We start from the raw sequence: 45,968 nt of genomic DNA on the forward strand, positions 1-45,968 counted from the left end.
GGCCGAGCTGGAGGTATACGATTTGAGCGGCCGGCGGGTGGCGACGCTGTGCTCGGGCGCGGCGGAGGCCGGCGAGCGCGAGGTGGTGTGGAACCTGGCGGGCGACGACGGCTCCGCGGTGCCGCCCGGGGTGTACATCTACCGCTTGCGGACGGCCGGCGACGTCGCCGCGCGGCGGCTGGTCGTGGCCCGGTAGGCGGGGTTAAGGATTGCCGAAGTCGAAGGCGGGCCCCGGCCCGCCTTTTTTCCGGCCCGCGGCGTTAAACGGCTCTTGGGGCGGCGGCGTCTAAATCCGGCCGGGCATTTAGGATTGTAAACGCCCGGCGGCGGTGTTAAAATTATATGAGGAGTGATGGCGTTATCCGGAACGGCAAGGCACGGATGAGGACGTTCGTCGCGATTTTGGCGGTGTCGGCGTCGGCCGGCGCGGCGTTGGCCGGCGGCAGGGAAGCGTTCGTCGATTATTACGCCACGGCGTCGACGTTGATCGGCGCCCTTAACGGCATGGCCGCCGATTTGGAACGGTTGGATTTGCCGAGCGGCGAATTCTCCGACGACGTCGCCGACGATATCAGGTCCCGGCTTATAAAAGCCCGCGAAGGTTTTAATTCCCTTTTGACGTCCGACGACCACACGAGCGAATTAAACGAGGGGTACATACTTTATATTGATAAAATGTTGTTGGCGTTGATGTTGGCCAAAGAGTATCGCGAAAGAGGGGGGCCCGAAGAGCGAGCCCGGCTGGTTAAAATTATTGCGGAGAGTAACGAGTTACGGGCGGAAATGAACGCCAAAGTTAAACACGATAAAAAGAGTTGGGGCCTGGACTGACGCCGAGGGTATCGAAAAGACGTGAAGGCCGTTGAAGGTATAAGGGGAGTCGCGGCGGCCGCGGTCGCGATATCCGCAATAATGGTGGCCGCGGCGTGCCACGAACGCTTCATCGTCATTCAGGTGAAGAAGCCGCCCGATATCGACCCGTCGGTATACAAACGGGTCGGCGTGTTGCCGTTCGAGGGCGAGGAGGACGAGGGCCTTTTGGCCGCGAAAAGGGTGCGGGAGGAGGTAGCGGCGGAAGAGCTTTTTCTCGTCGAACCCGCCGAGACGGTCGAGGCCGCGCTCGACCGGGTTGACTTCTTCGACCCGTCGAGCAGGGACCAGGCGCTGGCTTTGGGTACCGATTTGGGGGTCGACGCCGTACTCATCGGGGAAGTCGAATTTATCCAGAGGACCTATAGCCCGGAGGGCGACGTCCGCAACGAGCTCTACACCGCGGACCGCCAAGGGATTGCGCCGTTCGAGCTTGGGTCGTCGTACGCTACGCGCTATATGGACGTGAATTTAAGGTATACTTTACGGATGACGGTCAAAGCCCTCGACGTCAGGACGGGGCGTTTAATGCGGCGCCGGGAATTCGAGGCGACGACGATGCAAACCTACAGTCAGAGCGAAGTTACCGACGCCTCCTTTAAGGAAAAGGATATCTTCGACCAGCTGCTCGGAGAAGCCGTGGATGACTTCGTATATACGCTCCAACCCCACGACGTGGCACAGACGCGCGAAGTTGCGAGATTTTAAATACAAGTTGGTGTGGGCCTTAGCCTTCGGGGTCGTTTTTACCGCCGCGCGCGCGGCGGCTTTCGGCAAGTCCATCGTCCGCAACGAGAAGCTTTCCTGGCGGGTCCTTTCCACGGAACATTTCGATATTTATTACTACGAGGAGGAAGACTTCCTCCTCGACTGGGCGGCCGAAATCGCCGAGGACGCGTACGTCAGCATTTCGGACGAGCTGGGGTACGACCTCTCCAAACGCATACCCATAATCCTTTTTATGTCGGCGCGGCATTTCGAACAGAACAACATAAGTCCGGTATCGGGGGAGGGCGTGGGCGGCTTCTCGGAACCGCTCAAGAGCCGCCTCGTAATGCCCTACAACGGCTCGCAGCGCCAATTCGAGGAGACCATGGTCCACGAGATGGCGCATATCTTCCAGTTCGATATGTTGTTCCCGACCATAGGCGCGGTGTTTACGGCGGCGGCGCCGCCGGACTGGCTTATGGAGGGAATGTCTACTTACTACGGCAACGACGTCGACCCGGAAGGCGAGATGGTCTTACGCGACGCCGTTATGAGCGAGAACGTGCCCGACCTCGAGCAACTGAGCAATTTCGGATATTTACCCAGCCCGTACGTCGGTTATAAGCTCGGCCAATCGGTTATGCAATACCTGGTCGAAACGTACGGCGACGACGCGCTGGCCGAGCTGCTGGAGGCGTTCAAGGGCACGACGCTCAGGAGGCCCGACAGCGCCCTGGAGGACGCGTTCGGCATTAAGCTCGCCGACCTCAACGAGGATTGGAGGGTTTGGCTTCGCCAACGTTATTGGCCCCTCATCGGCGAAAAAGAACAGCTCAAGGATTTCGCCACCGAGCTGACGCCCAAGGACGACAGGCGCGATTATATTTCGTATTTCAAACCGAAGTGGTCGCTCTCGGGCGATTTAGTGGCGTGCCTTACGGTCAAGGAGCGCTTCCTGGACGTCTTCCTCGTGAACGCCGAGACGGGTGAGAAGTTCGAGAACCTCACCAAGGGTTATTCACTGTCGAAGTACGAATACATAATGTACCTGCAGAACGGCCTTAGCTGGTCGCCGGACGGCAACTTCATCGCTTTCGTCGGCAAGAAGGGCACCTACGACCAGATATTTATATTGAACGTCTTCAACCGTAAAATAGCCCGGCGTTACAACCCGAAGTTCGAGGATATACTCTCGCCGGCGTACTCGCCCGACGGTACTAAGATCGCCTTCGCCGGCGTCAAGCGCGCCAAGCGGGACATCTACGTTCTGGACGTAGCGTCGGGCCGGGTCGCGCAGGTCACCGACGACTTCTACTCCGAAGGCTATCCCGGTTGGTCGCCGGACGGCGAGTACGTATACTACGCCTCCGAGAGACAGACGTACCACGACATATTCCGCGTACGGCCCGACGGGACGGGCCTGGAGCAGATCACGTTCGGTGGTCACGAGAACGTTTCGCCCGCGGTATCGCCCGACGGCTCGCGGCTGATGTTCGTGTCGGACCGCGTCGGCGGCATCTTCAATATCTTCGCGATGGATTTGAAGACGCGGGAGGTAGGCCGGTACACGGACGTCGTGACCGGCGTCATGGACGCGGCCTGGTCCCCCGACGGCGAGACGGTAGCGTTTACCTCTTTCGAGAACATGACCTATTCTATTTGGACCATGCCGTGGCGGAACGAGCCGGTGGCGGAGGTCGCGCTCGAGCGCCCCGAGCCGGGCGACTACGGGTACGAGGAGTGGCTGGCGCGGCGCGGCAACCCGGGGGAGGGCGGCGAAGGAGTCGAATCGTCGGCGCCCGGCCGACCGGCGGAACTCGTAGCGGCGTTCGCCGGCGAGGAGGGCTCGGGAGCGGCCGGCGGCGAGGGCGAGGAAGGCGAGGCCGGCGACGAGGAGGAGGAGGAGGGGCTCGAGCCGCCGACGGTCCGGGACCTCGTCGTTTCGGACGTCGTGGCCGGCTCCCGGAAGTACGGCGTTAAATTCAGCCCCGATTATCTGTACACCACTTTTTCCTATACTTCGGGCGGCGTTTTGACCAACTATTCCGTCTTCGGTTTAAGCGACATCCTGGGCAGCCACCGCATCGACGTCCTCTTCGATTTGACGTCGCTGGGGTCCTTTCAGGATATAAACGTCGCGTTGGATTACTATTACATGACGAGGCGCACGTCGTACGTCTTCTCGGCGGTAACGTGGCAGGATTGGTACATCGCGAACGAGATCGGCTTCGACCAGCGCCTTTCGGGCGGGTCGGCCGTAGCCTCCTATCCGTTGAATATGAGGAACCGGGTCGACGCCGGCCTTTACGGTTACCAACGCCGGCGGAGGTATTTTTACAGTGCGGACGAGACGCCGATACCCCACCAGCAAGGGAATTTGCTGGGCGCGTTGGCCGGGTTCACTCGCGATACGTCGCAGTGGGGGTACTACCACCCCACCGCGGGCACGCGCCTGGCCTATACCGTCCGCCAGACCGTGCCGGCCACGCCGTCGTCGCTTTATTATACCGAGCAGCTCCTCGACGCCCGGCGGTATATAAGGATATCGAGGCGGATAAGCCTCGCGTTCCGGGCCGCGGGGGGCGCCGGCCTAGGCCGCGACCCGCAGAACTTCTTCATCGCCGGCGGTTCGACGTTGCGGGGTTACCGTTACGACGAAGTCTACGGCACGCGCTTCGGCCTGGGTAGCTGCGAGTTCCGGTTCCCGATAATCGATTACGTCGTGTGGCCCATAGAGGGGTTCGCCATCGGCGGCTTCCGCGGCCTTTTCTTCGTTGACGTCGGCTCCGCCTGGGGGGACTACGACAACGAATCCATCTACCCCGACGACCACCAATGGCATACCGACGACGAGGACCTCGAACACGACCGCTTCACGTTCGCGACGTCGGAGGGCGGGTGGCACCTGGTCCACGGCAAGATGTCGTTCGGGACCGGTTTCAGGTGGTGGCTGGGGTACTTCGACTTGAAGTTCGATTGGGGTTGGCGCACCAACCTCCGGGGCGTGGAGAAGCCGCCGCGCTTCCAATTCTCGTTGGGTTCGGATTTCTAATGGTCGCGGCCGTGGGATACGTCGAGATCGACCGCCGGCGATGCGACCTGTGCGGCGCGTGCGTCGCGGTATGCGCTCCCCTCGCGCTCCGCATCGAGGGCGAAACGCTCGCCTACGACGCCGCGGCCTGTACCGCCTGCGGCGATTGCCTTATTACCTGCCCGGTGGAGGCGCTGGCGGCGACGGAGTAAGCAGGCCGCGGCGACGGGGAAGATATTTGGGGTTGCCGCGGCGACCCCTTTTTCGTAGAATAACGTCGACGAAGGGAGAGGTGCCGGAGCGGTTGAACGGGGCGGTCTCGAAAACCGTTGTGCCTTCTGGGTACCGTGGGTTCGAATCCCACCCTCTCCGAACGTTTCGTGGTATTCTCGATGGCGTCGCGAACCGATAGGATAAGGTTGTTCGTCGCCGGCCTGGTGGCCAGGCCCCGGCTTGACTGGTACGCCTCGAGCCGGCGCGTGCGCCTCGAGCCCCGCCTGGAACGCTTCTTCGCCCGGCCCTTTATGTATCTGCTCGAGGAGGGCGGCGCGCTGGTGCCGGTTACGGTGGCGTTCGGCGAGGAGGAGTGGGACGCGGCGGCGGCCGCGCTCGAGCGGGCCGGCGTGGAGGCCGACGCCCTCGGCCTTAAAAACTGAATACGGAAAATCCCGCGGAGAGGTGTCCGAGCGGCTTAAGGAGCACGCCTGGAGAGCGTGTGGGCCCGTTGGGCCTCGTGGGTTCAAATCCCACCCTCTCCGCCATTCTTAAAAACCGCGCTTTATTCCTCCAACGCCGTTCTTAATTCTTTGGCGTTAACTACTGCGTGCGCTTCGGCGTCGTTGTTGAAGTACGCGTAAACCCGGCGGCTCGAGAGCCCCGTTATCGCCGCGCCGTACGCTTTTATTTCCTTTAGCGGGTAGCGGGTGGCGTAGCGCTCGCCGTGGAAGCGGAAGTAAGCGATGTCGGCCGTGGCGACGGGCTCCGCCGGCATCCCCAGACCCGAGACGGCGCAAAAGGCGACGCCGTTGGCCCTGAGCAAGTCGTACGCCTCTTCATCCCACCAACTCTTGTGGCGGAACTCGACGGCGTTGTCGCGGCCCGACGCTAGGGAGGCGACGAACTTTTGCAGGAGGGCGACGTTGTCGTCGTCGCGGCGGAACGACGGCGGCAGCTGGAAGAGGTGGCACCCGGCCTTCTCCTTTAATATATCCGTGAGCTTGTAGAAGTCTTTGACCAACCGCGCGACGTCGCGAAGCTTTTTGAGGTGGGTGATCGTCCGCGGCGCCTTGAGCGTGAATCGGAAACCCTCGGGGGTTCGCTCGCGCCAGCCGGCCAGGGTCTTCTCGCTCGGCCACCGGTAGAACGAATAATTAACCTCGACGGTGGCGAATTCCCGGGCGTAGAACTCGAGCCGGCGTCTCTTCGGTACGTCCTCCGGATAGAACCTACCCTTCCAGTGGTCGTAGTCCCACCCGGACGTTCCGACTAAATATTCCACCCTCGCGCCGCCCTCGCCATTATTTCCAGCACTTCCTCGTCGCCGACGTCGTACCAGTTCCGATAGACTTGCGCCACCGCCCGGAAGAACGGCGGCACCTCCAAAACGACCAGCTCGTCGACCATGCCCGCGATATCGTTCGCGACCTCCCGACCCGCGACCGGCACCGCGACGACGACCTTGGCGGCGTTCTTGTTTTTACAGAGCATAATGGCCGCGCGCATCGTGGACCCCATGGCCAGGCCGTCGTCGACGAGTATGACCGTTCTCCCCGATATCTCGGGAAGCGGTTTCCCCTTTCGCAAAACGTCGATTCTTCTTATAATCTCGCGGAGCTGTTCTTTTTTGATTTTTTCGATTCGTTTGGGGCCGAGCCGCGCGGCCGCCCCTTCGAAGATAAACGTGCTGCCGTCTTCGGCGACGGCGCCGAACCCGGCCTCGGGATTGCGGGGGTAGGGCAGTTTTCTGGCGACGAGTAACGCCAGGTCGGCCCCCAGGTATTTCGCGACCTCGTACGCCACCTCTACGCCGCCCCTGGGTATGGCCAGGACCAGGATGTCTTCGGCCCGATATTTCTCTAAAGCTCGGGCCAGTCGTTCGCCGGCGTCTTTTCTGTTATCGAACACGGCGGCCTTCCGTTCGTTTGGTCAGACCCGGATATCTTTTTTGGGCGGGTTAAATATTTAACGGCCGCAGGGCTTGTGTTGACGGCCTTTTAACGTAATAATACGGGACGGCGAAGGGTAACATTCCGGCCTCGTTCCCACAAGGCCGGCGCCGTTCAACGCCGACGGTGGCGACCGCCTAAGGCTAATCTTCGGGTTACCCCGATTCAATATGACTACGCGAAATCCTTTTGACGGTCACGGGTCCCCCATCAAACTCGTCGTCGCGGACCTGGACGGGACGATAACCGCGGACGAGCTCAAGCCGCTCGACTGCCAGGGCCTGAGCGTCCTCAGGCGGTATAACGACCTCTCCCGCCGCGAGGGGGACCGGACGTTTCCGCCCATTTCTCTCATCACCGGCCGGCCGCACTCGTACCTCGAGGCGTTCGCGCGCTTTATCTCGACGCCGCTGCCGTCGCTCTTCGAGTCCGGGTGCGGGATGCACTTGCCGACGGCGGCGTTGGGCCGCGAGTACCTCTTCCACCCGGCGCTGGCCGCCCCGCGCGTTTCCGAGGCGCTCGAGCGGTTCCGCGCCTGGGCCGATGACGAGCTGGTGGGGAAGCGCGGCGCCGGCGTAATAATCGGGAAGAAGTATTCCTTCAGCTTCGCGGCCGGCGATTGTTGTCCGGTGGAGGAATTGCTCGAGGCCACCCGCGCCATGCCGGCGGATTTGGCGCCGCTCTTCGTCGTGACGCGGTCCATCGGCGTCGTCGACGTTACGCCGCGGCCGGTAGATAAAGGGTCCGGCTTCGAGTGGCTTACGGGGTATTTGCGGACCGAGCTCGGCTTCGACGTCGCCGCGGCCGACGTCGTGGGCGTCGGGGATTCCTACAACGACCTGCCTTTCCTGGCGAAGGTCGGGATATCTTGCGCCGTGCCGAACGCCGCCGCGGCGGTGCGCGATGCCGTCGATTACGTCGCTACCAAGCCCACCGCCGAGGGCGTCGCGGAAATCGTCGAACGGGCGGCCGCGGCGAACCTGCGGCTCGGGTATCGATAGGGTAATATGGCCAAAGTCCGGAAGCTCGACGAAGAGACGATCGCCCTCATCGCCGCCGGCGAGGTGGTGGAGGGGCCGTGGTCGGTCGTCAAGGAGCTTACGGAGAACAGCCTCGACGCCGGCGCCCGCCGCGTAGACGTGTCCGTCGACGGCGGCGGGTTCAAAGAGATAAAGGTGGCGGACGACGGCTGCGGCATGGGGGAGGAAGACCTGACGCTGGCGTTCGAGCGTTACGCGACGAGCAAAGTCGCGCGTCCCGAAGACCTCGACGCCGTCGCGACGTTGGGGTTCCGGGGCGAGGCGCTGCCCGCCATAGCCGCGGTCTCGCGGGTAACGGTTTACACCCGGGCCGAGGGCGAGCCGACGGGGCTGAAGGCGGAGGTCGCGGCGGGGGCGGTGAACGTTTCGCGCGAGGGCGCGCCGCCGGGGACGACGGTTATCGTTCGAGACCTTTTCTACAACGTCCCGGCGCGCCGCAAGTTCGCCGGTAAGCCGGCCAGCGAGTGGCGCCGCGCGGCGGAGGCGTTCAAGCGTCTCGCGCTCGCGCGGTTGGGGCCGGCGTTCTCGCTCACCAAAGACCGCCGCCTGCAGTACACCACCTCGGCCAACGCCACGGCGCGGCAGCGCGTCGGCGAAGTCCTGGGGTGGGAGCTGTTGGACCAATTGATTCCCGTCGCCGCCCGAAGCGGCGCTTTTTCGCTGGAGGCGTACCTGTCGCCGGCGTCGGCGTCGTACGGGACCACCGGCAACGTGTACACCGTCGTGAACGGCCGGCCGGCCCGCGCCAAATCGGTCTTCAAGGGTGTTATGTCGGCTTACGACGGCAGGCTGGAGCGGGGCCGGTACCCCCTGGTCGTCCTCTACCTCGAGCTGCCGCCGGAAGCCGTCGACGTCAACGTCCACCCCCGGAAGGAGGAAGTCCGCTTCGCGGACGAGGGTGCGGCGTTCGAGTTCGTGAGCCGGGCGTTCCGCGAGGAGCTGGCGCGCGTGGGCGTTGCGGTGCCGTCGACTACTTTCGAAGTGCCGGCGCGAGAGGCGCCGCCCCGCGAGGCGGAGGTAACGGCGGCGGTAAGGGAGAACGTCGAGGGGTATCTGAAAAGGCACGGCCTGTGGCCGGGAGCGGCGCCCGGCGGCTTTGGGAGGGGGGACGTAAGAACGGAGGCCGCGGCCGCGCCGGCGGCCTTCGCCGTCGCCGAACGCTCGCCGGAGGGCGGCGCGGTGGAGGTGCTGGGCCAGCTCGGCACTACGTACGTAATCGTACGGCGGGGGGGCGACCTGGTAGTCGTCGACCAGCACACCGCCCACGAGCGCGTCATCTACGACCGGTTGCTGGCCCGCGCCGGGGGCGGGGCCGGCTGCCAGGAACTCCTCATGCCGGTTACGGTGTCGCTGGGGGCCGCGGCGGCGGCGGATTTACGGCCTTGCCTGCCGGCGCTCAACGACTTGGGCTTCGAGGTGGAGGAATTCGGCGGCGACGCCTTCGTGCTGCGGGGCCATCCCAACGACGTCCGTGTCGGCAACGTCGAAAAATTCCTGGCGCGCGTGGTGGAAGATTTCGTCGAGGAGGGGCGCCCCGCCGAGCTCGAGAGGCGCCGGGGGGCGGTGCTCAAGGGCGTGGCCTGCCACGGCGCCGTGAAGGCCGGCGAGCGTTTGGAACACGCGGAGATGGCGGCGCTGGTGGGCGAGCTCTTCGCGTCGCCCACGCCGGACGTGTGCCCCCACGGTCGCCCGACTATGGTCAACCTCGCCGCGCGCGATTTGGCGCGATTGTTCCGGAGGTGAGCGTCGGCGCTTAAATAAAAAACCGCGGCTGGGCCGCGGCTTTTTTTGCGCTTAAACGCGGGGCTTTGCCCGGTTTCGCCGTCGCCGAACGATTTCGCCGGCGAGGTGCATATACGCCTGCGCGCCCGCCGACCGGCCGTCGAAGGTGATGGCCGGTTTTCCGTGTGCCGGCGCTTCGGCCAGCGCGACGCTGCGCGGAATTACGGTTCTGAATACGAGCCTGCCGAAGCGGCGACGAAGGTCGCTCTCTACTTCGTGCGCGAGTTTCGTCCGCCCGTCGTACATCGTCAACAAAAACCCCTCAATATCGAGGTCGGGGTTGACGCTGAGGCGGACGGTTTTGACGAGGCGGATGAATTGCTCGAAGGCGTGGTAGGAATAAAATTCCGCTTGCACCGGGACAAGGACGGAATCCGCCGCGACGAGCGCCGACACCATCAAGTGCCCCATACTCGGCGGCGAATCCATTATTATATAATCGTATTCGTCCTCGAGTTCTTCCACCGAGCGGGCGAGCATGGTGCGGTTGAGGGAACCCCGCGTTATCTCGTCTTCGGCGTTGTTCGACCAGATGTTGCTGGGGATGACGTAGAGGTTGGGTATTTCGGTTTCGTGTACGCTGCCGGAGGCGGGGAAGTTCCGCGTGAATATCTCGTACACGCCGCGGTAGAGCAAATCCTGGTTGAAGTCCAAGGCTACGCTCGCGCAGGCTTGGGGGTCGAGGTCGACGAGGAGCGTCTTCTTCTCCGCGACGGCCAGGGAAGCGCTCAAGTTCACCGCGGTGGTTGTTTTCCCGACGCCGCCTTTTTGGCTGGCTACGGCGATTTTACGTGCCATTACGGTATGGGCTCCCGGCTCGCCGGGTGGGTTACGCCGGCGGTTTGCTTTCGCTCGCCCGCTTGAGAGCTTCGTTTAAGATGACGTCGGAGCGTGCGAGTTTTCTCTGTAGGTCGTCGAGGCGGTCGCCGGCCGATTTTAAGTTCGCCATCTTGGCGTCGACGTCCTTCGTGAGGAAGCTCATTTGCGCGAGCTTTTCGGCGACGGCGTCTACCCGTTTCTCCTCGTTCCGTAGCTGGCCCATCTTCTCTTCGACCGCCGCCGCGGCGCGGTTTATCTGTTCGAACCTGGCCTCGATATTCTTGAGCTCGGCCCGTTTGCCGCTTATGTCGCGGACGGCCGCGGCAACGTCTTTGCGCGCGTCCGAGAGCTCGCTCATCTGGCCCCGGACCTCGCTTATGGCATCGGCCTCGCTCTTGAGGTCCGCCATCCCGTCTTTGACCAGGTCGTAATAGGCCTTGAGGTCGCGCACCTCGCGTTCGACCGCCGCCACTTCGTCGCGCCGCTGGCCCAACAGGCGCAGGCGTTCGTCGAGGTCCTCGGCCAGCATGGTGAGGGCGTTGACCCGTTCGTCGACGGCGACGACGTCCTGGCTCCGCCGCTCGACGAGGGTGGCCTTGCGAGCCGTCTCCTGGGAGGCATCCAGGATTTTCTCGAGGATGCGATTGACCTCTTTCTCCGTGTCGGAGGCTCGCGCGGCGTGGGAGGCGACGCGGCCGTTTACGTCCGTTACCTCGGCCCGGAGGTCCTCTATCTTTTCCACTTCGCCGGCCAGCTCGAGCCGTAACTTGCCCTGGGCGCCCAGGGCTTTTTCGACCGCGGCGGAGCTCTCCTCGAGAGCGGCGACCTTGTCGACCAGCCGGTCGACCTCTTTCTCGGATTTGAGCGCCGCCCGACGTTTATCCTCGAGCAGCGAGAGGTCCCGGTTGAGGTCGTCGAGGCGGGAGCTCAACGCGTCGAGCTTAGCGTCTTCGCGGAGCACCGTCATCATACGGCCGTCGATGTCTTTGAGGAGAGTGTCGATTTTCTCGGTCTTGTCGTGAACGCTGGAAACCAGTTCTTCGCGGAGTCGGATTTCCTCCTGGCGTCGCTCGAGCCGCTCGAGCACTTCCTGCGCGGACTTATTCAGGCGGGCGAAATCTTCTTGCGTACGCGCCCGTTCCGTCCGATATTCGCCGAGCTCGCGCGACGCGACTTCGGACAAGCGCCCCGACTCCTCCAGCGTCTTTTGGATATCCTTTATCTGTTGCGCCGCGACTTCGACCCGGCCGACGCCGGTCGTTATTTCGCGGACTTTGGTTTCGACCTCGTCGAGGCGGGAGGCGCGGGCGTCGAAGGCCGCTTCGCGAGCCTTATTCTCGGAGATCTGGTCGGCGACGGCGCGGGACAGCGCGTCCGCCTCGGCCAGGCGCGTTTCCAGCGCCCCGATTTTTTCGCGCAATTTTTCCACGGAAGGCGATTGCGCTTGGAAGTCGGCCAGGTCCGCTTTGACGGCGCGGAGTACGTCGGCGCGGTTATCTATGGCGTCCAGCGTAGAGGTGGCCTCGGCGAGCTTACTTTCGGCGAGGCCCAGTTTTCCGACGAGCTCTTCGGCGGTGCGGGATACCTTATCGAGGTCGGCCCGGACGTTGCGGAACTCGGCCGATTGGCGTTCGAACGCCGCCACTTCGAGGCCGAAATCTTCCTGGCGACTCTCCACGTCGGCTAGCTTGTCCCGAATGCCTTGGGCTTCGCGGAACCGGTCGCGCGTCGCGGCCAGCATTTCCTCCAGGTCGGTGATACGCTTTTCGCCGTCGCGCACCATCTTCTGTTCTTCAGCCAGCTTCTTGAGCCGGACGTCCATCTCCCACAAAAGGACGTCGAGCTTGCCCGATTCTTCGTTGGCTTTGGCGACGAGATCGCGCTGGTCTTCCAAGACGTCGATCTTGGTGTTGATGTGCTCGATAAGCGAGTTGAGGCGGTCGACGTTATGGGTCGCTTCGGCGTAGCGTTCGCTTTCCAGGCGTAGGATGCCGAAGTCCTCCTCGATTTTGGCGAGCGATTTCTCGAGCGCTTGGGCCCGCTCGGCCGAGCTTGTGAGTTCCTTTTGGGCCGCTCCGAAGCGAGCGTCGAAGTCGCCGAGTTTTTCGCTGAAGCTTTCCACTTTTTCGATTACGGCGTCGGCACGTTTTTCGGCGCCGGCGAGCTCGGCGACGCGTTTTTCGTAACCGTCGACTTTCTGGTCGATCTTGGTCGTGCGGCCCGCCAGCGCGCCCGCGCGCCGCGAGATGTCGCCCAGGCCGGCGTCGGTATCCTTGAACTCTTTGCGGATTTTATCCAAAGAGGCTTTCAAGCCGGTTACGTCTTCGCCGTATTTTTGGGCCTCGCCGCGGACGCGATTGAGCTCGCTTTTGGCGGCGTTGCCTTCCGAGGCCGCTTCTTTCGCCGCTTGAACCGCCGCCTCGACGCGGCTCTTTACGGCGTCTATCTCTTTCGCGGCTTTGGCCGCCTCGCCCAGTTTGCTCTCCAAGGCGGCGGTTTTCGCGGCGACGTCCTCGGCGCGCTCGCCCAGCTTGTCCGTTTTATTGGATAACGTCGTGATGGTTTTGGCGCGGGTACCGAGTTGGCTTAACCCGTCATCCAGGCCTTTCAGGCGGCGTCCGATTTCGGTGCTCGACGTTTTGACGCCGTCCTTCAGGTTAGCTAACGCCGTAGCTTGCTGGTCGGCGGCCTTCTTCGTCTCGGACAACGACGCTTTGATTTCGGCGAGACTTTGTTTATTCGCCTCGTTGACCTTGGCGGTCTTTTCGGCGGAGGCGCCGGCGGCGCGGAGCTCGGCGCGGAATTCGGTCATTTGGCCGGCGGTTTTTTCGACGTTATCCAGTTTGGCACGGGCCGCGGCGATATCCTTCTCGACCGCTTTTAACTTCTTGGCCTGGTCGCCCAGGCCGGCGATTTCGGATTTGACCGATTTCAGCTCGGCGTCGGCGCGGCCTATGCCCTGCAGCGTGGTTTTGACCGATTTATCCAAGTCGGCGGTTTGCGTCGCCAGCGACGATACGCGGTCGGCCGACTCGCGAACGCGAGCCGTTATCTTGTCCTCGGCACCCGCGACTTTTTCGGTTATCTTCGCGACCTCCGCGTCCGTTTTTCGCAGTTCGCCCAGTTTGGCCTCGAATTTCGAAACGTCCCCGGCGGCGCGGCTTACGCTTTCGTTTAACGCGCGCGCTTTTTTATCGAGGGCGAGAAGGTCGGCCTGCTTCTCGGCCAGGGTGTTAAGCTGCTTTTCGATTTCGCCGGTTTTCGCCGCCGCGGCCGCGGCTTTTTCCGCGGTCGCATCCACTTGTGCCGGGAGGCCTTCCAGCCCCTTGACCGTTTCGGCGAACGACGCGGACGCGGCCTCGAACTCTGTGGCCTTTTTATCGAGCTCGTCGGCCTTTTTGAGGTCGCGTTCGACTTTGGCCGCCTGCGTCGACAGCTTCTTCTCCTGGTCCGAGGCTTTATCGATGAGCTTCTTGAATTCGGCCGCCCGTTTATCGAAATACTTGCCGACCAATTCCGGCGTCAACTCTTGCTTCTTGCCAAATAAGGGGGCCATAATAGGACCTCCCGGCGGGCGCGACACAACGCTTGACCGCCTACGCGCCGGCCAGACGTACGGAAGTTGAGTTTATATTATGATTAATACAAGTCCCTTGGAATTCAGAATATAGAATAATTACCTGGTAGCGTCAACATAAAAAACGCTCTTTCGCGCATTAAACGGCCCAAGGCCCCTGCCGAGTGCGTTTACCCCGGCTTCTTAGTGAAACCAGTCTATTACCCTCGGCCGGAAAAACGCCGCGGCCGCGACGGCAATGATTTGGACCAGTATCGCCGCCTCGCCGGCGAGCGCGACGCCGAGCCGCCATCGGCTCCGCACGGCCGCGGGGCGGCGCGTAAAGCGCGGGAGCCATATGGGGACCGTGCCGCGGTAGGCCCGGTACTCCCGGCTGAAGCGCCGTCCCAGGTCGCGGTCGCGCGCTCTCTGTATGAGCGAGTCCAGCAAGATAAAGACGAAGGCCGTCGCCAGCGGCAGCCACGGCAGAAGGCCCCCCGCCCATAACGACAGGCCGACGGCGACGGCGACGTTGCCGATGTGCTTCGGGTTCCGCACCCAGCGATACGGCCCGGCCGCCGAAAAGGCGGCGATCGCTTCCGCGGAATCTACCCGGCTCCACGCGCCGCCGTACCCCGAGGCCCAGAGCCTTAACGCTTCGCCCGCGATAACGGCCGCGGCGCCGAGCCAAGGCCAGCTCGAGCGCGTTTCGGCGGAAAAAATTACGGCCCCCGCCCAAAGGACGGCCGTTAGCGCGCGCAACGTGAGGAGCGTACGGATCACTTTTACATTATCCCCGGAAGCGGCGGCAACTACGCCGGTATGATTTAACGCCCGTTATCTCCGGGCGTCACTTCTCCGCGATGCGGCGCTGCAGGCGGTCCAGCATTTCAACCAGGCCGTCGATTACGGCCCCCGAATCGACGACCTTCTCGGCTTCGGCGAAGGCCTCCTCGTAGCGCCCTTGGGCCTCCAGCGCCGCGGCGAGGTAAAAACGCGCTTCGCCGTCGCCCGGTTTACGCTCGAGCACCGCGCGGTAGCGTTTCTCGGCGCCGGCGTAATCGCCCTGCATGAAGAGGATGCCGCCGAGGTTGTAGTTGGCCGTTAAGCTGGCGGCCTCGAGCGCCAGCGCGTTCTCCAGGTGCGCTCGAGCCAGGTCGTATTTGCGCGCCTGCATCTCCAACAAGCCGAGGTACGACATCGCGAGCGCGTTCTCGGGGTCGGCCGCCAGCGCTCGCTCGAGCTTGGCGCGGGCTTCGGCGTCGTCGCCCCCTTTGAGGTCGAGGTACGCCAGGCCGGTCAGGGCCCCCGAATCTTGCGGTACTCGGGCGAGGACCTGTTCGAACGTCGCCCGGGCGTCGTCGTCGCGGCCGGCGTCGAGGTAGGCTTGACCCAACGCTAATAATACCGTCGGGTCGTCGGGGCGCTCTTTGAGGGCTTCTTGGTAATTTACGATCGCGGCGTCGTACCGGCCCAGGATATCCAGCGCGAAACCTTTGTAATATAGTACCTCGACGGTGAAGGTTCCGGCGACGTCGCGCACCAGCACTTCGTCCAGCGCCGCGAGCGCTTCCTCGGCCTTGCCGCCTAGGATAAGCGCCCGGGCGAACTGCAGCTTGGTGGCGAGTTCGGCCTCGCCGGGGGGCAACTCTTCGCGCGGGACGCGCAACAGCTCCAAATCGGCCAGCGACGGTCCGTCGCCCGTGGCGGCAAGGCAAAGCGCCGCGGCCGCGAACGCGACCAGCGCGGCGGCGAGCAATCTACTTCTCACGTTAATAATTCAAGCACCTTGGGCCGGCCAAGTCAAGGCCAAAGACGGTAAGAACGAGTGAAAATCGGCTTTCGGGCGGAATTTCGAAGGGGCCGGCTTTAAAGTATTACGTTTTCCGGCGTAAATGTTGAATTTAACACGGGGAGTCCAGAAAAAGTTTGATATAGGGCCCGGAGATGTTTTATAATGAATTTTTTCGTATGAGGATACTCTTACACGCCTGTTGCGGGCCTTGTTTGGTGGCGCCGGCGCGCGCGCTTGCGGCGGAAGGGCGCGAGATACTGGCCTTTTGGTACAACCCGAACGTCCAGCCGTACCGCGAGTACCGCAAAAGGCTCGCCGCGTTCAAGGAAGTAATAAGCCGCGACGGCTGGCCCGCCGAGGTGGACGACCGCTACGACGTCGATTTTTTCCTGAGGGAGGTCGCCGTTCGCCGGGAGGGCCGGTGCCCGCGTTGCTACAACGAGCGGCTTTCGCGAGCCGCGGCGCGGGCGGCGGCGCGCGGCTGCGACGCCTTTACGACGACGCTGCTGATATCGCGCCACCAGGACCACGAGGCCGTGCTGGACGCGGGGGCCCGGGCGGGGGCGGAGGCCGGCGTCGCGTTTATGGGGCGAGATTTCAGACCTTTGGACGACGAGAGCCACCGACTCGCCCGCGAGATGGGGCTCTACCTCCAGGGTTATTGCGGCTGTATATACAGCGAGGAGGAACGTTACCGCAAGCCGGAGGACGTTGACTCGAGCGAAGTTCGATTTGGCGGTTAAGGCCGCGCTGGTGTGGAAGCACCTGAGGATGCCGGCGCGGGAGGCGGCGCCCGAGCTCCGCGGCGATTTCGACGACGCTTACCGCCGGGCCCGCGCCGTGCTCGAGCCCAGGTATTCGTACGCTCGCGCGGCCGCCGTCGCGGCCCGCGGCCGGACGCTGGAATTGGAGGGCGGCGTAGTCTTCGAGAGCGGGGACCTCGTTAAGTTGGCGGCCGGCGCTTCCGCCGTCGTCGCGATAGCGGCGACGGTGGGGGACGGCGTCGACGAGTTGGCCCGCGAGTACGACGGCCGGGGCGACACGTTCGCGATGACGGTGGCCGACGCCGTCGGCTCGGTAGCGGCGGAGGAGCTTATCTCGCTGGTCCACGGCTCGATTAAAGACGAAGCGGCTCGAGCCGGCGAAGCGGTAACGCGGCGCATAAGCCCCGGCTACGGCGACTTCGAGCTCGCGGCCCAGGAGCGCCTGCTCCGGCTGGCCGGCGGCTTCGAGCTGGGAATAAGTTTGACCGAGAACTATATGATGATTCCGCGCAAGAGCGTGACCGCGGTTGCGGCGGTTGTGGCGAAATGAAACTTCGGCGCGAACAATTCAAAGCGTTGGCCCGGAAGCGCGTTTTACTGCTGGACGGCGCGATGGGCACGCTGCTCCAGGATAAGGGCCTGCCGGCCGGCGAGCCGCCGGATGGGTTCAACCTATACAACCCCGACGCGGTGCGCGCGGCGCATGCGGCCTACGTCGCCGCCGGCGCCGACATCATTTTGACCAATACTTTCGGCGCGACGAAGCGGCGGCTCGCGCCTTTTCGCCTCGCCTCCCGCGCCGACGAAATAAACCGCGCGGGGGTCGCGCTGGCGCGGGAAGCCGCGGGCGATAAGGTCCGGGTGGCAGGCGACGTCGGCCCGCTGGGCGAATATCCGGAGCCGTTGGGCGCGCTCTCGTTCGACGAGGCGTACCGCGAATTCTACCGTCAGGCGCGAGTGCTGGCCGACGCCGGCGTCGACCTCGTCGTCGTCGAGACGATGTCGGACCTGCGTGAGGCCAAGGCCGCGGTAGTGGCGGCGCGCGCGGCGTTCGACGGTCCTATAATCGCCTTTATGACGTTCGACGAGGACGGCCGCGCCGTTACCGGTACGCCGCCCGAGGTCGCCGCCGTTACGCTCGTCGCCGCGGGCGCGGACGCGGTGGGGGCCAATTGCTCGGTGGGGGCGCGCGAGCTCGTGCCGGTTATCCGGGCGATGGCGGCCGCGGTGGACGTTCCGGTGTGCGCCGAGCCGAACGCCGGCCTGCCCCGGCTCGTGGCGGGCAAGACGGCGTTCCGGCAGACGCCGGCCCAATTCGCGTCGTGGGTGCCGAAGCTCGTCGCCGCCGGCGCCGCGGTGGTGGGCGGTTGCTGCGGCACGACCCCGGAGCACGTACGGTTGGCGGCGAAGGCGGCCGAGGGTCTGACGCCGCCGAGGCGCAGCCGGGGAGAGCGCAGGTCCACGCTCGCCGCCCGGGCGCGGCTGGTCGTCGTAGGCGGCGGCGCGCCCGTCGTCGTGGGCGAACGGATTAATCCGACGGGCCGGCGCGAGCTTACGCGGGAGTTCGCGAGGAACCGATTTGACTTGGCGGCCCGCGAGGCCGAGGCGCAGGTGGCGGCGGGCGCGGCCGTCGTGGACGTGAACGTCGGCGACGGGGAAGGCGCCGCGGGAACGATGGCGGCGGCGGTGCGCGCGGTCCAGGATGCCGTGGACGTGCCGGCGTCGGTCGACTCCGCGCGGCCGGAGGTGCTGGAGGCCGGTTTAAAGGCCGCGGTGGGGAAGCCGTTGTTGAACTCTTGCCCGGCGTCGGCGCGCGCTATGGCCAGGCTGCTGCCGATGGCGCGTCGCTGGGGTGCGGCCGTGGTGGGCCTGGCGATGGGCGCCCGCGGCATCCCGGCGACCGCGGCCTCGCGGCTGAAGTTGGCCGAGAAGTTCGTGGGTCGGGCGCTGGACGAGGGCATCGCGCTCGACGACATATACGTCGACCCGTTGATGCTTACGGCGGCGCGGGGCGGCGCGGCCCAAACCTTCGAGACCCTGCGCGAGATAAAAGAGAACCTGGGCGTACGTACGGTTATGGGCGTGAGCAACGTGTCGCACGGCCTGCCGGAGCGAGACGTTTTGAACGCCGCGGCGTTCCTCTATGCCGCGGGCGCGGGCCTCGACCTCGCCATCGTAAATCCCCTCGACGAGCGGATGCGGCAAGCTATGCGTACCGCGTCGGCTTTGGCGGGCGGCGAACGGGAAGTGGCCTCGTACGTCGAGGCGTTTTCGAGAAAAGCTCCGCGGAAAAAAGAGAGGAAGAGGAAGGCAACGCCGGGCGGCGAGCTGTACGAGGCGGTTCTCGGCGGCCGGCGCGAACGCGCCAAGGCCGCGGCCGCTCGAGCCCTAAAAAATTCCCCCAAGCCGTTGGTTATAAATGATAAATTTATCGCTCCGGCGTTGAAGGAAGTGGGCCGCCTTTTCGAGCGGAAGGAGTATTACCTGCCGCAGGTGATTCGGGCGGCCGAGGCGGCGCAAGCGGCGTTTGGCGTCGTCGAGAAAGCGATCGATAAAAAATCGCGCCGGCCCGCGGGCCGGGTCGTCTTCGCTACCGTAGCGGGCGACGTACACGACATAGGCAAGAACGTCGTCGCCGCGGTGTTGCGGAGTCACGGGTTCGACGTATACGATTTGGGGAAGAACGTTTCCACGCCGCGCGTGGTCGAAAGCGCGGCGGCGCGGCGGGCGGACGTCGTGGCGCTGTCGGCGTTGATGACGACGACGATGCCCGAGATGGGTAAAGTCGCGGAGGCGCTGCGGGCGCGAGGCGTCAAGGCGCGCTTGTTGGTGGGCGGCGCCGTCGTTACGAAGAAGTACGCCGACGAGATCGGCGCCGCGTACGCGCGGGACGCCGTCGCCGCGGCGCGCGTCGCAAAACGTCTGGTTCGACCGTAAGGAAAGGAAGCGCCGATGAAGATACTGATAACGGGCGTTACGGGGTTCGCCGGCAGTCACCTGGCCGATTTCGCGCTGGCCCAGGGCGACGTCGAAGTCTTCGGCACGGCGCGCTGGCGCAGTCCCAACCAAAATATCGAACACATCGCGGACAAGATAACGGTCGTAGACGCCGACCTGAGGGACGCGTCGTCCATCGAGTCGCTGGTGGCGGACATTAAGCCGGCGTGGATATTCCATTTGGCGGCGCAGTCGTACGTGGTCTCGAGCTGGAAGCTGCCGTCGGAGACGATAACCACCAATATCGTGGGGACCGTCAATATTTTCGAGGCGGTCCGTCGGGCGAAGTATTCGCCCCGCATCCTGGTCGCCTGCTCCTCCGAGGAATACGGTTACGTCGAACCCGGCGAGGTCCCCATCACGGAGGATAACCCGCTGCGGCCGCTTAGCCCGTACGGCGTGAGCAAAGTGGGCCAGGATTTATTGTCGTACCAATACTTCAAGTCGTACGGCGTGGAGGTGGTCCGCACCAGGGCGTTCAACCATACCGGCCCGCGGCGCGGCAGGGTGTTCGTGTGTTCCAACTTCGCCATCCAAATCGTCGAAGCGCAGAAAGGGCTCCGGCCGCACGTCAGCGTGGGCAACCTCGACGCCGTACGCGACTTCACCGACGTGCGCGATACGGTGCGGGCGTATTGGCTCGCGCTCGAGGCGGCGGAGGCGGGCGATGTCTACAATATATGCAGCGGCAAGGGGTACAGCATCCGGGAAGTTTTAGAGAAGCTGATCGCGATAAGCGGCGCCGACGTCGACGTCGTAGTCGAATCGGAGCGGCTCCGGCCGTCCGACGTACCGTTGCTCGTGGGAGACAACGCCAAGTTCGTAAAACGGACCGGGTGGCGCCCGCAGATACCGTTCGACCAAACCCTTTCCGACATATTGGAATATTGGAGAGAGCGGATATGAAGATCGCAGTCGTAGGTACCGGGTACGTGGGCCTGGTTACCGGCGCGTGTTTCGCCGACTTGGGGAACGCCGTGATTTGCGCCGACGTCGACCGCCGGAAGATAGAGATGCTGAAGCGCGGCGAGACGCCCATCTTCGAGCCGGGCCTGGTGGAGAAGGTCCGCATAAACGCGCGCGTGGGGCGGCTGTCTTTTACCGACGACGTGGCCGACGCGGTCAAGAAGTCGAAGATAATTTTCGTGGCGGTGGGGACGCCGTCCGGCCCCAACGGCGAGGCGGACCTGAGCCAGGTACGCGCCGTGGCCGAGACCGTCGGCCGGGCCATGGACGGCTACCGCTCGGTGGTCAACAAGTCCACCGTTCCGGTGGGCACCGGCGACATCGTGAGCCATATCATCGCGGAGGAGTCCGGGGGCGCGTATCCCTACGACGTCGTATCCAATCCCGAGTTCTTGCGGGAGGGGTCGGCCATCCACGACTTCATGCAGCCCGACCGCATCGTAATAGGGTGTTCGAACGCCGCCGCGGGCGAGATGGTGGCCGAGCTCTACGCGCCGCTCAACGCCCCCATAATCATTACCGACGTGTTGTCGGCGGAGATGATCAAATACACTTCCAACGCTTTCCTGGCCCTCAAGATCTCTTTCATAAACGAGATAGCGAACATCTGCGAGCGGGTGGGCGCGGACGTGCGAGAGGTGGTCGAGGGCGTCACCAAGGACGGCCGCATCAACCCGGCGTTCTTCGGCGCCGGCGTGGGCTACGGCGGCTCGTGCTTCCCCAAAGACACGCTGGCGTTGGTGGACATCGCGGCCAAGGCCGATTATGATTTTAAAATACTCAAGGCCGTGGTCGACGTTAACGCCGTGCAGCGCGACCTCTTCGTGGAGAAGATCGCCGCGCGCCTGGGCGAATTAAAAGGAAAAAAGGTCGCGGTGTGGGGCCTGTCGTTCAAACCCAACACCGACGACATCCGCGAATCGCCGGCGCTGTACATTATCCAAAAACTGCTCGAAGGGGGCGCCGTCGTAACGGCGTACGACCCGGTCGCGATGGACGGGGCCAAGGAAGTACTCCCCGGCGTGGGTTACGCCGACGACCCCTACGCCGCCGCGGAAGGCGCCGACGCGCTGGCCGTGGTCACGGATTGGAACGAGTTCAAGGAAGCCGACTTCAAAGGCCTGGTCAAGGCGATGCGGCGGCCGCTCATCTTCGACGGCCGGAACATATACGACCCGGCCAAGGTCGAAGCCGCGGGCGTGGAGTACGTCGGCGTGGGCCGGCGGCCCGGCGCCGCGGCGCGAGAACCGGATACTAAACCTTAGCGGGAAAGGTTTGACGATGGCGCGTTACGTTATAACCGGCGGCGCGGGGTTCATAGGCTCCCACCTCGCCGAACGCTTGCTGCAGGAGGGGAACGACGTCGTCGTTCTCGACAACCTCGTCACGGGCGACCCCGAAAACGTAGAGGTCCTGAACGAGCACGACGCCTTCGAATTCCGGGACGTCGACGTCGCCCGGCCTTACGAGTTGGACGGCGCCGCCGATTACGTCTTGCACGTCGCGAGCCCGGCCAGCCCGGACGACTTCGAGCGGATTCCCCTCGAGATTATGGCCGTAAACTCGGAGGGGACGCGCCTGGCCGCGGAGCTGGCGCTCGAGCGCGGCGCGCGGTTCCTGTTCGCGTCCACGAGCGAGGTGTACGGCGACCCGGAAGTTCACCCCCAGAGCGAGGATTATTGGGGCAACGTCAACGCCTTCGGGCCGCGCGCCGTATACGACGAGTCGAAGCGGTTCGGCGAGGCCATGGTCGCGGCCTTCAAGCGCCACCGCGGCCTGGACGTACGGGTGGTGCGCATCTTCAACACCTACGGGCCCCGCATGCGCCCCTCCGACGGCCGCCTGATACCGAACTTGATTTCGCAGGCGCTGGCCGGAAAGCCGCTGACGGTTTACGGCGACGGCTCGCAAACCCGTTCCTTCTGCTACGTCGGCGACATGGTGGACGGGATTTTGGCGTTACTCTATTCCGACGTAGCGGAGCCGGTTAATATCGGCATGCCGGAGGAGATGACCGTCCTCGATATGGCGGAGATGATACGCGACGCCGTCGACCGCGGTTTGGAAATCGCGTACCGGCCGCTGCCCGTCGACGACCCGCGCCGCCGCCGGCCCGATATCACCCGCGCTACCGAGCTGTTGGGTTGGCGACCCCGGGTGCCCGTCTCGGAGGGTTTGCCCAAGACGATCGAATGGTTCCGACGGAAGTTGGCCCGGGATTAGTCGGGAAGGTATTCGGGGGGAGTTTTTTTGCTGACGTCGAGATAGGTCTGGAGGATTAGCGCCGCCGCGGCCGCGTCGGCGGTCTTTTTTATTTTTTGGGGGGAGGCGCCGGCGGCGCGCAACTTCTCTTCCGCGGACTTGGTGGTGAATCTTTCGTCTATTAATTTTACGGGGACGGAAACCCGGCGCTGGACGTCGCGGGCGAACTCCTGGACGCGCTCCGCCGCGGGGCCCTCTCGGCCGGTAAGCGTCAGCGGATAGCCGACGACGATTTCCTCGGCGCCGGTAACCGAAGCGGCGTTAACGACGGCCGCGGCGGCCTTGCCTTCGTTTTTTATAACTTTGTAGGGCGAAGCGATGGTCCCGGTTTCGTCGGATACCGCCAGGCCGATGCGTTCTTCGCCCCAGTCTACGCCTAAAACTCGCATTAGGGTGTATTATACATAAAAAGGGCAGCCGTTTCAACGTCGCGCCGCGGCCATTTCGCTTGATTGTAGCATCGTCTTACTTTATAATATGCGAACGCCGGGCCGAGCAGTATCGGCTATCGGTATTAACGGCGGCTTACTATTCCGGCGTCGCAACGTTGTCTTCCCCTGATGGTAATCTTCGTTCTCGTCTAAGGAGGTTCGGAATTTGAGTAAAGCGGCGACGGCCTTTATCGGCGGCTCCGGCCTTTACGAAATTGAGGGCTTCGACGTCGACGAGCGGCGCCGGCTCGAGACGCCCTACGGCCCCCCCTCGGACGACCTTATTATCGGCACTTTCGCGGGGGCGCCGGTGGTCTTCCTTCCGCGCCACGGCGCCGGCCACCGCCTACCCCCGGGCGGCGTTAACTTCCGCGCCAATATCTGGGCGCTCAAGTCGCTGGGCGTAGAGCGTATATTGAGCGTATCCGCGGTAGGCAGCCTGAAGACGGAGGTTAAGCCCCGCGACTTCGTCATACCGGACCAGCTGTACGACAACACGAAGCACCGCGCGTCGACGTTCTTCGACGCCGGGATGGCGGTCCACGTATCGCTGGCGGACCCGTACTGCCCCCGCGTGCGGGAGCTGGCGACGGCGGCCTGCGAGCGGCTGGGATTAGGGGTGCATCCCCGCGGCACCTACGTCTGCATGGAGGGGCCGCAGTTCTCCACGCGCGCCGAATCCAACGTCTACCGCCACCTCGGCTTCGACGTCGTCGGCATGACCAGCGCCACCGAGGCCAAGCTCGCCCGCGAGGCCGAGATGTGCTACGGCACGGTCGCGCTCGTGACCGACTACGACGTGTGGCTCGACGCCGAAGACGTAACTATAGGCATGGTTTTGGATAATATGCGGGCCAACGTCGCCAACGTCAAGGCCGTGGTCGAAGACGTCCTGCCGGAGCTCGCCGCGGCCGGCGCGTGCGCTTGCCAACGGGCGCTCGAGGGCGCCATCGTAACGGACCTCGAGCTGGTGCCGGACGATGTCAAGGAACGGCTGCGGCCTATTTTAGCGAAGTACTTGTGAGGTTTATCGGAAGGTGACGCCCAGGCCCATCGAAGTAATTTTGCGGAACGTATTGGAGGAGGTCGAGCCGTTCTTCGAGGTGGAGAAGTTTTACGGCCGGCCGCCGGGCGTGGTTCTGGTGGGGAAATTCAAGGCCGGCGGTCACGACGCCGTCGCCCGGCACTTCGAGCCGCTCGGTTATTATACCAAGGCGACGCCGCTCGCGGGCGGGCGTTGGTTGGTGGAGGTCAGCCCGCGGCGGTTGGAGCGGCCGCGCCGGCGGATGCTCGTGAATGCCCTCCTGTTCGTCGCGACCATAGGGACGACGCTCGCCGCCGGGACGTGGCAGCGGGGCGGCAACCTGCTCCGGCCGGCGGATTGGCTCTTGGGCGTACCGTTCTCGGCCTCGATAATGACCATCCTGTTGTGCCACGAGATGGCGCACTTCTTCGCCTCGATGAGACACCGCGTACGCGCGACGTTGCCCTATTTCCTGCCGGTGCCCCATCCGCTACTCGGGACCTTAGGCGCGGTTATCAAGATGGAATCGCCCATCCCGGACCGTCGGGCGCTGTTGGACATCGGCGCCGCCGGGCCGCTGGCGGGCTTCCTGGTCGCGCTCCCGTTGACGGTCGTGGGCCTCCATTACTCGGCGATAGTCTCGCCGGGGGCGGCCGCCGCCGGGACCGTTATCTTCGGCGACTCGTTGATATTCAAATTCTTGACGTACGCCGTAAAGGGCCCGCTGGGCGGTATGGACGTATCGCTTCATCCGCTGGCGCTCGCGGGGTGGATAGGCCTGTGGGTCACGTCCGTCAACCTGCTCCCCATAGGCCAGCTCGACGGCGGCCACGTCTCGTACGCGATGTTCGGCAAATACAGTGTATGGGTGGCGCGGGCGGCGTTCGTGGCGCTAATCCCGCTCGGCTTCGTCTGGACCGGGTGGTTCTTCTGGGCGTTTTTGATTATACTGTTCATCCGGTTAAAGCACCCGCCGCCCATAGACGACGCCGCCCCGCTCACGCCGCTGAGGCGTCTCGTGGGGTGGGCCGTCTTCGCGATAGCGGTCCTGACGTTCATCCCGGCGCCGATAAATATATTGTCTTAGTAACGGGGAGAGACAATGCCTAACGACGACGGACCGGAAAAAGAACCCTCGGCTGAGGAAGCGGCGAAGCTCGAGCGCTTCAAGCAACGCCTCGAGCTCGAAAAGCGCATCGCCGAGCGGATGAAGCTCATCCGCCACAAGATCTTGGTGGCGTCCGGCAAGGGGGGCGTCGGCAAGACGACGGTGGCCGTAAACTTAGCGCTCGCGTTGGCCCAAGCGGGGGACGGCGTGGCGCTGCTGGACGCGGATATACACGGCCCGGGCGTGCCGCTGATGCTCGGCCTGGCGGACGTTAAACCCACCGGCGGCGATGCCGGCATAAACCCGGTGGCGTACGATGACAAGCTGGTCGTGATGAGTATGGCCTTCCTCGTCGCGGGCGAGTCCGACGCCGTCATATGGCGCGGGCCGCTCAAGATGGCGATGATAGACAACTTCCTGGCCGACATTAACTGGGGCGAACGCGACTGGCTCGTGGTGGACACGCCGCCCGGAACCGGCGACGAGATATTATCGCTGGCGCAGCGTATAAAGGACGCCGACGGCCTGATAATGGTGACGACGCCCCAGGCGGCCGCGGTGGCGTCGGCCCGCAAGAGCCTGACGTTTGCCGTAAAAACGAAAATACCGGTTTTAGGGGTAATCGAGAATATGGGCCCGTTCGCCTGTCCGGAGTGCGGGCACGATATAAAATTGTTCGGCGGCGGCGGCGGCGAACGCGTTGCGGCCGAGTTCGGCGTCCGTTTCCTGGGGGCCGTTCCCTTCGACCCCGACGTGGTCCCGGAATCGGACCGCGGCCAACCCGTTATGGTGGCCCGGCCCGATAGCGCGACCGCGCGGGCCTGGAGGAAGATAACGGCGAAGGTTCGGGAAGTGGTCGCGGCGTCGGCTAAGGAAAAGTAGAAATAAAGTGCGAACTCGTTAATGGGCTACGGGGCGTAAGCGTTACGCGCGAGGTGAACGTCTTGGCGGCGAAAGATAAGGGTAAAGATAAAGAAAAAATAAAACTGGCGGTCCTGTTCGGCGGCCGGTCCGGCGAGCACGAAGTATCCATTATTTCGGCGCGCTCCATGATGGCCGCGGTGGACGGCAAGAAGTTCGAGGTGCTGCCGATTTACATTTCGCCCGAGGGCAGTTGGTACTTCTGGGCCGGTTTCATGCAGGGCGTGGCGCGCCCGGACGAGAGCGAGCCGTCGTATACGCCGGTCGCGGACCCGCAGCGGCGCGCTTTTCTGGTGCGCCTCGACGGCGGCGGCGAGCTGGAGGCCGACGTCGTCTTCCCGCTGTTGCACGGGCCCTACGGCGAGGACGGGACGATTCAGGGTCTGCTCGAGCTGGACGCGATGCCGTACGTGGGCTCCGGGCCGCTGGCCGCGGCCCTGGCCATGGACAAGGAGATGTCGAAGGACGTATTGCGGGCGAACGGCATCTCGACGGTGGACTACTTCGCGGTCGCGCGGCGGCGCTTCGAGGAGGAGCCGGACCGGGTTACGCTGGAGGTCGAGCAGCGGTTGCGTTATCCGCTGTTCGTAAAGCCGGCGAACCTCGGCTCGAGCATCGGCATACGCAAGGTTAACGACCGCGACTCGTTGAAGAAGGCGTTGGCCGACGCGGCGCGGTACGATTCCAAAATTCTGTGCGAGCAGGCGGCCAACGGCCGCGAGTTCGAGTGCGCGGTCCTGGGCAACTACGCTCCGGAGGCGTCGCCGGTGGGCGAGATCGTGCCGGCGGGAGAGTTCTACGACTACAAGGCCAAGTACGTCCGGGACGACGCCCAGCTCCTCGCCCCCGCGGTGATGGACGAAGAGCTCGCCCGACGGGTGCAGGACTTGGCGGTGCGCGCGTTCAACAGCCACGGCTGCGCCGGCCTGGCGCGCGTCGACTTCTTCTACTTGCCGGACCGGGAACTCTTATTGGTAAACGAATTAAATACCATGCCCGGCTTTACGCCCATAAGTATGTACCCCAAGTTGTGGGACGTGGCCGGCCTGAAGTACGCCAAGCTCATCGAGCGGTTGGTAGACCTGGCGTTCGAACGCCACGACGAGCTTATGCGTAACCTTATAAAGTACGAAGACGCCGTGGAAATCTAACGACGAAAAGGAAGAGGTGGCGAATTGTTATTCTTATTGGCTTCGACGGCATACGCGATGGGCGGGGGCGGCGGCGGCGAAGGACAGGGCGGCGGCGGCTTCGGCATCATCCTGCCGCTCCTCCTCATTATGGTCATCTTCTACTTCCTGCTGATAAGGCCTCAACAGCGCGCCGAGAAACGCAAGAAGGAAATGATCTCCTCGGTCAAAAAAGGTTATCGCGTGATAACCGCGGGCGGCATCCGGGGTACGGTGGCGAAGGTTTACGAGAAAGACAAGATCGTGGTCGTAACCGTCGCGAAGGATGTCGACGTCGAGGTGGCGCTGGCGAAGATCGAGGCCGCGGCGCCCCCCGGGGAAGAAGTAGCCGTCGCTGCGAGCGGGGGCAAAGATGATAAGGCGGCCGGCAAGCGCAAGGAGCGTAAGGAGCCGCGGCGGCCCCGCCGCAAGTAGAAGTGGCCGAGAACGAAAACGAAGCGGACGTAGGCGAAGGCGTCGGGTCCGCGGGGGCGCTCGTCACGCTGGCTACGCTGAAGGAGGACGCCGAGGTCGCGGCGTACCTCGCCGAGGCGGACCGGGTCCTCGCGGTGTTGGGCTTCACGGAGCACGGCGAGAGACACGCCGCCATGGTGGCCGAGCGGGCGCGGGCCATGATATCGGCGCTGGGTTACAAGGAGCGGCGGGCGGAGCTCGCGGCCGTCGCCGGCCACCTCCACGATATCGGCAACGTCGTCAACCGCCACAACCACGAGGCGCTGTCGGCGGTGTTGGCGCGCGATATATTGCGGCGGCTCGGCATGGACGTAACCGAAACGCTGCAGGTGATGACGGCCATCGGCAACCACGACGAGGGCTCGGGCGTGCCGGCGAGCGTTATAAGCGCGGCGCTGACCATCGCGGACAAGTCGGACGTGCGGCGGGACCGCGTTCGGAACCCGTCCATGATATCCTTCGATATCCACGACCGCGTGAACTACGCCGCGAAGCGCAGCGAGCTGGAGGTGGACGGCGAGGCCAAGGCCATTACGCTAAAGCTCGAAATAGATACGTCGATATCGCAGGTCATGGAGTACTTCGAGACCTTCCTCTCGCGGATGATAATGTGCCGGCGGGCGGCGAGGCGGCTGGGGTGCAACTTCGGCCTGGTCATAAACGAAGTTCAAATGCTTTAGGAGCAGGCGACGGGGTGATGTTATGCGACGCGTACGTGGGGCGCCGGTATTTACCTTGGCCTTGTGTTTGGCGGCCGGGTGCGGCGGCGCGGCCGAGAAGGAGGCGCGCGTGAGCGACGACGCCGAAATGTGGCGTCGCCTCAACGCGATGGTGGACAGCCAGATCGAGGGTCGGGGCGTCTCGGACCCGGCGACGCTGGCCGCCGTGCGTAAGGTACCGCGCTGGGAGTTCGTCCCGGCGGACCTCGGGAACCGCGCGTTCGAAGATAACCCGCTGGCCATAGGCGAGGGGCAGACGATTTCGCAGCCGTACATCGTCGCCTATATGACCGAGGCGTTGAAGCTGGAGGCCGGCGATAAAGTGCTGGAAGTCGGGACCGGCTCCGGGTACCAGGCGGCTATCCTGGGCGTTATAGCGGCCGACGTTTATACCATAGAGATAATCCCGTCGCTGGCCGAGGACGCCCGGGCGACGCTGGAACGCCTCGGCTACGACAACGTCCACGTCCGCGTCGGCGACGGTTACGGCGGCTGGCCCGAGGAGGCCCCCTTCGACGCCATTATCGCGACCTGCGCTCCCGACCACGTTCCGCAGCCGCTGTTGGACCAACTCGCCGACGGCGGCCGGCTGGTTCTGCCGCTCGGCGGCCGGTATCCGCAGATGCTCAAGCGCTATACGAGACGCGGCGATACTTTCGAGGAAGAAGACCTCGAGCCGGTGCTGTTCGTCCCCATGACGGGGGAAGCGCAGGAGCAATAACGGTTCTAACCGCGTTGGGCCGTCGGGCCCGCGCGCGGGAGGTGTTCCGCATGGCGAACGAGAGAGACGTGGAGAGGTTTTTCGAGGAATTGGGGTACGACTACGAGATGCTGGGCCCGCAGATGTGGGTCGTGGACGCCGCGGCCGAGGGCGGCTTCGGCAAGGTCGTCGTGAGCTATAGCCCGCCGTTGGTCGTGCTGCGGCTCAAGGTGGCGGACCTGGCCAAAGGCCGGGAGGACGCCAAACTCTTCCATATGCTGCTGGAGGCGAACGCCCGCGACGTCGTCCACGGCGCCTTCGGCCTGGAGGACAAGGCTATCGTAGTGGTCGATACGTTGGAGGCGGAGTACCTGGACGCCGTCGAGCTCCAAGCGTCGGTGGACGGCATGGCTTTCGCCGCGGCGACGGTTTTACCCCGCTTAAAAGAGTTCGGCCTGAAGTAAGGAGGAGGCCGCTATGGGTGTTTTGGAACGGATCGCGAAGATCATAGAAGCGAATCTAAACGCCATGCTCTCGTCGGCGGAAGACCCCGAGAATATGCTCGAGCAATTGATGGCGGACATGCGCGAGCAATACCGCGAGGCCCAACGGCAGGTTACGGTCTCCGTTGCCGACGAAAAGCGTCTCGAGGCTAGATACCGCAAGGCGAAGGCCAACGCGGACGAGTGGCAGCGGCGCGCCGTCCTGGCGCTGCAGAAGGGCCGCGAGGATTTGGCGCGCGAGGCGTTGCTCCGCAAGCAGGAAGAGGCGGCGGCCGCGACGGAATACCTGACCCAACTCGAGCAGCAGAGCATCCTCGTCGAGCGGTTGAAGCAGGGGCTCGTCGCGCTCGACCGGAAGATCGACGAGGCCGCGCGCAAGAAGGACCTCATCATCGCCCGCCAGAAGCGCGCCGAGGCCGCCCAGACCATCAACCGCGCCGTTTCCTCCATCGACGACCGGAGCGCTTTCGAGGCGTTGGGCCACGTCGAGGAGAAGGTGGCGCGCCTCGAGGCGACCGCCGAAGCCGAGGCCGAGGTCGCCGCCCTCAAGAGCACTAAAACCCTGGAAGACGAGTTCAAGAAACTCGAAACCGGCGACGTGGACGTCGAGCTCATGGCGTTGAAAGCATCGTTGGGCCTGGCGCTGGCGCCGGGCGAGGTTCCCCAGGCGCTCCCGGAGGGCGAGGAAAAGGGTAAGGCCGACGCCTGAACCCCGCCTATGAACTGGAAGGTAATACTCCGGCCCTTCGGCCTGCCGGTTTTTCTGGCAAGCCTCATCTTCTTGCCGTTCTTCCCGGTCGTAACGGCGGCGGGCGCCGTTTTTTACGGCGGCACGTTGTACTGGGCCTACCACCGCGAACGCAATAAGGCGCTGCCGCGGGGGACGGTGGACGAGGTTGGCAGGCTGCCGTATCGTCGCCGCAAGCTCGCGAATCACGCCATCGCCGCGGCGCGCGACATCGAACGCCGCCTGTCCCGCCTCCCGATAGATATGGTGGAGCGTATGCCGCTCCGGGCGGAAGACGCCGGCCGCCTGGCGGCCGCGGTCGTCTACTACCTGCGGGAGGAAGGCGGGGCTCGAAAGCTGGTGAAGGCCGGCGCCGGCGGCGAGGCCGCGGAGCTCGCCAAGAAGGCCGCGGTGGACGCGGAGCGAACGTTCTCCAAAATGCAGGAGTTGCAGAACGCGCTGACGGCGCTCGCGCTGGCGAGCGCGCACGTCGACCGCGAAATGCTGGCCGCCGAGGCGGACGACGCCGCGGAAGAGATAAAAGGGTTGCGGCGGGCGATGGAGGAGGCTCGAGCCGAGCTCGGCGCCGCCGCCGAAAGACCCGCGCTCGAGGGCGGCTCGGGGCGTTGGGAAGGCGGCGAGGGCGATTAACGCCGCCGCGCGACGGGTCTTGCTTTGCCTTTGGGTAGCCGCGGTCGGCGCGAACGCGCGGCCCCTCGAGGTCGTAAATTACTGGAACGGCGTCCTGGGCGCGTCGGGCGAGTTCCGCACCGTCTTCGACAATGCCGAATATTCGACCGTCCGTTTGCCGAAGTTGGACGAACGGGCGTATTTTTTTTCGGACCTGACGCTGTACGCCGATTTCCACGTGGCCGAAGGCGTATTGGTGCAAGCGGGCGGGAAGGTCCGTTACGACTTCGGCGACGACGCCGCCGGCGGCCCGGGGCCGCGCGCGTACCTCCGCTTGCGCGGCACGCTCGATACCGAGCATAACCAATGGACGTTCGGCCACTTCCGCGACTACGTATCGCCGCTCACCTTCGAACAGCGCGACTACGACGACGAGCTGGCCGGCATGCGGTACCGCCTTACGTGGGGCCCGAGCGACAGCCACTTCTTCCTCGCGCGGACGTCGACGGTGGGGGAGGAGCGGTACGAGACGTTCGCCGGGGGCGGACGGGTATCGCTGCGGCCGTGGGAGAAAACGGTCCTGGGGGCCAACCTGGGCGGCATCCACCAGGGCGGCTTCGACGCGGGCGGCGGGTCGCCCCCGCCGGGCGGCCGCAAGCGCGAGGCCGGCGTCGGGTCGCTCGATTTCGAACAGGGGATTCCGTGGGGCCTTTTCGCGGCCGGCGAGGCCGCCCTCTCGGTGGACCGCGGCGATAGGGAAGAGGGCTCGCTGCGGGACAACGCTTTCTGGGTCGGCGGCGGATGGCGGCGGGGCCCCTTCGAGGTGAGCGGCCGCCTCTATCGCGTGGGGTGGGCGTTCGCGACGCCGTGGGGCGTGAGGTTCCTACGCAACGAGGAGGGGTCGATAATATTAAGCGACTTTTACGCGTGGACCGCGCGCGGCGCCGCGTCGTTCGACGTCTTCGGGACGGCCAGGCTTACGTTGGCGCTCGAGGGCGGCGTTAAATATAAAGAGGAGAGTTTCGCCGAGCAGGATTACAATTTCAATATCGGGCTGATCAAGTTCGAGGTTTACCTGTAGCGTCGTTTTTTCAAAGAAAACGCCGCCCGCCCGGGCGGCTTTATTTTTTTGCAGCCGTTTCTTTGGGCTCTTCCGCGTTTATGTCCGCTCGAGCATTTTCGCGACTGCCGCGGCCACCTCCGCGCGCGGCACTTCCACTTGTTCTCGTTTCGCGAGGTCCTTCAATTGGACGACGCCCTTCGCGACCTCGTCCGGGCCGACGACGACGACGAACGGAATACCCTTCGCGTCCGCGTAGCTGAATTGCTTGGCGAGCTTGGCGGAGGGCTCGAGGTAGACCTCGCACCCGGCGCCGGCCGCCCGGATTTCGCGGGCGACTTGCAACGCGTATTGCAAAACGCTTTCGTCGTATACCGCGACGAGGACGTCCGCGGCCGCGGCGGCGCCGGCGGTATCTCTTTCCGTCAGGAGCGTTATTATGCGTTCCAGGCCGAACGACGTTCCCGTCGCCGGGAGGTCCGGGCCGCCCAGCTGCGCGATAAGGTGGTCGTAGCGGCCTCCCCCCGCTACCGAGCCCACGCCCCCCTCGGCGACGAACGCCTCGTAGATGGGGCCGGTGTAGTAGTCCAGGCCGCGGGCCATATGGAGGTCGAAGCTCAGTACGCCGTCGGGGACGCCGAAGTAATTCAGGTATTCGGCAAGGTCGCGCATTTCGGCGACGCCCTCCCGGCCTTCGTCGTAGTTGCCGGCGAACGCCTGAGCCGCATTTAAATAAAAATCGATGCGGCCGCCGTTCTTGGGGTCGAACAACACGCCCATGATTTCGTCGGCTGCCGGTTGGGGTATGTCGCTCGCCGCCAGTTCGGCCTCGACGCCGTCGCGGCCTACTTTGTCGAGTTTGTCCATAGCTCGGATGGCGGCGAATTTACGCTCGGCCGGGACGCCGGCGTAATCCATAAAGGCCGAAAGTATCTTGCGGTGATTTATGCTTATGCGGTAATCCCGGAAGCCCAAGGCCGCGAGCGTTTCGTGCATGACGGCGACCATCTCGGCGTCGGCCAGCACGGAGGCCGTCCCGACGCAGTCGACGTCGCACTGGACGAACTCGCGGAAGCGGCCTTTTTGCGGCCGCTCGGCGCGCCACACCGGCTGGATCTGGTACCGCTTGAACGGCTTGGGAAGGTCCTGGTTCGCGGCCATGACGCGCGCCAGCGGGACCGTGAGGTCGTAGCGCAGGCCCAGGTCGGCCTCGCCGCGTTCGCCGGCGGCGCCGCGCTTCAGGATGCGGAAGATAAGGCGGTCCGCCTCGTCGCCGTACTTACCGGTCAGGACGTCGAGACGCTCGAGCGCGGGGGTCTCCAGCGGCGCGTAGCCGAAGCTTTCGAAGACGCGCTTGACGGTTTCGACCGCGCCGGCGCGGGTACGGATCTGCGCCGGTAAGTGGTCGCGCGTTCCTTTGGGCGGTAGGGGTTTCATCGGTTATGGAAATACGCCGTTCCGTAAAGCGGCCGGCTTTATTCCAATTCCCCCGCGACCTTCTCGGCCGCGGCCAGGACCTCGCCCGACTTTACGAGCTCGGCCACGCGGTTGATGTCGTATTGCGTCGGCCGGTCTTCCTCCATAAAGGCGACGTGCTTGCGGACCAGCTTGTGCAACGCCTCCGCGGCGGCGCCGCCCTTGAGCGGCCGCCGGTGGTCCATCGCCTGGCACGCCGCGATGAGCTCGATAGCGATTATATACCAGGCGTTGCGTAATATCTGCTTCGTCTTGATAGCGGTGTTCATGCCCATGGAGACGAAATCTTCCTGGTCGGCGGCGGCGGGGATTGAGCCGACGGCGGCGGGGTGGCAGAGGACGCGGTTCTCGTTCACCAGCATGCCGGCGGTATACTGCGTGAGCATGAGGCCGCTGAACATGCCGGCGCCGTGTATGAGGAACGCCGGCAATCCCTCGCTCAGGTTGGGGTTCATCAGGCGGTTGAGGCGCCGCTCGGAGAGGACGCACACCGTCGTTACCGCGATCCCGACGAGCTCGAGGGCGAAGGCCAGCGGCGTCCCCTGGAAGTTGGCCCCGGTGACCACTTCGTCGTCGTCGGGGAAGAAGAGCGGGTTGTCGCCGGCGCCGTTGACTTCCGTCTCGAACATTCGCCGTGCCCAGTCGAAGGCGTCCTTGGCCGAGCCGACGACCTGGGGCGTGGAGCGGAGGCTGTACGCGTTCTGGATCTTCTTCTTGCCTATCTTCCCGGGGACGAGCATCTCGGAGCCCTCGAGCAAACGGCGGATGTTGCTCGCGCATTTGACGGCGCCCGGGTAACCGCGCGCTTTGTGGAGGCGTTCGTCCAGGCACAGCGTGTTGAGGTTCAGGACCTCGAACGTCATGGCGGCGACGGCTTCCTGCGTCTTGGCCCAACGGTAGGCGTCGTGGAGCTCGAGGGCGCCCATACCGGCGATGACGTTGGAGCCGTTGATGGTGGCCAGGCCGTCGCGGGCCTCGAAGACGATGGTGGGTACGCCGGCGGCGTCCATGGCCTTTTTGCCGTCCATCCGTTTGCCGTTGTAGAACGCCTCGCCCTCGCCTAGGAGTACGAGCGCCACCTGGCTCATGGGCGAGAGGTCGCCGGAGGCGCCCACCGAGCCGTGTTGGAAAACGACCGGCGTCACGCCCTTGTTGAGCATCTCGAGCAGCGTCTCCACCACCACCGGCCTGAGCCCGGAATAGCCGATGCAGTGGCAGTTGACGCGGGTGGCCATCGCGGCGCGGATGTCGTCGACGTCGCACGGCTCGCCGCAGCCGGCGGAGTGGGAGTATACGAGGTAGCGCTGGAACTCCTGCGTTTGCTCGGGCGTGAGGACTACCTCGGAGAGCTCGCCGATGCCGGTCGTCACGCCGTACATAACCTCGCGCTTCTCGACCTTGTCGTTAAGCATGGCGCGGCACCTGCGGATCCGTTCCCACGCGTCCTCGGTCACCTCGACCGGCTCGCCGTCGCGGGCGATTTTAACCAGACTCTCGATCGTAAGCGATTTACCGTCGAGTTTAGCCGTCATCTATGAGCCTCCTGTAAAGCAACCGTCGAGCCGGGCCGCCAAGGCCCGACGTAAAATCCTTCCGGCGATTTTTCGCGGTATACGTTACGGTTTCCGCCGCGGGTTTTATCGGTATTTATCGTAAAAAGGTTTACGTTAAAATTTAGCTGCGGACTAATCGGCCGTAATTCTATCACTTACGAGCGCGGGCCGCAATATCTTATTAAATACCGCGGGTAGTATTGACGCGTATTCGGCCTAATAGTTAACCTTTTCAACATTATCGTATTTATGTTAATATAAAACGGTACTAAAGGGGAAGCTGTAACGGGGCCGAAAACGCTTCGAAGAACCCATAACGCAACGGTAGTGGCAAGGAGGTACCGTGCCGGTTTTCAGTAAACGGTTTGAACGGCGGATGTGGGCGGCGGCGCCCGAAGTGAAAGCGCTCTTGGGGGCCGCGGCGACTCGGGAGGAGGCCCGGTTGGCCGTCTTCGATTACCTCGAGGCGCGGAAGCGCGAAATACGGGCCGAGGAGGTCGACCTCCCCAGCTGGGAATGGGAAGTCGCCGACGATTGTATCGACGTACTGAGAAATATTTTGTCGGTTTATTACGAGAAATCGGCGAAGTTCAGCGGCCTGCGGACCCTTTGGCAACTGGCGCGGGGTAAATATTCGGGGCGGCGAAGGGAGCTGTCGCCCGGTTTTTTTGAAGAATTCCGACACCTTTTCCTGGGGATAGCGGGCAGGTCGCCGATATACGAGGGCAAGGAGTTGCCGACGCACTTGGGCCTGCACGGCCGTAAAGCCGCGCTCGCGCGGTCGCGGGACCTCGACCTCCTCGCGGGTCAATTGGAGGAGGGCCTGGCGCGGTATCCGTCGGGCCTTGACCAGGATTTAATCGAGGAGCGGCGTCGGAACGTCGCCCGCGTTAAGAAGCTCTTCGGCGCGAGCGACGACGAGTGGACCGACTGGCACTGGCAGTTCGGCAACGTCATTCGCGACCGCAAGACGCTGCAGAAGATAATAACGCTCTCGCGCGACGAGGCGAAGGCCGTTAGCCTCGCGACCAAGAAGGGCGTGCCGTTCGGCATTACGCCGTATTACGCGTCGCTGATGCGCGGCCGCATATCGCGTTCCCGCATGCACGCCACCCGGGCGCAGGTCATTCCGCCCTTGGCGTACGTCCAGAATATGGTAAAGTTCCGCGGCCGCCGCGAGTTCGAGTGCGACTTTATGCTCGAGCGCGATACGTCGCCGGTGGACCTCGTAACGCGGCGCTATCCCACCATCGCGATTTTAAAACCTTACAGCGGCTGCTTCCAGGTTTGCGTCTATTGCCAGCGCAACTGGGAAATTACGGGTACTTCCGGCGTGGGCGCCGCGGCGCCCAGGAGGAAGCTCGACGCCGCCCTCGATTGGCTCGAGGCCGCGCCCGCCGTCACCGAGGTCCTGGTTACGGGCGGCGACCCGCTCGCGCTGAGCGACGACCGCATCGAGTACATTATGGGCCGGTTGGCGGCGATGTCGTCGGTGGAACGCGTCCGGTTGGGGACGCGGGCTCTCGTCGTCGCGCCCATGCGCGTTACGCAGGACCTCGCCGACCTCATAGGCCACTATAACGAGCCCGGGCGGCGCGAGGTCGTCGTCGTGACCCATTTCGAACATTCCGCGGAGGTCACGCCGGAGGCGATGCGCGGGGTGTGGCGGTTCCGGCGGCGGGGCATCGCGGTTTACAATCAGGCGGTATTCACCTTCGCCAACTGCCGCCGCTTCGAAATGTGCAAGCTCAGGCTCGAGCTGCGGCGCGTCGGCGTTGACCCGTACTACCTCTTCAACGCCAAGGCCAAGGAGGAGCTCGACGTCTACCGCGTACCGCTGGCGCGCCTCGCGCAGGAGCGTAAGGAGGAGGCGCGGCTCCAGTCGGGCGTCGTGCGGACCGACACGCCGGTGTACAACATCCCGCGGCTCGGCAAGCACAACGTCATCGCCTGGCAGCACCACCGCGTTATTGCCGTCCTTCCGGACGGCCGCCGCGTGTACGAGTTCCAACCCTGGGAGAAGAACATCTCGCCGGAGGAGGTCTTCATCGAGGCCGACGTCTCCATCTACGACTTTCTGGAGGACCTCAAACGGCGCGGCGAGAACGTGCGGGAATACAAGACGATTTGGTATTATTTTTAGGACTTCGTTTTCCGCAGGGCCTCGATGGCGGAGGCGCCGCCGCATCGGGGTCGGGGCCGGATTAACGCGTCGGTTAGTTAGACGTTTCGAAAAAAATAAAAGCCGCCCTGCGGGGCGGCTTTTTTATTCGTGGATTTATTAAAATCTGACCTGGAACTGCGCGGAAATTTTATCGTTGTCTATTTTTTCGTCCGCTTCTATGAAATGTTGGTAATTGGCCATGAGCTTGCAGTGGTGGCCCGGCTCGAGGTGCAGGTTCACGCCCCCCGTGACGGCTTCCGCGACGTCGCCCGGTATGTTGCGGCCGGGGTCGTAGTGCTCCCACCGAGCGGCGGGTTCTACGATTTGAAGCCAGGGCCAGGGGAGCGGGTGTTTGTAGCTCGCTTGAAGGTAATACCCGGCGTCGGACAGGTCGACGGCTCCGCCGCCGGCGGACTGCGGGAAGGTTTGCTCGCGGTAGAGGAGTTCTCCCTGGAAGGTGAAGCGCTCGCGGTCGAAGGCGACGCAGCCGCCGTAGCGGGCGCCGTCGCCTGTTCCGTAGGGGGCCATATACGGTTTGCCCACGTAGTAGTATCCCTCGAGCGTCAGGCCCTTCGTCGCGGCCCAGGGGAACGGGTTGCCGGCGACGCGGACGGCTACGTCTTTGGCGACGTTCTCGTCGACGCGGTTCGGGCCGGAGCCGTTGACGCCGGCGACCGCGAGCGACGCCCAATCCGGCCTGTCGTCGGAACGGAGTTTGAACTCGAGCTGCGCCCCGACGTCCCGCCCGCGCGGCGGCGCGACGTTCGCCGTGACCATGGAGCGGTCGATTAACAGCAGCTTCGACGTCGACGTATACGACTCGCGGCTGAACGGCACGAGGAATTGGCCCGCGCGGATTTCCGTATAGGGAATAATTTTAAGAGTACCGTACGCGTCCATGAGGGCGGGGGAGCAGGCCGCGTCGAAGTAGATGGAGTAGCCGGCGTACTTGAAGACGTCGCCCCGAAAGATAAGGCTGGCGGACCTGAGGCTGAAGGTGTTTACGGTCGGCGCGCCCACCGCGAGCTCGTCGCCGTTTTGGTACGTGTACCGGCCTATGGCGTAACCGGAGATTATCAGGCTGCCGTGGGTGGATTTGACTACCTCGTAGTCGGCGGCGGCGCCGGCGGCCGATAACAAAATGGCCGATATTAAATATGGGAATGACTTCCGGAACATAAATCCCACTCGCTTTATATTGTCCATATCAACGCCAGGACGGCGCACAGCGCCGTAATGGCGAGAGAGACGACGAAGGTCTTGCGGAGTACGTTGCCCTCTTCGCCGATGGCGTCTATGATGGCGGCGGCGTTCTGGAGCTTGGCCGGGCTGATGACGGAGGCGAGGCCGCCGCCCACGCCGGAGGCCGCGGCCCAGACCAGGCCGACCACCTTAAGCTTTTCCGCGAAAGCCGCGGTATCCAGGTGCAGCTTGGTCAACATCGCGATGGACGACGTCTCCGAGCCCGAGATGAAGCCGCCCAACAACCCCAGGAAGGGGGCGACGAGGCCGTAGAAGTCGCCGAAGGTCGCGGCCGCGCCGTGCGCCAGGACGAAGACCATGTTGTGGGAAGGCACCGGTAGCTCCCAGGCCGCCGCGCCGACGACCTTTCCGGAGTGGTTGATGACGTACGCTACGGCGAAGTATACCGCCGCCGCTATAACCGGCCGCCATGCCCGGTGCGTCCATTTCCGTACCGCCCGGGTGAATTCCTCACCGGTCGGTTTGAGAAACGGGAGCGCGAGGAAAGTCGTTACCGTCACCCAGAAGTACGCCTGCCAGAAGAAGCGGACTTTTATCGGCGCGCCGGGGATTACCTCGAGCGGCATGGCGAGCTTTTTGAAGAGGAGGTCGAAAAACGGCAGGCTCGGCGTGTTGGTCAACGTTGCGAAGACGACGAGCAGTATCCAGGGCGAGATCGCCGCGACGAGGGGCATACGCGCCCGCGCCGCGCCGTCGGCCTCGGTCGGGTCGCCGCGCTCGTAGACCCTTTGCCCCCGGAGAGATACGTACGCCGCCATAACGACGGCGACCGCGGCCCCGGCCGCCACGCCGGTTAGCGTCGTCATGCCGAGGCGGTTCATCCCGATGGCGACGAAACCCGCGGTCAGGCCGGCTATGAGCGTGGGCACGGCCCCCCGCAGCATAAGCTTGAACCGGCCTACGAGGTAAAGCATGCCGAACGCAATAGCGGTGGAGATGACGGGCATAAAGCGCGCGAAGTACCGGCCGGCCTCGTTGGGTTCCAGGCCGGTGAACGAAGCGAAGACCACCACCGGGATGCCGAGCAGCGCGTACGTGCAGAGGGCGTCGTAGCCGATGGCGGGCAGGGCGATGGCGACGAAGGAGGAGTATCCGAGCGCTATCATGATGGGGGGGAGTATCGAAACCGGCGTCGCGCCCAGCGCGGTGAGCAAGGTCCCGAAGCCGACGTTGATGATGAGGATCTGGGCGACGCGGTCGCCGCGTGCGATCCCCTTCAGCGTCGCTACCAGCCGCGCGACGGCGCCGCATTCCAACATAACTCCCATTTGAAACAGCGACGCCGCGACCATAAGCGTAATGGGCAGGGATTCGACCACCCCAGCCGCGCTCGCGACGAGGCAGACGCGCGGCGAGGTCTTGAAGTATAAAATGGCGACGGCCACCGTGAAGAACCAACCGATGATGCCGGCGGTATCCGCGGCCTTTTTCAGGAACGTGATGAGGACGAAGATAACTATTACAGGCGACAGCGCAAGAAGGACGGCGAGCCACGTCATTGACGCAAGACCTCCGGAAAGATAAAAATTAAAGCGAAATTAACACGCCCGCGCTGGATAGGCAAGGTAAATAATATTGCTGGGTATGTTGCCAAGTTGGCGGGATATTAAAGCTGTTACCGACCTTTACGAAAAAAGCCGCCCGAGGAAGGCGGCGTTTAACGGGAGCGGTTTTACGTCAGTCGAATTCGTATTTGACGAAAATATTTCGAAAAATTTGGCCGGCGAGGCGCGGGTTTTCCTTTAAGCGGCGGGTGGAGTAGGGGTACCACGCCGTCCCGAACGGGACGTAGATGCGGAGCTTGTGGCCCGCCGCTACGATTATATCGCGGAGTTTGGCGTCTACGCCCAGGAGCATCTGGAACTCGTATTGGTCGCGCTTGAGGCCGAACTCGTGGACGGCGCGTAGGCCTTCCCAGACCATCTTCTCGTCGTGGGTCGCGATGCCGACGTAGCACCCGCCGCCGAGGAGGACGTCGAGCAGGAGGCCGTAGTTGGCGTTTACGACGGCCTTGTCTTTATAGGCCGGCTCCCGCGGTTCGTTGTATATACCCTTGCACAGGCGCAGATTGGCCTTGGCCGCGGCGAGCCCCGCGCAGTCGGCCAGGCTGCGGCGGAGGTACGATTGTATAACGGTGCCGACCTCGTCGTACTTCTCGCGAAGCGCGTAATATATATCGAGGGTATCCTGGGTGCAGGTGGAGTCTTCCATGTCGATGCGGACGAAGTTGCCGTAGCGCTCGGCCTCGTCGCAGACGGCGGCGATATTTTGTTGGCAGAACCCCTTGTCTATCTTCAGGCCGAACATGGTAGGTTTGAGCGAGACGTTGGCGTCGAGCTTTTCGGCGTCTATGGCCGCGAGGACGTTTTTGTAATCTTGGACCGCGGCGAGCGCTTCCTCGCGGCTGTCGACCTCTTCGCCCAGGACGTCTATGGTGGCGCGGATGCCGCGTTTATTCAGGGCGCCGGTTACGCGGACGGCGTCTTCCAGCTTGTCGCCGGCGATGTAGCGGCCGGCGAAATGCCGCACCAGCGGCTTTGGAACGAGCGGCAGCGTCGCGACGATGGCTTTGTTGAACAAGCTCATCCTGTGCTCCTCCTGCGACGGTAGAATGAACGAAGGCCGGCGCCCGGCGGCGCCGAATTACGAAAGCCCGGTTCGGCGCGAGCGCCGCCGGGCTTCCGTTATTATTTTTTGTTAGGTCGTCTCAAGTTAACGGGTCACGAACAGGCGCCTACTGAGCGTTTCCGCGTTCGTCCGGAGCCGATAGACGTGGACCCCCGGCGCCAGCGGCCGGCCCGCCTCGTCGGCGACGTTCCAGCGGACTTCCGTCGGACCGGCGTCGGCCTCGGCCCGGAACGACGTTACGTTAACGGGCAGCTCCGTGAAGCCGAGCTTTAAGAGTTTTAGGAGTACCGGGTATTGTTCGGCGCAGGTGATGGGGATCTGGTAGGCCGGCGGTTGTTGGGAGGTATCGATCTCGAACGTGAAACCCCAATCCCCTTCGTGACCGGTACCGGCGTATTCCCAATCTAAGGCGTTGCCGGAGGCCAAGTAGTGAAGGACTTCCCAGTCGTTGCCGTGCCGCCACCCGGGCAGGGTTGCGAGCAGATGCGTCGCGAGGTTCTTGTAATACGTGTAATCGGGCTCCGGCGGGTGGCCTTGGGTATAAGCCCACGGGTAGAGCATCACCCGGCCGGAGGAGTGGTAGTTTAACGTAAACGCGAATTGGTGGTTAACGTCGTTTATGAGGTCCCGGATGGCTATCGTCTCGGGCTCCGAGAAGGCGTACGGGCCGAGATAATTGCTCCTGCTGGGATTGCCGCTCGAGCCCGGGCCGCCCCACGGGTAGTCGTAGTTGCGGTTGAGGTCGACGCCGTAAATCCCGCCGCCATTATCGCGGCGGTTCTTACGCCACCTGTTGGAAACCGTGAAGACGTGGTTATGGCCGTCCGGGTTGAGCATCGGGATTATCCAGGTCTCGACGTTATCGACGAGCATCTTCACGTCGGGGTCGGTCGGGTATTTCTCGCACAAGTTCTTGGCGAGGTGGAGCGGTACCTCGACCGTCATGATCTCGTTGGCGTGGTGGTTGCCGTCTATGAGGGTATCCTTCTCCGCCGCCTCGTGGGTCGCGACGTTGTCCGATATCTTCAGCGCCCAGATTTCGCGCTTCTCCCACGTATCGCCGACGTCGTAAAGTGCGCAGATGTTGGGGTACGTAGCGGCCGGCCCCTGGAGTATCGGTACGAGCTCGGCGTATTCGGAGGGTGGCGCGTCGGAGGTATCGATTTCGTCCAGAACGTCGTAGGAGATACCTTTAAGGCCAAGGACGGTGAGGTCGTCAGCCGACGCGTATAGGTCGAAGTGGTCGCCGGGTACGGCGCCGTCTACGCCGAAGTCGCCAGGTCGGCCGTCAGGCGGCCCGGCTCGGCCTAAGCACGGGTTAAATAGACCGTATCGGCGTGCGCGCCGCCACCTAAAGCCGTAGCCGTTATCGCGATAAAGGTTATAGTTCTCACATAAGCTCCTCGGCTACGTAAACCGAACCGTTTAAGATATTCGTATTAGGGACGCGGCTTTTTCGCCGTCTTCGACTTCGCCGTCCGGAACGGGCTACTGATTTATATTTTGCGTATTTTGTCAACAATTGGTATTCTACGCGCCAAGAAATAGGAAACCTTTGTATTTCAACGAAAAATATGTATTTACCGTATTGTTTTCCACAATCTATCAACATCGTCGTTATTCGGCGGAAGCGCCTTATTTCTTTGGGGTTGCGCTAATTATTTTTTAATGATGAAACCTTGTCAGGGCGTATTACGGTATCCCGGCCCCACCTCGCGTCGTCGCGGCTCGGGTGGTCCAGGTTGAAGTGGAGGCCGCGGCTCTCGGGGCGGGCTTGGGCGGAGTGTACGATCAGCTGGCCCACCGTTACGATGTTATGTAACTCGGCCAGGTCGTGGTTCGGGTTGGCGGTCGCGACCAGCTTGTCCACGTTGCGGCGGATGGCGGCCAGCCTTTCCGCCGCCATCTCGAGGCGGCGGTCGCTCCGCACGATGCCGACGAAGTCGCGCATAGTCCGCCGGACCAGGTACCAGTCGTGGGAGATAACTACCGGCTCGTGGTCGTTGGCGCGCTCGCCGTTCCACGCCGCGGCCTTGACCGCCTCGCCGACGAGGTTAATTTCTTCCGCCGTGGCGTCGGCGGCGCGTTTGGCGAAGACGACCGCCTCCAGCAGCGAGTTCGACGCGAGGCGGTTGGCGCCGTGAAGGCCGGTACAGGCGACTTCTCCCACGGCGTAAAGGCCGGGGAGCTCGGTGCGGCCGTGGACGTCCGTTATGACGCCGCCGCAGCAGTAATGGGCCGAGGGGGCCACGGGCGCCGGCTCCACCGCCAGGTCGATGCCGTACTCGAGGCATTTGGTATAAATATAGGGGAACCTCTTCTCCAGTTTCTCCTTGCCTAGAGCCGTTACGTCGAGGAAGACGTGGTCCGTCCCGGCCTTCTTCATCTCCTGGTCGATGGCGCGGGCGACGACGTCGCGCGGGGCCAAGTCCGCGTCCGGGTGGTAGTCCGGCATGAAGCGGTCGCCGTTTTCGTTGAGGAGGGCGCCCCCCTCGCCGCGGAGCGATTCCGAAAGCAGGAAAGACCGTTCGGGGAGCGTCTTGGCGCCGGGGCGAAAGAGGCAAGTGGGGTGGAATTGGTAGAACTCCATGTTAGCCACGGCGACGCCGGCGCGCCAGGCCGCGGCGATGCCGTCGCCGGTGCTCACGTCCGTGTTGGAAGTGATGAGATAGACTTTGCCGGCCCCGCCGGTGGCCAGGACCGTCGCCCGCGCCGCGAACGGCATTACGTCGCCGTCGGCGCTCAGGACGTACGCCCCTCGGCACCGGCGGCCTTCGCCTTCGCCCTCCACTATTAAGTCGAGGGCGAGGTGGTTTTCGAAAATGTCGACGTTGGGCCGTCGGCTCAGCGTGTCTATAAGCGCGTCCTCTATCGCTTTGCCGGTCAAGTCCGCGGCGTGGAGGATGCGCCGGCGCGAATGGCCGCCCTCCATCCCGAGGTCGTAACCGCCGTCCAGTTCCCTCGTGAACTCGACCCCCAATTGGGCGAGCTCCGCCACCCGGCGCGGCCCCTCGCGCACCACCGTCTCGACAACGTCTTCGTGGCACAGGCCCGCGCCGGCCCGGATGGTGTCCTGCGCGTGGAGGTCGACGTCGTCGTCGGGCGACGTGACGGCGGCGATGCCGCCCTGGGCGAGCGCGGTGGAGCTGTCCGTAAGGCACCGTTTGGTAACGAGGCCGACGCGGCCGCGGTCGCCGAACTCCAGCACCGTGTACAGGCCGGCCAGGCCCGAGCCGATTACGAGAACGTCGAACTCCATAGTGCGATAATTATAACATTCGTTAATATAAAACGCAAAAGTAATCAAAAAAGGGCGGCCGCGAGGCCGCCCTGTGTAACGCCGATGGAACGGCGGGTGAGCCGCTAAAACGCGAAGCGAACGCCGCCTTCGGCTTGCCCCTTTGTGGCCGTTTCGCCGTCTTTAATAAGTACGAAAGCGCCAACGTCGAAATACGGTACTATTATATTATTACCAGGGATCCGGAAGTCGATGCCGCCGCCCGCCCGGGCGTAACCGGCTTCAAAAGTAAATTGATATCCCCAGCCTTCCGCGGTCTCCTTAAAATAACCGCCGCCGAAGTACGCGTGCGGTTTGACAAGTATCGAACGGCTGTACGGTACGAAGTAAGGTCTGAACTCGAGGCCCGCGATTAAACCCGAGGTGTCGCCAAAGAAGTATGAGATCTCCGGCCCAAATGCGAAGTAGTCGCATATTTGGAAACCTACATCGGACCCTATATAGGCGCGGGAAGGGTCTCCCAGCAAACCGCCAACGTTGCCCGATATCGCCATGACGTTACGGGCCCACTCGTCGCCCGCGACAACCGCGAGTTCGCCGCGTTCTGCGAGGAATTGGGCCTGCGCCGGCCGGCATCCGCCGCGACTTCCCCCGAAAACAAATAGGGCCGTACCTTCAGGTGGCGCCACCAGTTAACAAGGGGCTTAAGCCGCTTGTCCAAAAATATGGCGGCCAGACATAAAGGTCAGGCCCTACGAAACCGGTACCCCAGCCGGCAATCCGGTCGGCAAATCGTTGATGGTAAAGTTTAAAAACAGAAACGCGCCGTACCGCCGAAGAGGAATACGTCGGGAGCGGATGCATTCGCGTCGAACACGTACCCTTCGATTTCCCATTCCATTTCGATATCGCCCGGGATTATCAAGTAATCGGCCTTCACGCCGAGCGCGACGTGCGGCGTCACGTGGAATTCGCAGCCGAAGGGGATATCGAAGACGGGTTTAACGCTCGTGCCGTCGTCAAGCGTCATCTCGAACTCGAGGAATTTAAATTCCCACGCCAAGATGGCGACCCCCGCGCCGAAGCCGCAGAACGGCTTGACCATATTACGGGGCCCTACGCCGACGCCCAATAACACCGTTTCCCGTATCGGGATAAGGCTAATTTTGTAACCGATTTTTCCGAAGTAACCCAGTTCGAACTCTTTGTTTATCTTGCTGTAGCCGACGTCGCTCGAGAGCTCGAGAGAAAGCTGGGCCGCCCCCGGCCTGGTAAATAACGGTACGGTTAAGCCGGCACCCGCAGCCCACGAATTTCCCATATCACCTTCGTAAGAGGCCAGGCCGCCGGTAAAATATATACCTATTTCGTGCGCGCGCGGCGCTGAAGCCGCCCCGACGCCCGGTTTTATTTCCTCTAACGCGC

The 45,968-nt window shown here is 63.6% G+C and carries 42 protein-coding genes and 2 tRNA genes; 28 read left to right on the top strand and 16 right to left on the bottom strand.

All coding sequences use genetic code 11. The annotated features are described in order from the left end of the window. The 8 genes from VMX79_09885 to VMX79_09920 form a co-directional block, all read left to right on the top strand. Window positions 1–196, top strand: a 196-nt coding sequence (locus VMX79_09885; protein ID HUV87410.1) for a FlgD immunoglobulin-like domain containing protein, incomplete at its 5' end; no start/stop codon positions are given. A gap of 185 nt (window positions 197–381) precedes the next feature. Continuing rightward, window positions 382–831 (top strand): hypothetical protein, encoded by a 450-nt coding sequence (locus VMX79_09890; GenBank protein HUV87411.1) that lies wholly within the window; start codon window positions 382–384, stop codon window positions 829–831. Window positions 832–852: 21 nt separating this feature from the next. Next, window positions 853–1,578, top strand: coding sequence for a hypothetical protein (locus VMX79_09895; protein ID HUV87412.1), 726 nt, complete (start codon window positions 853–855; stop codon window positions 1,576–1,578). Then, entirely contained in the window at window positions 1,514–4,630 is a 3,117-nt protein-coding gene (locus VMX79_09900; protein ID HUV87413.1) for a BamA/TamA family outer membrane protein, read from the top strand. The genes VMX79_09895 and VMX79_09900 overlap by 65 nt, the downstream gene beginning before the upstream one ends. Further along, on the top strand, window positions 4,630–4,821 hold the full coding sequence (locus VMX79_09905; protein HUV87414.1) for a 4Fe-4S dicluster domain-containing protein: 192 nt from the start codon (window positions 4,630–4,632) through the stop codon (window positions 4,819–4,821). The genes VMX79_09900 and VMX79_09905 overlap by 1 nt, the downstream gene beginning before the upstream one ends. Window positions 4,822–4,895: 74 nt before the next feature. After that, window positions 4,896–4,981 (top strand) — tRNA-Ser (locus VMX79_09910). A gap of 20 nt (window positions 4,982–5,001) precedes the next feature. After that, entirely contained in the window at window positions 5,002–5,265 is a 264-nt protein-coding gene (locus VMX79_09915; protein ID HUV87415.1) for a hypothetical protein, read from the top strand. A gap of 16 nt (window positions 5,266–5,281) precedes the next feature. Further along, window positions 5,282–5,370: transfer RNA gene (locus VMX79_09920), tRNA-Ser, on the top strand. A 17-nt stretch (window positions 5,371–5,387) separates the two neighbouring features. Here the strand turns inward: VMX79_09920 and VMX79_09925 are convergent. Further along, window positions 5,388–6,107, bottom strand: a complete 720-nt coding sequence (locus tag VMX79_09925; GenBank protein HUV87416.1) for a DUF72 domain-containing protein — start codon at window positions 6,105–6,107, stop codon at window positions 5,388–5,390. Further along, entirely contained in the window at window positions 6,095–6,733 is a 639-nt protein-coding gene (locus tag VMX79_09930; protein ID HUV87417.1) for a phosphoribosyltransferase family protein, read from the bottom strand. The genes VMX79_09925 and VMX79_09930 overlap by 13 nt, the downstream gene beginning before the upstream one ends. Before the next feature lie 211 nt (window positions 6,734–6,944). Here VMX79_09930 and VMX79_09935 point away from each other — a divergent pair, with 211 nt between their 5' ends. Both VMX79_09935 and mutL read left to right on the top strand, forming a co-directional pair. Further along, the gene (locus VMX79_09935; protein HUV87418.1) at window positions 6,945–7,775 is read left to right on the top strand and encodes an HAD family hydrolase; all 831 of its coding nucleotides are present in this window, start codon (window positions 6,945–6,947) and stop codon (window positions 7,773–7,775) included. Window positions 7,776–7,781: 6 nt separating this feature from the next. Next, window positions 7,782–9,557: a DNA mismatch repair endonuclease MutL gene (gene mutL / locus VMX79_09940; GenBank protein HUV87419.1), complete on the top strand. Its 1,776-nt coding sequence runs from the start codon at window positions 7,782–7,784 to the stop codon at window positions 9,555–9,557. A 51-nt stretch (window positions 9,558–9,608) separates the two neighbouring features. On the opposite strand, the gene VMX79_09945 is transcribed toward mutL, so the two are convergent. The 4 genes from VMX79_09945 to VMX79_09960 all read right to left on the bottom strand — a co-directional run bounded on the left by VMX79_09945 (window position 9,609) and on the right by VMX79_09960 (window position 15,742). Next, window positions 9,609–10,394 (bottom strand): ParA family protein, encoded by a 786-nt coding sequence (locus VMX79_09945; protein HUV87420.1) that lies wholly within the window; start codon window positions 10,392–10,394, stop codon window positions 9,609–9,611. A 31-nt stretch (window positions 10,395–10,425) separates the two neighbouring features. After that, window positions 10,426–13,971 (bottom strand): hypothetical protein, encoded by a 3,546-nt coding sequence (locus tag VMX79_09950; GenBank protein HUV87421.1) that lies wholly within the window; start codon window positions 13,969–13,971, stop codon window positions 10,426–10,428. A 204-nt stretch (window positions 13,972–14,175) separates the two neighbouring features. Then, a complete protein-coding gene (locus VMX79_09955) occupies window positions 14,176–14,754 on the bottom strand; it encodes a methyltransferase (protein HUV87422.1) in 579 nt (192 codons plus the stop codon). Between the two features lie 67 nt (window positions 14,755–14,821). Then, window positions 14,822–15,742 (bottom strand): tetratricopeptide repeat protein, encoded by a 921-nt coding sequence (locus tag VMX79_09960; GenBank protein HUV87423.1) that lies wholly within the window; start codon window positions 15,740–15,742, stop codon window positions 14,822–14,824. Between the two features lie 200 nt (window positions 15,743–15,942). Here VMX79_09960 and VMX79_09965 point away from each other — a divergent pair, with 200 nt between their 5' ends. The 6 genes from VMX79_09965 to VMX79_09990 are packed head-to-tail and all read left to right on the top strand — an operon-like array spanning window position 15,943 to window position 22,716. Continuing rightward, entirely contained in the window at window positions 15,943–16,509 is a 567-nt protein-coding gene (locus VMX79_09965; protein HUV87424.1) for an epoxyqueuosine reductase QueH, read from the top strand. Further along, window positions 16,478–17,080 carry a vitamin B12 dependent-methionine synthase activation domain-containing protein gene (locus VMX79_09970; protein HUV87425.1) on the top strand — a complete coding sequence of 201 codons (603 nt, stop codon included), beginning with the start codon at window positions 16,478–16,480 and terminating at the stop codon, window positions 17,078–17,080. The genes VMX79_09965 and VMX79_09970 overlap by 32 nt, the downstream gene beginning before the upstream one ends. Continuing rightward, window positions 17,077–19,467: a homocysteine S-methyltransferase family protein gene (locus VMX79_09975; GenBank protein HUV87426.1), complete on the top strand. Its 2,391-nt coding sequence runs from the start codon at window positions 17,077–17,079 to the stop codon at window positions 19,465–19,467. The genes VMX79_09970 and VMX79_09975 overlap by 4 nt, the downstream gene beginning before the upstream one ends. A 15-nt stretch (window positions 19,468–19,482) precedes the next feature. Further along, a complete protein-coding gene (locus VMX79_09980) occupies window positions 19,483–20,433 on the top strand; it encodes a GDP-mannose 4,6-dehydratase (GenBank protein HUV87427.1) in 951 nt (316 codons plus the stop codon). Next, window positions 20,430–21,758, top strand: a complete 1,329-nt coding sequence (locus VMX79_09985; protein ID HUV87428.1) for a UDP-glucose/GDP-mannose dehydrogenase family protein — start codon at window positions 20,430–20,432, stop codon at window positions 21,756–21,758. The genes VMX79_09980 and VMX79_09985 overlap by 4 nt, the downstream gene beginning before the upstream one ends. Window positions 21,759–21,774: 16 nt before the next feature. Then, window positions 21,775–22,716 carry a UDP-glucuronic acid decarboxylase family protein gene (locus VMX79_09990; GenBank protein HUV87429.1) on the top strand — a complete coding sequence of 314 codons (942 nt, stop codon included), beginning with the start codon at window positions 21,775–21,777 and terminating at the stop codon, window positions 22,714–22,716. Here the strand turns inward: VMX79_09990 and ruvX are convergent. Further along, window positions 22,713–23,144, bottom strand: a complete 432-nt coding sequence (gene ruvX, locus VMX79_09995; protein ID HUV87430.1) for a Holliday junction resolvase RuvX — start codon at window positions 23,142–23,144, stop codon at window positions 22,713–22,715. The two genes, VMX79_09990 and ruvX, sit on opposite strands and share 4 nt — an antisense overlap. A 208-nt stretch (window positions 23,145–23,352) precedes the next feature. Between ruvX and mtnP the strand changes: the two genes are divergently transcribed. The 11 genes from mtnP to VMX79_10050 all read left to right on the top strand — a co-directional run bounded on the left by mtnP (window position 23,353) and on the right by VMX79_10050 (window position 32,242). Next, window positions 23,353–24,210 (top strand): S-methyl-5'-thioadenosine phosphorylase, encoded by an 858-nt coding sequence (gene mtnP, locus VMX79_10000; protein HUV87431.1) that lies wholly within the window; start codon window positions 23,353–23,355, stop codon window positions 24,208–24,210. Window positions 24,211–24,250: 40 nt separating this feature from the next. Further along, window positions 24,251–25,297: a site-2 protease family protein gene (locus VMX79_10005; protein HUV87432.1), complete on the top strand. Its 1,047-nt coding sequence runs from the start codon at window positions 24,251–24,253 to the stop codon at window positions 25,295–25,297. 15 nt (window positions 25,298–25,312) lie between these two features. Beyond that, complete coding sequence (locus tag VMX79_10010) at window positions 25,313–26,200, top strand: Mrp/NBP35 family ATP-binding protein (protein ID HUV87433.1); 888 nt, start codon at window positions 25,313–25,315, stop codon at window positions 26,198–26,200. A 62-nt stretch (window positions 26,201–26,262) separates the two neighbouring features. Beyond that, on the top strand, window positions 26,263–27,390 hold the full coding sequence (locus VMX79_10015; GenBank protein HUV87434.1) for a D-alanine--D-alanine ligase family protein: 1,128 nt from the start codon (window positions 26,263–26,265) through the stop codon (window positions 27,388–27,390). Window positions 27,391–27,414: 24 nt separating this feature from the next. Continuing rightward, a complete protein-coding gene (yajC, locus tag VMX79_10020) occupies window positions 27,415–27,843 on the top strand; it encodes a preprotein translocase subunit YajC (protein ID HUV87435.1) in 429 nt (142 codons plus the stop codon). 2 nt (window positions 27,844–27,845) lie between these two features. Then, window positions 27,846–28,562 (top strand): HD domain-containing protein, encoded by a 717-nt coding sequence (locus VMX79_10025; GenBank protein HUV87436.1) that lies wholly within the window; start codon window positions 27,846–27,848, stop codon window positions 28,560–28,562. A 22-nt stretch (window positions 28,563–28,584) separates the two neighbouring features. Further along, on the top strand, window positions 28,585–29,322 hold the full coding sequence (locus VMX79_10030; GenBank protein HUV87437.1) for a protein-L-isoaspartate(D-aspartate) O-methyltransferase: 738 nt from the start codon (window positions 28,585–28,587) through the stop codon (window positions 29,320–29,322). Window positions 29,323–29,372: 50 nt separating this feature from the next. Then, complete coding sequence (locus VMX79_10035; GenBank protein HUV87438.1) at window positions 29,373–29,765, top strand: hypothetical protein; 393 nt, start codon at window positions 29,373–29,375, stop codon at window positions 29,763–29,765. Between the two features lie 13 nt (window positions 29,766–29,778). Then, complete coding sequence (locus VMX79_10040) at window positions 29,779–30,513, top strand: PspA/IM30 family protein (protein ID HUV87439.1); 735 nt, start codon at window positions 29,779–29,781, stop codon at window positions 30,511–30,513. A 9-nt stretch (window positions 30,514–30,522) separates the two neighbouring features. Beyond that, on the top strand, window positions 30,523–31,182 hold the full coding sequence (locus tag VMX79_10045; GenBank protein HUV87440.1) for a hypothetical protein: 660 nt from the start codon (window positions 30,523–30,525) through the stop codon (window positions 31,180–31,182). 19 nt (window positions 31,183–31,201) lie between these two features. Continuing rightward, complete coding sequence (locus VMX79_10050; protein HUV87441.1) at window positions 31,202–32,242, top strand: hypothetical protein; 1,041 nt, start codon at window positions 31,202–31,204, stop codon at window positions 32,240–32,242. 78 nt (window positions 32,243–32,320) lie between these two features. Here the strand turns inward: VMX79_10050 and hisS are convergent, their stop codons facing one another. Together hisS and VMX79_10060 are read right to left on the bottom strand one after the other, a co-directional pair. Further along, window positions 32,321–33,658, bottom strand: coding sequence for a histidine--tRNA ligase (gene hisS, locus VMX79_10055; GenBank protein ID HUV87442.1), 1,338 nt, complete (start codon window positions 33,656–33,658; stop codon window positions 32,321–32,323). Between the two features lie 38 nt (window positions 33,659–33,696). Next, window positions 33,697–35,229: an aromatic amino acid ammonia-lyase gene (locus VMX79_10060; protein HUV87443.1), complete on the bottom strand. Its 1,533-nt coding sequence runs from the start codon at window positions 35,227–35,229 to the stop codon at window positions 33,697–33,699. A 364-nt stretch (window positions 35,230–35,593) separates the two neighbouring features. On the opposite strand from VMX79_10060, the gene VMX79_10065 reads away from it, so the two are divergent. Continuing rightward, the gene (locus tag VMX79_10065) at window positions 35,594–37,393 is read left to right on the top strand and encodes a KamA family radical SAM protein (GenBank protein ID HUV87444.1); all 1,800 of its coding nucleotides are present in this window, start codon (window positions 35,594–35,596) and stop codon (window positions 37,391–37,393) included. Window positions 37,394–37,531: 138 nt separating this feature from the next. Here the strand turns inward: VMX79_10065 and VMX79_10070 are convergent, their stop codons facing one another. From VMX79_10070 to VMX79_10100, 7 genes are all read right to left on the bottom strand, one after another. Further along, window positions 37,532–38,593 carry a porin gene (locus VMX79_10070; protein ID HUV87445.1) on the bottom strand — a complete coding sequence of 354 codons (1,062 nt, stop codon included), beginning with the start codon at window positions 38,591–38,593 and terminating at the stop codon, window positions 37,532–37,534. Window positions 38,594–38,607: 14 nt separating this feature from the next. Next, window positions 38,608–40,176 carry an L-lactate permease gene (locus VMX79_10075; protein HUV87446.1) on the bottom strand — a complete coding sequence of 523 codons (1,569 nt, stop codon included), beginning with the start codon at window positions 40,174–40,176 and terminating at the stop codon, window positions 38,608–38,610. A gap of 178 nt (window positions 40,177–40,354) precedes the next feature. Further along, on the bottom strand, window positions 40,355–41,263 hold the full coding sequence (locus VMX79_10080) for a proline dehydrogenase family protein (GenBank protein HUV87447.1): 909 nt from the start codon (window positions 41,261–41,263) through the stop codon (window positions 40,355–40,357). 126 nt (window positions 41,264–41,389) lie between these two features. Beyond that, complete coding sequence (locus VMX79_10085; GenBank protein HUV87448.1) at window positions 41,390–42,493, bottom strand: M14 family metallopeptidase; 1,104 nt, start codon at window positions 42,491–42,493, stop codon at window positions 41,390–41,392. 466 nt (window positions 42,494–42,959) lie between these two features. Beyond that, the gene (gene nadB / locus VMX79_10090; protein ID HUV87449.1) at window positions 42,960–44,564 is read right to left on the bottom strand and encodes an L-aspartate oxidase; all 1,605 of its coding nucleotides are present in this window, start codon (window positions 44,562–44,564) and stop codon (window positions 42,960–42,962) included. 104 nt (window positions 44,565–44,668) lie between these two features. After that, window positions 44,669–45,097, bottom strand: coding sequence for a hypothetical protein (locus tag VMX79_10095; protein HUV87450.1), 429 nt, complete (start codon window positions 45,095–45,097; stop codon window positions 44,669–44,671). Window positions 45,098–45,351: 254 nt separating this feature from the next. Continuing rightward, window positions 45,352–45,968, bottom strand: a 617-nt coding sequence (locus VMX79_10100; GenBank protein HUV87451.1) for a hypothetical protein, incomplete at its 5' end; no start/stop codon positions are given.

The organism is bacterium, assembly GCA_035529855.1.
Classification (GTDB): Bacteria; RBG-13-66-14; B26-G2; order WVWN01; family WVWN01; genus WVWN01.

What these genes read in the sequence shown, in the direction of transcription:
- VMX79_09890 (HUV87411.1), top strand. Translation starts at nt 382, where the DNA reads ATGAGGACGTTCGTCGCGATTTTGGCGGTGTCGGCGTCGGCCGGCGCG.
- VMX79_09900 (HUV87413.1), top strand. Translation starts at nt 1,514, where the DNA reads ATGACTTCGTATATACGCTCCAACCCCACGACGTGGCACAGACGCGCG.
- VMX79_09905 (HUV87414.1), top strand. Translation starts at nt 4,630, where the DNA reads ATGGTCGCGGCCGTGGGATACGTCGAGATCGACCGCCGGCGATGCGAC.
- VMX79_09915 (HUV87415.1), top strand. Translation starts at nt 5,002, where the DNA reads ATGGCGTCGCGAACCGATAGGATAAGGTTGTTCGTCGCCGGCCTGGTG.
- VMX79_09935 (HUV87418.1), top strand. Translation starts at nt 6,945, where the DNA reads ATGACTACGCGAAATCCTTTTGACGGTCACGGGTCCCCCATCAAACTC.
- mutL (HUV87419.1), top strand. Translation starts at nt 7,782, where the DNA reads ATGGCCAAAGTCCGGAAGCTCGACGAAGAGACGATCGCCCTCATCGCC.
- VMX79_09945 (HUV87420.1), bottom strand. Translation starts at nt 10,394, where the DNA reads ATGGCACGTAAAATCGCCGTAGCCAGCCAAAAAGGCGGCGTCGGGAAA.
- VMX79_09950 (HUV87421.1), bottom strand. Translation starts at nt 13,971, where the DNA reads ATGGCCCCCTTATTTGGCAAGAAGCAAGAGTTGACGCCGGAATTGGTC.
- VMX79_09965 (HUV87424.1), top strand. Translation starts at nt 15,943, where the DNA reads ATGAGGATACTCTTACACGCCTGTTGCGGGCCTTGTTTGGTGGCGCCG.
- VMX79_09975 (HUV87426.1), top strand. Translation starts at nt 17,077, where the DNA reads ATGAAACTTCGGCGCGAACAATTCAAAGCGTTGGCCCGGAAGCGCGTT.
- VMX79_09980 (HUV87427.1), top strand. Translation starts at nt 19,483, where the DNA reads ATGAAGATACTGATAACGGGCGTTACGGGGTTCGCCGGCAGTCACCTG.
- VMX79_09985 (HUV87428.1), top strand. Translation starts at nt 20,430, where the DNA reads ATGAAGATCGCAGTCGTAGGTACCGGGTACGTGGGCCTGGTTACCGGC.
- VMX79_09990 (HUV87429.1), top strand. Translation starts at nt 21,775, where the DNA reads ATGGCGCGTTACGTTATAACCGGCGGCGCGGGGTTCATAGGCTCCCAC.
- ruvX (HUV87430.1), bottom strand. Translation starts at nt 23,144, where the DNA reads ATGCGAGTTTTAGGCGTAGACTGGGGCGAAGAACGCATCGGCCTGGCG.
- VMX79_10010 (HUV87433.1), top strand. Translation starts at nt 25,313, where the DNA reads ATGCCTAACGACGACGGACCGGAAAAAGAACCCTCGGCTGAGGAAGCG.
- VMX79_10030 (HUV87437.1), top strand. Translation starts at nt 28,585, where the DNA reads ATGCGACGCGTACGTGGGGCGCCGGTATTTACCTTGGCCTTGTGTTTG.
- VMX79_10035 (HUV87438.1), top strand. Translation starts at nt 29,373, where the DNA reads ATGGCGAACGAGAGAGACGTGGAGAGGTTTTTCGAGGAATTGGGGTAC.
- VMX79_10040 (HUV87439.1), top strand. Translation starts at nt 29,779, where the DNA reads ATGGGTGTTTTGGAACGGATCGCGAAGATCATAGAAGCGAATCTAAAC.
- VMX79_10045 (HUV87440.1), top strand. Translation starts at nt 30,523, where the DNA reads ATGAACTGGAAGGTAATACTCCGGCCCTTCGGCCTGCCGGTTTTTCTG.
- hisS (HUV87442.1), bottom strand. Translation starts at nt 33,658, where the DNA reads ATGAAACCCCTACCGCCCAAAGGAACGCGCGACCACTTACCGGCGCAG.
- VMX79_10060 (HUV87443.1), bottom strand. Translation starts at nt 35,229, where the DNA reads ATGACGGCTAAACTCGACGGTAAATCGCTTACGATCGAGAGTCTGGTT.
- VMX79_10070 (HUV87445.1), bottom strand. Translation starts at nt 38,593, where the DNA reads ATGTTCCGGAAGTCATTCCCATATTTAATATCGGCCATTTTGTTATCG.
- VMX79_10075 (HUV87446.1), bottom strand. Translation starts at nt 40,176, where the DNA reads ATGACGTGGCTCGCCGTCCTTCTTGCGCTGTCGCCTGTAATAGTTATC.
- VMX79_10080 (HUV87447.1), bottom strand. Translation starts at nt 41,263, where the DNA reads ATGAGCTTGTTCAACAAAGCCATCGTCGCGACGCTGCCGCTCGTTCCA.
- nadB (HUV87449.1), bottom strand. Translation starts at nt 44,564, where the DNA reads ATGGAGTTCGACGTTCTCGTAATCGGCTCGGGCCTGGCCGGCCTGTAC.
- VMX79_10095 (HUV87450.1), bottom strand. Translation starts at nt 45,097, where the DNA reads ATGGCGATATCGGGCAACGTTGGCGGTTTGCTGGGAGACCCTTCCCGC.